Here is a 57,671-nt window from a genome sequence, read left to right as displayed (position 1 = left end):
CCTCGCCCGTGCCGTTGCGGGCCACGCGGTAACGCTTGGCGTTGACCGGGTCGATCAGGGAGACGCCCTCCACCGTGTAGTCGAGCGGAGCCCCGCTCATGCCGTTGTGCAGGTTGACCTTGCCGTCGAGCGCGGTGACCGTCCAGTTGAGGGTGATCGTCCTGCCCTGGCGCTTGAGCGCGGTGACGTCGACCTTGGCCCTGCCGTGCATGTCGCCGGCGCCGACGTTCGTCTCCTTGGTGGAGATCGCCTCCGTCTCCTGCGCGGGCGCGCTCCGCTGTCCCGCGGACGGGCTCTGCTGCTCCGCGGCGGGGGAGGACGCCGGCGCCTCCGGGGCACTGCTCTGCGGCTGCCTCTCCTCGCCCCCGCCGCCCGGCTGGCCGGGAAGCACGCCGCAGCCCGCCAGTGCGACGGCCGCGAGGGTCAGCGCGATCGTCTTACGCATACCGTGATCACCTTCGTCTTCGGGGATGTGACCCTCACCGTAGGAAAGCGACCTTCAGGATGTGCATAGTCCGCGTCGCCTGCGCGTTTCCCGTGCGAGCCGCTGAGCCTCGGCCTTGCCCGGTTCATCACCGAGGCCGTCAAACTCTCCCATAGCACTCACAAGGGCCTCAAGTGCCCCATCGAGATCGGCCAGGTCGAGCATCGCCCGGGCCAGGGCCAGCAGGGCCTGCGCGGCCCCCCTGCGGTCCCCGTACGAGGTGAAGGTCTTCAGCGCCGCCCGCGCCGAGGCCGCCGCCTCGGCGGGAACCCCCTCCCTCCTGGAGAGCTCGGCCAGCACGAGCAGCACTCCCGCCTCACCCAGCGGGTCACCCAGCTCCCGGTACGCGGCCAGGCTCGCCTCCAGCGGGCCCGCGTCCATGCGCAGCGCGCCGAGAGCACGTAAGGCGTCGGCCCTGCCGCGCCGGTCGCCCGCCTCGTCGAAGACCTGGAGCGCACGGGTGAAGGCCCGCTCGGCCTCGTCCGCGCGCGTCTGGACCAGGCCGAGCCGCAACGTGATCCTGGCCAGCTCCAGCCCTTCGACCAGCGGCTGCGCCGCCCGCAACGCCGCCGCGGCCGCCTCGGTGCGTCCCTCGGCCCTGTGCAGATCGGCCAGGCCGCGCAGCAGCAGCGCCTCGCCCTGCCGGTGACCCGCCGCCCTGGCCGCGTCGAGGCCGGTCGCCGTCGTGGCGTGCCAGTCGTCGTGGTGCGCGCCCAGCTCGAACAGCGGGGTCAGGTAGAACGCCAGCCGCCAGGCGGCCTCGTACAGGCCGGCCCGGGAGAAGTCGTCGACGGTGGCCACGAGGAACCGGCGCTCGGCGCCCAGCCACCGCGCCTCACGCCGTGCCCACCCGGTCTCCAGCCCGGCCCCAGCCGGACCCGTCGGTGCCGAGCCGGTAGCCGAACCCGACAGAGCCGAACCCGACAGGGCCGAACCCGACAGGGCCGAACCCGACAGGCGCCAGCGGCTGAAGCCGGTGTCCCAGTCGGCCGCCTCAGGCGGGGCTCCCGTCCGGCCGGGCGGGTGGATCTCCGTGCGGCCGGTACCGGGCTCCGCGGGCAGGAGGGCGGCCCTGGCCTGCCTCGTCCGCTCCAGGACGGTCGCCGCCCTGGCCTCCAGGACCGTACGGGGGCCGCCGTCCTCCTCGATCAGGCGCTCGGCGGCGTAGAGCCGGGTCAGGTCGTGCCAGCCGTACCGTTCCTGGCCCGCCTCGTCCAGGCCGCGCGACTGCAGCAGGCCCGCCTCCACCAGCGGTTCCAGGTCCGCTCCCAGCACCCACGGCGCGAAGTCCGGCGCGGACAGGGCGCCCAGCTCGCGCAGCAGCCGCCGCTCCGGATCGGGGAGACCGCGGTAGCCGAGCGCGAGGCTGCCGCGTACGGCCAGGTCGCCGGCGCTGAGCTCGTCGAGCCTGCGCCGCTCGTCGCCCAGCCGTCCCGCGAGGTGATCGAGCGTCCAGCCCGGCTTCCTGGCCAGCCTCGACCCGGCGATGCGCAGGGCCAGGGGCAAGCCCCCGCAGAGCCGGACGATGCGCAGGGCCGCCTCCGGCTCCGCACGCACCCGGTCGTGCCCCGTCACCCCGCCGAGCATGGCCACGGCCTCGTCGTCGTCGAGCACCCCCAGCTCGTACGCCCGCGCCGCCTCCAGCCCGGCCAGCGGCGACCGGCTCGTCACCAGCGTGAGGCTGCCGGGACCCGTCGGCAGCAGCGGGCGCACCTGCGCCTCGTCGGCGGCGTCGTCCAGCAGCACGAGCAGCCGCCTGCCCGCCGTCATGCTGCGGTAGAGCCGGACCCGCTCGTCCAGCGCGGGCGGGACCGCGCCGTCGGGGCAGCCCAGCGAGCGCAGCAGGTCTTCGAGCACGGCACCCGGCGGCCGGGCGCCGAGCGCGGCGTAGAGTCGGCCGCCGGGACGCTCGATCCCGGCGGCGGCGTGCACGGCGACGGCCGACTTCCCGCAGCCGGGAGGGCCGTGCAGCACCAGGTGCACGGGCGCGGCAGCCTCCTCGCGGGCCGCCGCGCCGATCCAGTCGAGCACCTGCCGGCGCCCGGCGAAGTCGGACACGTCCGGCGGCAGCTCGTTGACCGGCGCCGCGTCCTCGCGGCTCCGGCGTTCGGCGGAGCCGGGCTGCTCGTCCGACAGCACCCGCCGGTGCGCCTCGGCCAGCTCGGCGCCCGGCTCCAGCCCCAGCTCATCGACGAGCGTGCGCCGCGCGTCCTGGAAGGCGCCGAGCGCCTCGGAACGGCGGCCCGCCTGGTGCAGCGCCTCGATGAGGTGTACCCACGCCCGCTCGCGCAGCGGATGGGCGCCCACCAGCGCCCGCAGCTCCCCGACCACCTCGGCGCCCCTGCCCAGGCTCAGGTCCAGCCGCACCCGCTCCTCGATCGCCGTCAGGCGCAGCTCCTCCAGCGGCACGGCGTACGACCTGCGCAGCACGGACGACTCGACATCGGCCAGCGCCCGGCCTCGCCACAACCCCAGGGCCGCCCTGAACCCGTCTGCCGCCTCCGCGATCCGCCCCTCCTCGCGCCGCCGCCTCGCCTCGACGACGAGCCGCTCGAACCGGTGGCAGTCGACGTCGTCGGGCTCCACGTCCAGCAGGTAGCCGCCGGGCACCGTACGGATGCCGTCGACCAGCTTGCGCAGCGCGCTGACGTACACCCTGAGCACCGACTCCGCCGACGCGGGCGGCCGGTCGTCCCATACCACGGACATCAACCGCTCGACCGGCACCTGCTCGCGGGCGGCCAGCAGCAGCGCCGCCAGCAACGCCCGGTGCTTGGCCGGCCCCGGCGCCTGCTCGCCCTCGACCCGGAGCGGCCCGAGCACACCGAACCGCACGTTCACGTACCTTTCCGCATCACTCGCCCACGGGCCGGAGCGCGAAGGAGTCGAAGCGCACGCGGGCGGGCTCGGTGGCGCCGGAGGCCGCGTGCACGCCGGCCTCGTCGGGCCCGTAGGGGGCGTCGGCGTCGGACACCTGCGCGACCAGGCGTTCGTTGAGCCACATGCGCAGCGTCACCTTGCCCCCGCTCTGGCCGCACTCCGCCACGATGCGGTTGCCGGCCGCCTTCTCCGCATCCGCCGGGCCGAACAGGGTCTGGCCCCGGGTGCCCGTGCGGCGTTTGACGATCGTGACCCTGCCCGAACCGCTCACCGCGAACTCGTAACGGTCACCGGATCGGGCCGAGCCATGGCACCACACACCGTACTCCCCGGCGCCCTCCTCCAGAGTCGCCTTCGCGCTGACGATCACGCCGCCCTCCGGCTCCCGCCGGGGCGCCGACTTCCACAACCGCCAGGACGGTTTCACGGTCAGCTCGTACGCCGGGCCGGCCAGCCGGGCGTTCCCGCCCTCCGACGGGCCGACCGCCCAGGACTCCCCGAACCCGGCCTCGTACGGCCAGCTCACCCGCAGGAGGCCGGGCACGGTCACGGCGGCGGTGACGGCGGCCACGAGCACCGCCACACCCGCCGCCCACGGCCACCGCCGCTTCCCCCGCCGGACCGGCGGCGGCCCTTCACGGCCGTCTCCCGGCCCTTCCGGCGGCCGGGCAGGAGAGCGGCCCTCGCGGCCGTCCCCCGGCCAGACGGGCGGCTGCCCCTCACGGCCGTCCCCGGACCGGGCGGGAGACCGCCCCCCACGGTCATCGCCCGGCCAGGCAGGCAACGGGCCCCCATGGTCGTGCCCCAGCCGGGCGGGAGGCTGGTCCGCGTGGTGGTTCCCCGGCCGGAGGAGGGATCGGCCGTCGGAGGGCTGCGGCCCGGAGGGAGGTTCCAGGACCCGGGTGCCCGGCACGGGGGTGGGGCGGGGGCCGGTGGGGACCGTGCCCGTCCAGGTGCGTTCGACGACTTCGGTGGCGGCGGCCAGGCGGGTGCCCCCCACCAGCTCCGACAGCAGCGCCTGCGCGCCCGGCCGCAGGCGGGGGTCCTTGGCGAGGGCACGCTCGACGATCCCCCTGATGCCCTCCTCCAGCCCTTCCAGCCGGGGCCCGTCCTGCATGATCCGGTAGAGGACCTCCCCCGGAGCCCCGCCCCCGAACGGCAGCCGTCCCGTCCCCGCGAACGCGATCACCCCGCCCCAGGCGAACACGTCGGCGGCGGGTGTGAGCGGCTCCCCGCGCACCTGTTCCGGCGCCATGAAGGCGGGCGTTCCGAGGATCGCCTGGCTGGCCAGGCTGTCGTTGTCCACGAGCTGGGCGATGCCGAAGTCGATGACGCGGGGGCCGAGCGGCGACAGGAGCACGTTGGACGGTTTGAGGTCGCGGTGGATCACCCCGGCCCCGTGGATGGCGCTCAGCGCGGTCGCGATGCCCACCGCCAGCGCCTCGAGGTTGCCGCCCGACAGCGGTCCCTGGTCGTGTACGGCCTGCGCGAGGTCGGGCCCCTTGACGTACTCGGTGACGAGGTAGGCGACCTCGCCGTCGATGCCGGCGTCCAGGACGGGCGCGGTGCAGAACCTGGCCACCCGGCGGGCCGCCGCCACCTCCCGATCGAACCGCCGGCGGAAGGCCGGATCCCGGGCCAGCGCCGGGTGGATGAGCTTGACCGCGGCCAGGCCGCCGGTGGGCGTGGTCGCGAGGTGCACCTCGCCCATGCCGCCCCGGCCGAGGACACGCCGCAGCGCGTACCCGCCTATGACCCGGTCACCGTCCATCGCAGACAGAGTAGCCAGATCCCGGCATTCACCACCCAGCCGACCACCCGGCCCGACCACCCGGCCCGACCACCCGGCCCGACCGCCCGGCGCAGCCGGTCAGGCCGTCGCCGGGCGGTCATGAGCGTGAGGGCTATGCCGCGGCGCGCCGGCGGTCGTGTTCGCGCAGGAAGTCCCGCAGGCCCGCCAGGTCGTCGGTGTTGACGTGGTCCACGTCGGCCGCGACGAGCTCGCGCCAGAGCGCGTCCCGCGCGGGACCGGCCGTGTCGGGGGTGGCCCAGAACCGCACGCGCTGCCCGTCGCGGTGCGCGGTCGCCACGATCTCGCGCAGTTTGTCCCGTTCGGCGGCCGGCATCTCGCCCTCGCCCAGCCAGCTGAAGTGGTTGGTCCAGTTGTCGCTGATCAGCGGGATCAGGCCCGGGTCACCCTGCCCCAGGTCGTCCATGCGCCCGTCGTAGAAGGCGTAGCGCCGCTCCTGGCCGGCCATGAGCTCGCGCGGCCGTTCGCCGCTGACGACCACGGTCACGGCGCCGGGCCGCACCTTGCCCTTGTGGTAGGTGGTGAGCATCCTCTTGTACGCCTTGAGCACCCGGTCGAGCTCGGTGTACGTGGCCTCGCCGTTGTTCTTGATGTCCACGAGCAGCTGGAGCCGCTGCCGGGTGCCGGGGAAGACGCTGCCGTGGCGCACCCGGCGGATCAGCGGGTCGAGGTAGAGCGACTGCAGCGTGCGGCCGGGCCGCAGGTCCTCGGGGTCGTGCCCGACCCGCAGCTCGCCGTCCACCAGGTAGATGTCGGCCTCGACGCTGGTGAACCCGTGGTCGAGCGCGTCAAGGAGCGGCCGCTCGTGCTCGTAGTCGTTGTGCGCGTGGGCACGTGGCAGCGGCTCCGGCCGGCCGTCCGCCTGAGCGGGAGCGGCCGCCAGCAGCATGGTTCCTGCCGCGACCAGCACGCCGAGGGTTCGACGCAACATCGCATCTCCTTGACATGGGAGGTAAGGGATGCGTGACACGTTACGCGTGCAAGTTGTGACATGGGTGACATCTCGCCTAATTGTCGGCGGCCGGCACGCGGCTCACTCGACCAACCGGATGCTGCCGGCCCGGCTCACTCGACGAACTCGATCTGGTGGTCCTCGACCTCGCCGCTGTCGGCCCATCCCGTCGGCGAGTCCACGGGCTCCGCCCTGGCGACCATGCGCAGCCGCATCCAGACGGGGCCGGCGGGCAGCGACTCCGGAAGGGGCCAGGTGAGCTCGGCGTCCTCGGCGCCCTCGCCGACCAGCGTGCTGGCCCGCTCGTCGGCGTCGAAGCGGCCGTCACGGTCGAAGTCGATCCAGCCGGCGACCCTCGACGACGATCCGGCGGTCACGGGCACCGAGATCCTGCACCTCCGGCCGCTGAGCATGCTGCGCTCCTCCCCGGCCTCCATGGCGTCGTCGCCCGTGTCCAGAGGCAGGGCGCGCGGGGTCATGCTCACCGCGTCGGTGTGGTCGTCGCTCACGGACCATCCCAGATGGGAGTCGGTGATCGCGTGCGAGGCCACACCGTACGAGGCAGGCGCGTCCGAGACGTCCTCGGCCAGTGACAGCTTGAACGCCGCCCACAACTGCGACATGGACGCGCCACGCCCCTTGCGCACGTCATGCGCCTTCAGCTTGATCGTGAACGCCCTGACCGTGCCGTTCACCTTGGCCGTCCCGCAGGTGTAGACCACCCCGCAGGTCGTGGAGCGGGCGGGATAGACCCTTTCCGGGGTGATCGCGCCGCTCGTGACCCGGTACCCGGGAAACCCGGCCGCCCAGGAGAAGGTGGGCCTGGCAGGTACGCCGCCGACCAGCTCGACGGCGGGCCAGTAGTCGTCGCGGCGCTTCCTGGACTCCCCCGAGGAGCCGCCCGTGCCGAACACGTGCAGCCGCGGGTCGCGTACGGGCCTGGAGAAGGTGAACGTCAGCAGGGCGACGTCGCTCCACTCGCCGTCCTCGGCCTCGAAGTCCTCGTAGAGGTCGACGAAACCCGCGGACGTCTTGGTGTTGGCCGGGATCAGGTATTCGTCGTCGGGCGCCGCGGGGTTGGCGGACGACGACTCGGCCGACGTCACCCGCGCCGTCCCGATCATCTCCTTGCGCACCGTCACCGTCACACCGGACGGCGTGCGGCCCGAGGCCACCGTGGGCGAGTTGGTGAACGACGATGGCGCGCTGTCGGCACGCGCGACGGGAGCGACCCCCGAAACGCCGACGAACGCCGTGGCCGTGCAGGCCACCATCACGCGAAAAGCCATAATTGCTCCCCCGAAGCTGGTGATCCAGATCTACCGTCCTGCCCGACCCGCGGGCGGCGGGACACGGTCAAGACATCGGCAATTTCGCCGTACGACGCGATCTGCGCAGGTGGCTCACGAGCCCCCTGGTCACGCGGCGGGCGGCGAAGTCGCACCCGCACACGAACCGCATGGAAGGCCCGAACGTGGCCGCCGCCGCCAGCCCGACCAGGCGGAGCCCCGGGACGGACGTCTCGAAGGTGGCGCTGAGCCGCGGCGCGGGGCCCGACGACGCCACCGCGCGCCGCAGGTCCCCCCGGAGCATCGCGATCCTCTCGACGTCCACCCGGTAGCCGGTGGCCGCGATCACGTGCTCGGTGTCGAGCGTGGTGGCCGCTCCCGACAGGTCCCTCAGGTGCAGGCGGACGCCGTCGCCGTACTCGGCGCCGGTCAGCCGCGTGCCCGAGATCACCTTGACGGCCCCGTCGAAGCGGTCCCTCAGCCACCAGGAACCTGCGGGTCCGAGCGTGTTGCGCACGATGTGGTCGCGGGTCGCCGCCGGCAGATACCTGATCGCGCCCGGCAGCCGCGACCAGACCACGGAGGGCCAGCCACCGCCGAGCCTGGACCGCGGCGCCCGTACCCGGGCGAGGAGCGTGCGCCGCTCCTCGGGGACGTCGTTCCAGGCCAGCGTGTCCGCCCTGGCCACGATCCGCACGCTCGCCCCCGCCTCCGCCAGCAGCGTCGCGGTCTCCAGCGCCGACTGCCCCGCCCCCAGCACGGTCACGTCGCGGCCCGCGAAGCCGTCCAGATCGTGATGGTCGCAGGCGTGCGTGGCAGCCTCGGGCGGCAGCCCGTCCAGGGCGCCGGGCCGGTAGGCGAACGGCAGATGCCCCACGGCCAGCACCGCGGTCCTGGCCAGCACGGACGCCCCCGACGACAACGAGAGCGCGAACAGGTGCCCCTCCGCGCCGACGGCCGTCACCTCCGACTCGTCCAGGGCCTGGCCCACCGTCCGCGCGCGGAACCACTTGCCGTACGCGACGAACCGCTCCACGGGCACCGGCTCGCCGTACGCGTAGCGGTGGAACGCGTCGAGGCCGTAGCGCCGCTCCGGGTCGCCGAGATGCGACGCGGCGGCCTCCGACTTCAGCAGCATTCCGCGGGGCATGTGGAATTCCCACGCCCGCATCGGTTTTCCGAAAATCCGGACGTCGAGTCCCGCGCCCAGCGCGTGAGCCGCCACCGAAAGCCCGTACGGGCCCGCGCCCACGATCGCCACGTCAATCACTGGCGTACGCAAATTTCCCCCCATTGTCATTTCCGCGACCCGGCGAGCCGGGCGAAACCACGCTTTATCGTCTGTCCGGCCATTCCCACGAAAGGCCGGAGGTCGTCGGCCGACAACCAGGCATATTCATCGGCCGCGCACAGGGCACGCAGGCTTTTCGGGCCGGCCGTGAAGAGGTCGTAGTTCTCCACCACGTACGTCCGTCCGTGACCGGCCCGCCCCCGCGTCGTCCACCGGCCGGAGAGGTGCAGGTGGGCGGCGCGCACGAGGTCGAGTCCCTCGCGGTCGGTGAACAGGCGGAACTGGGCGCCGAGCCGGGGATTGAAGTCCAGCAGGTGGTAGGTGCCCGCCGCCGCGTCGTGGCGGAAGTCGATGTCGACGACCCCGCGGTATCCCAGCGTCACGGCCAGCTCGCGCGCCGTGCCCTCCACGACCGGGTTGGGCAGCCACCGGCCCCAGGTGGTGAGCCCTGCGCCTCTCGGGTAGGCGCGCTCCTTCCGTCCCGCGCCGCCGTACAGGCAGCGCGAGTTCTCGTCGAAATAGCCGTGGAAGAACCAGTCCGAGCCCGGCCCTCCAGGCACGAAGCGCTGGAACAGCAGCTCGCGCCCTTCCACGTGCTGGAGCAGTTGTTCCACCTGTTGACTCCGGCGCACCAGGCCGGTCCTGCGCAGCCCGATGCCCGGGGGCAGGAGCCACGGCTGGGCCCACTTGGCGACCAGCGGCAGCCCGAAGTCGGCGACCGCCGCCGCCGCGTCGCCGGCGCCGGTGATCAGGCGGGTCTCCGGCTGGACGACGCCGAGCGTGGAGCAGAGCTGGTGCAGCAGGCGCTTGTCCGCCAGCGTGCGCGGCAGGCCGGGCGTCTGGTCGGGCATGAGGTAGAAGGGACGCAGGTCGGCCGCGTGCTCGGCGACGGCGATGGCCCCCGCGTCGTCCAGCGTCAGGAGCACGGCCGGGCGTCCGATGCGGTCGGCGGCCCGCGTGAGCGCCTGGACGGTGTCCCCGCCGCGCGACCACGTGTGCATCCGCGCCAGATACCGGGAGCGGTACGTCGGCGCGTGCGTGCCCTCGACGAGCCCGTGCACCTCCACTCCGGCCCTGCCGAGCGAGCGAATGGCGCCGAGCGTCCCGTGATGAAAGACATTGGAGTCCAGTCGCAGCACGAGCGCCGGGACGGTGCAATCGAGCATGATTTACGTCCTCCTCCTTACGAAAAGCTATTGATCCGGCAAGTGGCAGGTTGAATATCCGATCGGCCGTTATTCGGGGTGTAGGGAATGAGGGAAAACTTCGACGGGGGACATGCGATGGTGATGAGAAAGGGCTATCTGCGCTGTTCGCTGGCGATCGTCACGATCGCGGCGGCGGTGTGGCTGGGCCTGGGCGCTTGGGGCGACGACCCGCCGGACGACCGGCAAGGTCACGGCGCGGCGCTGGGAGTCTTCCTGGGCTCCGACTCGCGCGGTCCCATGCACCTGGAACGCTTCGAGTCCTGGTTGAACAGCAGCGTGACGGTGGGACGCACGTACCTGCCCGGCGAGACCTGGCAGTCGATCGAGGGAGCCGAGTTCGTCCTCGGCCCCTGGACCCGCTGGCGAGCCGCCGAACCGGACCGGGTCCTGGCGCTGAACGTGCCGATGATCGCTCCGAACGAGTCCGGGATGCCGGACGCGGAAGTGGCGCAGCGGCTGGCCGAGGGCGCCCGCGGCGACCACGACCACCGTTTCGCGGAGCTCGGCAGGAAACTGGTCTCCGCCGGCGCCGGCGACACGATCATCGTGCTCGGCTGGGAGATGAACGGCACGACCTACTCCAGCCGCTGCGCGCCGAACCCGGAGGCGTGGAAGCAGTACTGGCGGCGCATCGTGGCGGCCATGCGCGCGGCGCCCGGCCAGCGGTTCCGCTTCGACTTCGCGCCCAGCCGCGGGCTCGACGCGATCCCCTGGACGGAGTGTTACCCGGGTGACGACGTGGTCGACATCATCGGCATGGACAGCTACGACCAAGGGCCGGGCGAGGACTTCTCCGACTACGTCAACCAGCCGTACGGGCTGCAGGCGCACGCCGACTTCGCCGCCCGGCACGGCAAGCCCATCTCGTTCCCCGAGTGGGGGTTGTTCCGCAACGGCGACCGGCCCGACTACGTCCGCCGGATGCTCGACTGGATCGACAGTCACAACGTGCTCTATCACTCGATCTCCGATTACTGTCCTCACGGCATCTGGCAGTGCTCGTCGAACCCGCGCTCGGCTGAGGTCTTCCGCGAGCGGCTGCACCGGCGCCCTTTTCCCGTGCCGACCCCGAGCAGCCCGAGCGTGGACGAGGCGAGCGCGTCCATCGACCGGCCCACGTCGAACCCGCCCGCCAGCTCCACGGCGGCCGCCCCCTCCGCGGCGGCGAGCGCGGGGCTCCCGAGCCTGCGCAGCAGCGCCTCCGCCAGCTCCCTCACGTCGCCGGGCGCGACGACCGCGCCGACTCCGCCGGACACCAGCTCGGAGATCCCCGGCACGCCGTAGGCGACGAGCGAACGTCCCGTGGCCAGCGCCTCCAGCGCCGTGAGCGGCAGCCCCTCCCAGCGTGAGGGCAGGACCACCACGTCGGCCGCGACATACCAGGGCCTGGCGTCGGCCACGTCGCCGGCGAAGTCAACGCGCGGCACGGCCCGCGCCCGCAGCGCGGGCAGCAGCGGGCCGTCGCCGACGACGACCAGCCGGGCCGCGCCGTCGCGCGCGGCCACCCGCTCCCACGCCGACAGCAGCAGGTCCTGGCCCTTCTGCCGGGTGACCCTGCCGACGCAGACCGCCAGCGGCGTCCCTTCCGGGATGCCGCTGGCCGCGCGGGCCGCCGCGCGCTCCCCCGGGCCGGCGGGCCGGAACCGGCGCAGGTCCACGCCGTTGCGCACCACCACGAGCTCGGCGGGCACGCCGTGCCGCCTGGCCAGCTCCGCTTCGCCCGTACCGACGCAGATCACCAGGTCGGCCCAGCGCGCGGCCAGCCGTTCCCAGCCCAGCGCCGCCGCGGCGAGCGCGCCGCGGGCCGCCAGCCACGACCAGCCGTGCGGCTGGAAGAGCGTGGGCACCCGTCCCCGCAGCGCGGCCCTGCCCGCCAGCCCGGCCTTGGACGAGTGCAGGTGCACCACGTCGGGGCCGAACTCCCTGACGATCCGCGCCAGCCGGGCCGCCTGCCCCACGTCGGCGAGCCCCGGCGCGCGGGTCGCCTCCCAGGCCAGGCAGGGCACGCCCAGACCGGCCAGGTCGCCGGCCAGCTCTCCGGCGACCTGGCCGGCCGGCGGGCAGGCGACCGCGACCCGCCAGCCCCGCCGCGCCTGGTCGGCGGCGGCCGTCGCCACGTAGGCGCCGACCCCGCCGTCCACCGGCTGCGTGACGTGCAGGACGCGCGGGGTCACCGCCATGCCGCGAACCTCTCCACCAGGCGCGGGCAGCGCCGCTTCAGCAGTTCCTGGCCCGCCGCGCGGGCGCCGGCGCTCGCGGCGTAGGCGGCGGACCGGACGCCGCGGCCGAGCATCACCCGCTGGTTGACGACCGCCTCGCAGCCGAACTTCGCCTTGTGCGGCTCGTCGCCGCGCAGCAGGCTCAGCACCGGCCTGCCGAGCCGGTGGGTCGTCTCCAGGTTGTCGCGCAGCAACATCGTGAGGACGTCGGCCTCGGCGCGCAGCTCCGGATCGGCGCCGTACAGGTAGCCGCCCACGAAGTCCTTGCCGACCACGGTCAGATCGCAGGCCCGCAGCCGCCCCCGCACCCTGAACTCCTTCAGCACCGCGCGGTCCTCCACCACCAGCGACCGCGTGGCCCGCGTCAGATGCTCCCTGAACCGCGGCTGCGTGTGCTGCACGTTGATCCCCCGGCTCTCCCACTGCAGGGTGTGCAGCCGCAGCAGCTCCGTCACCGACTGCTCGACCCGGTCCGGCTCGACCACGTCCACCGACAGGTCCATCGCGTCGAGCTTGCGCAGCGCCGTCCGCAGCCGGCGCGCCCGCCGGCCGTTGAGCGCGGCCGCCACCTGCTCGATCGGCTGCCCCGGCAGCTGCAGGCAGGTGGACGCGGGCAGGGTCCAGGCCCGGGCGCCCCAGAGCCCGGCCAGCCGCAGGACGGCCGCGCCCGGCCGGGCCTCGGGCAGGTCGATCACGTCCCAGCCCGGCTGGGCGAGCAGCCCGGCGCGCAACTCGCGCATGCCCGCGTCGCCCTCGGCGTCGTCCACCAAGATGTCCGTGAAGTCGGATTGCCCGCCGCCGACGGGCGTCAGCACCCGGCAGCCCAGCCGGTACTCCAGCCTGAGGGGCGCCGCCGCCACCAGCCGCCCGCCCCGGTAGGCCAGGAACACCCGCAGCCGCCCCGGAGTTCCGTAGGCCCGCCACCAGGAGCAGAGCCAGCTGTACGACTGGAACGGCGTGGCGGTCGAGCTGCGCTCGTGCAGGTCGGCCCAGTCCTCCGCCAGCCCCGAGAGCGCGTTGCGCGGCACGACCCGCAGCGTGAGCCGCGCAGCGTGCGCGGGTGACAGGGCCGGTGACGGGGCCGGCGACAGGGCGGGCGAGCCGTTCGACGTGGACGCGCCGGGCGTCGCGGCGCTCACGCCTCCGCCCCGCTCAGCACCGGCGCGGGGTCGCGCCGCGCCTGGCGCAGCGCCTGCGGCGCGGCCAGGCGGATCAGGCCCGCGACCAGGGCCGCCCCGAAAGCACCGACGGCCACGCTGGCCAGCGGCACCGGGGCCGAGGGGCGGGTCGGGATGGACGCGCTGGCGAAGGGCGCCAGCCGCACGCGGGTGTCGGTGGCGTGCCCGTTGGCGTACGTGATCAGCGCGGTGGCCGCCCGGTTGACGCGGTCCGCGGCCTCCCACCCGGTGGGCGCCACGGACGTCAGACGCACCAGAGGGGCGTCCGGCGAGGCCGCCACGCTCAGGCTGCCCCATTCGGTCACGTCGCCGGTGAGCAGGCCGGGGTGACCGGAGATCCGGGCGTAGGCGGAGGCGAAGTCGATCGCCTGCGCCGGGTCGCCGCCCGCCACCACCACGACGTAGGCGTCCGCGCTGTAGACGGCGTCCCTGGCCACGGCGTACGCGGCCCCGGCAGACGCCCCCAGCGCCAGGGACAGCGGCAGCCACCATCGCGCGAGCACGCCCATGATGCGGGCCCGGGTCCATGTCATCGTTGATCCTCCGTGGGTGCGGCGCCCAGCAGGCGCAGGTAGAGCGACTCCAGCCGGTCGGCCTGGCGGCGGATGTCGTAGAGGCGGACGGCGTCGGGCGGGGGCAGCCTCCCCGGCGGGCGGCCGGCGAGCGCGGCCAGTTCGGCGGCGATCCGGTCCGGAGGGACGCGCCTGGCCCCGGGCGCCGAACCCGGCGGCAGGTCGTCGATGGCCGGGCAGGTGTCGTACAGGACCGGGAGGCCCGCGGCGAGCGCCTCGACGACCGCGAGGCCGAACGTCTCCTCCGCCGACGGCGCGGCCAGCACGTCCATCGCCGACAACATCGCCCGCACGTCCGTCGACTCGCCGGCGAAGATCACCCGGTCTCCCGCGCCCACCGCGCCGGCCAGCTCCCGCAGGCGCGGCTCGCACGAACCCGAGCCGACCAGGAGCAGAACGGCGGTTTCGAGCGCGGGCAGCGCCTCGATCAGCGCGTCGAAACGTTTGCCCGGCTCCAGCCGGCCGACCCCGCCGATCAGGAAGGCGTGCGCCGGCACGCCCAGCCGCTGACGGGTGCGCCGGCGCAGCGCCGCGTCGAAGCCGAAGGCCCCGCCGTCCACGCCGTTGGGGATCACCACGATGCGCGAGCGCGGCACGCCCCAGCCGGCCAGCCGGTCGGCCACGGTCGGCGAGACGGCCACGGTCAGGTGCCCGAGCAACTCGCTGGCGAGGTACAGCGCTCTGACGGAGCGGGTGAGGCGGCGCCCCTCGATGTGCTCGCGGCCGATCGAGTGCTCGGTCGCCACGATCGCGGGGACGTTCGCCAGCCGCGCGGCCAGCCTGCCGTACACGCAGGCGCGGTAGAGGTGGGTGTGGACCACTTCGTAGCGGTGCCTGCGCATGAGCCGGGCCAGCCGCCCGACGGCCCGCAGGTCCCGGTTCCCGCGCATCCCGACCTGGTGGACGCGCACGCCGGTGCGCGCGATGGCGTCCGCGACCACGCCGGCGCCGGTGAGCACCGCGACGTCGCACCGGGCCCGCAGGTGCGGCAGCAGGAAGCGCAGCTGCTGCTCCGCGCCGCCCGCCGCCAGACCGGTGATGACATGCAGGACCTTCACCACCCCCACCGGACCTGGTGACGCACCCGCTTGGCGCGCAGCCGCAGCGCGCCGTCCCGCTCGCCGACGTAGGTCCGCGGCAACGCGTAGCGGCCGCTGAGCTCGGACTTCCAGATCGCGCAGCCGTAGCCGTAGCCGGCCCTGCGGACGGCGTCCACCTCGCGCGCGCCGGCGTGCCCGTACGGGTAGCAGTATCCGCTCACCGGCTCGCCGAGCAGGTTCTCCAGCGCCGCCTTGCCGGCCGTCACCTCGTGCCAGAGATCGTCCTCGCTCAGGCCGGTCAGCGAGCGGTGCCCCGCCGAGTGCGAGCCGACCTCCATGCCCTGCCGCGCGGCCCGGCGCACGCCGTCGGCGTCCATGAGGGGCTTGCGCGGCCCCTCGGCGTCCCAGGCGTTGTGCTCGCCGATCAGGTCGGACACCACGAAGACCGTGGCGGTGAACCCGCGTTCGAGCAGCGCGGGGACGACCTCGCCGAGGAAGTCGGCGTACCCGTCGTCGAACGTGAGCCCGACCAGGCGCCCGGCCCTGCCCTCCGCGTGGGCGCGCAGCAGCTCGCGCATGGAGACGCCGGTCAGGCCGCACCGGGCCAGCCAGCGCAGCTGCCGCTCGAAACGGTCGGGCGAGACGGTGATCTGGAAGGGATCGCTGTCATATTTCTCGATGGAGTGGTACATGAGCACGTACGGCATGGCGGTCATCCGCGACCTCGCGTCCTGATCGAGCGGGTGATTTCGGTGAGCGTGGTCGCGGCCCCCGCGAGGGCCGCGACGGCGCAGAAGGCGGCGGCGATCGCGGCGCAGGTCAAACCCAGGGAGACCGGCAGCGGCAGGTGCGCCAGCAGCGGCCGCGTGACCCAGCCCGCTCCCGCGCCGGCCGCGCCGGCCAGGAGCAGCGCGCCGACGGGCGTGGCGGCGTCGCGCAGCGGCAGGGCGATGACGCGCCTGCGCAGCCCGGCCAGCAGCACCACGCCGGTCAGCGTGATCCCGGCCGCGTTGGCCGCGGCCAGCCCTGTGACCCCCCACGCCGGCCGGGCCAGCACCGCTGTTGTGGCCAGCCCCGCGGCCATCGCGAGCGCCGGGTACCAGGAGGCGCGGGGCCCGCAGAAGTACGTGCGGCACACGACCCCGACCACCGCCTGGCCGAGCAGTCCCAGCGTGTACACCTGCATGATCCGCGCGGTCGCGGCGGTGTCCGCCTCGGTGAACGCGCCGTACCGCAGCAGGACGGCCACGACGTCGGGAGCGCAGACCAGCAGCGCCGCCGTGGCGGGCAGCACGATCGCCGAGGCGGCGACCAGGTCGCCGACCAGCCTCCTGCGCGCCTGCGCGCCGTCACCGGCGGCGACGGCGCGGGCCAGGTCGGGGAAGGTCACCGTCGCCACGATCAGGGACAACACCATCGGCACCTGCGCGATCTTCTGCGCGTAGTTGAGGTGCGAGATCGATCCCTCGGGCAGCGACGAACCGACGAACCTCTCGATGAAGACCTGGCTCTGGCGCGCGAGCGTGAAGATCGCGATCGGCAGGAACGCGGCCAGGGGCAGCGGCACCCCGCGCGTGGGGCGGCGGGGCGGGCCGAAGCGCCGGACGAACGCCGGGGCCTGGACGAGCACCATGCCCGCGCCGCCCACGGCCACGCCCACCGCGGCGCCGTACGCGCCCTGGTCGCGCAGCGACCACAGGCAGACGATGATGCCCAGGTTGTAGGCGACGTAGATGGCGGCAGGCGGCGCGAACGTCTGGTGCGAGCGGAGCGCCGCGCTGAGGTAACCGGCCAGCCCGAACGTCAGGATCGTGACCGAGGCGACACGCATGCAGTCGGCCGCGAGGTCGGCCCTCGGGATGCCGGGGGCGAGCAGGCCGACCAGCCACGGCGCGCCCGCGGCGGCGACCGCGCTCAGCGCCGCGAGCGCGAGACACAGGTACGGCAACGTCGACGACACCAGGACCCGCGGGTCGTCACCCGCCTCCACCGCCCGGCTGAACAGCGGGACCAGCACGAAGGCCATCGCGCCCTCGATGAGCAGGGGGGCCGCGGTCTCAGGGATCGTCCAGGCGACGAGGAACGCGTCGGTGCCGGCGTCGGCCCCGAACGTCGTGCCCAGCAGCAGGTCGCGGACGAAGCCGAGCAGCGAGCCGAGGCCGATGAGCAGCGCGGTGACGCTGACGGCCCTGACCGCCGGCGAGGTGGCCGTCGTCATCGTGTCCCGCCCGGCCCTGACCGGGGCACGGCCAGGGCTCCGGTCACCGGCGGCGGCCCCGCGCGGCGGGTGACGCGCGCCAGGACCAGCCCCAGGACGACCGACATGACCAGCGTCGGAGGGCCGCCGATGTCACCGTAGACGAAGTCGGCCAGCTGCCAGGTCAGCAGCCCGGCCGCGATCACCGCGCCCCCTCGGACCGCCCACCACGCCATGGCCCCCAGGCAGAGGCCCAGGGCGGCCAGCCCGAGCAGGCCCTGTTCGCTGAGGGTCAGCAGGTACATGTTGTGCGGGGAGAGCAGCGGCTGCCGCTGGAATCCGTGCACCGGGTCGTCGGTGTCGCTGCCGGACGACAGCTCGATGGGCGCGTACGTGTCGCGCAGCTCCGCGAACCGGCGCGGTCCTACCCCGGTCAGCGGGTGGTCGAGCCACATGCCGGCGGCGGTGCGCCACAGGGTGTACCGGTCGCTCAGCGACTGGTCGGGCTGGGTCACGGCGGAGGCCATCGAGGCGACCCGCCGTCCCAGCACGTCCGATCCCGTGCCGAGGCCGGCGACCAGCACGGTCCCGGCGGCGGCGCCGGCGAGGAGCACCCGTGCGCCGAGCACCCGGCTGCGCATGAAGACCATGACCAGCGCCGCGCACAGCAGGGCGAGCCAGGCGCCCCTGCTGAGCGACAGGGCGAGGGGCACGCAGAGCAGGGCGGCGCCCCCGAGCGCGGCGGCGCGCCGCCGGCCGCGTACGCCGAGGCCCACGCCCAGCAGGATGATCGCGCCGAAGCTGACCACGCTCGCCATGCCCATGACGTCGAGCGCGCCGAACGTGCCGACGGCCCGCACCCGCTCCCCTGCGTACGACGCCCCGGTGCCGGTGAACGCCTGAACGCATCCGACCACGCCCTGCACGGCCGCCGCGCCGACGACGGCCCCGCCGACGATCAGGCTGTCGGCACGGTCGCGCACCGTCACCATGACGGCCAGCGGGACGATCACGAACACCTGGACGTACCTGAGGTAGCCCGGCACGCTCGCCAGCACGTCGGGCGAGGCCAGCACCGCGATGGCGGCCGCGCCCGCGACGGGTGCGAGCACCAGCGCGCGGGCGGGCAGTTCGGCCGCGCGCTGGCTCGCGACCAGAAGGGCGAGCGCGACGGCGGCCAGCGCGACGGAGGCGATGTCGGCGGCCGTCACCCGCACCTGGGCGGTCAGGCCGTCGAGCCCCGCGGGCAGGCAGGTCAGGAGCACGGTCGCGGCCGCCACGAGGCTGGGTCGGGGAAGGGCGCCCAAGGGTCAGCTCCCGCCCAGCCGGAGCAGCGACCACACGGTCCGTACCATGATCTTGATGTCGGAGCCGAAGGACCACCCGTCGATGTAGTGGTTGTCGAAACGGGCGCGGTCCTCGATCGAGGTGTCGCCGCGCAGCCCGTGGACCTGGGCCCATCCGGTGATCCCGGCCGGCAGCCGGTGCCGCAGGCCGTATCCGGGAATGGTGCGGGAGAACTCGTCGACGAAGTGCGGGCGTTCCGGCCGGGGGCCGACGATGCTCATGTCTCCCTTGAGAACGTTCCAGAGCTGCGGGAGCTCGTCGACCGACGTCCTGCGCAGCAGCCTGCCCACCCGGCCGACCCGGCTGTCGTGGGCGATGCTCCACAGGGTCGCCGACTCGTGCGCGTCGGCGGGTTTCATCGTCCTGAGCTTGATCACCTCGATCGGCTCTCCCTGGCAGCCCACCCGCCGCTGCCGGAAGAGCGGGCTCTGGCCGACCTCCGCGCGAATGATCAGCGCGCAGAGCGCGAGAAGCGGCGCGGTCAGAAGGAGGCCGATCAGCGCGATCGTGATGTCGAGTGCCCGCTTCAGCGGCCAGAGCGCGCTGTGCTGCGCGGCGGGACGCATGCGGAGCAGCGGGAAGCCGCGTACGTGCTCGCGCAGCGTGACGAAGTCGACGATCAGCTCGCTCAGGTCGAGCGCGAGGTACACGTCGCAGCCCAGCGCCCTCGCCGTCCGCGCGAGCGGCTGCTGCCCTGCCCCCGCGAGGATCACCGCGCGCACCTCGTAGGCCTGGATGATGTGCGCGGCCTCGCTGGGCCGGCCGAGAACGGGCAGGTCGGAGGTGTCCCCGGCCGCCTCGTCCAGGAAGCCCAGGGGATACAGGCCGTGCTCCGGGTGGTCGAGCAGGCTCTCCGCCAGCCGGCGGCCGTACGGTCCCGCGCCGATCACCAGGGTGGGCGCCGACCGTCCGTACCGGTGCGCTCTGCGGGCCGCGAAGGCGAGCATGCTCCTGCCGCACACGGCGAGGAAGGTGTAGAGCACCGCGCACAGCACGATCGTGACGAACGACGCCGACTCCCGGAAGGCCACGCAGGCGGCCAAGAAGCCGGATCCGGCGATCCAGCCGCCACGGTCGAGACCGGAGGCCAGGACCTGCGGCGCGTACACCCGGCCGAGGCCGTTGAGCACGACGACCAGGACGGCCGCGACGGCGACGGGCGGAATGCCCCGGCCCGCCTGGGCGGCGGTGAAGGCCATGCACAAAAGGTCGACGCCGACCAGGACGAGTGGCTGCGCTGCTCGCCATGATCGTGAGCTCCGGCGCTCCGCCGGCCGCGCGGCCCGGCGATCGCCCCCAACGCTAACAGCCACTGCTTCTCCGGACATAGCTCGTTCGACCGGTCTGACCTTCGATCAGCCAATCCATCCACCCATGAAGCCCATAGTCACCTTTTCGGCAACCTGCCGCGGCATAGGGCGTTGAGCAGGGGCTTTCCTAGGCAATACGCGAACAATCCCGCAGCGAGCGATTTGATGGTAGCTCCACCAGCCGGAGAAAATCGAATACGTGAAGGGCGAAAGCACCGCGCCGCTCGGCAACATTTCCTTGGCCATTCTTTGAGCAGGCAAATGCAATTTCGACGTTTAGCTCAGGATTTATCACGCAAAACGGCGGCGCCCACGGGGACACCGCCGTTCTGGAGCCGACCGGCCTACCGCCGCAGGACCATCCTGGCCGGATTCACCAGCAGGAGGCCCGCGACGCCGAGCACGGGCAGGAGGGTGAGCTGCCAGAGGCCGGCGCCTTCCCAGCCGAGCGCGCCGACGAGACGGGCGAACAGCAGCCCCGAGAAGGCGGCGGCGACGTAGTACGTGAGGATGAACAGCCCCGCGCCCCGGCCGACGTGGTGCGGGCGGACGGCCCGCTGCATGGCGGTGGAGCAGTTGGTGAACAGGAAGCCGCTGGCGAAGGTGCCCATGAGGAAGGAGAGCAGATACTGCGCCGGAACCGCGGTCGCGACCTGGTACATGAGGTAGGCGGTGACCGACGTGGCGACCATGGCGAGCATCAGGAGGCGGGCCTGGTTGAACCGGTCGCCCAGCCAGCCCGCCGGCAGGGCCATCATGGCGCCCAGACCGCCCATGGACACCGCGAAGGCCGCCTGGTCCGCGGTGAAGCCGAGCCCTTCGCGGAGGAAGGTCGGGTAGAGCCCGAGATAGCCGTAGAAGACCAGGCCGGACACGGCGCAGGCGATGCCCACGCCGAGGGTGTTGCGGTTGTAGGGGGAGGCCGGCACGTGCTCGTACGCGGTGGCGTCGGCCTGCGAGGCCCCTCCGGTGACCGCCTCGGTCATCTTGCGCGACACCGTGAACGCGATGAGCAGGCTCATGGCGAGACCGGCGGCGGCGAACAGGAAGAACGGCGTGCGCCAGGTGCCGGAGCTCTCGGCGAGCCCCGTGCCGATGAGCGGGCCGAGGAAGACGCCCAGCCCGAACGCCACGCCCACGACGCCCGCGGCCAGCGCGCGCCGGTGGAAGAAGAACGCGCCGATCACCGCGTACAGGGCGGTGGCCTGCACGCCCTCGCCGATGCCCGAGACGAGGCGGTAGATGCTCATGTCGACGAACCCGACGGCGAGCGGGATGGCCAGCGTGCCGAGGGAGTAGACCAGCACGCTGATGACGATGATCGTCCTGCGGGAGAGCCGGTCGGCCAGGTAGCCGGCCGGGGGCCCGGCGAGCGCGAGCCCCAGCGTGAAGCCGGTGGCCAGCAGCCCGCCCTGCTCCAGGGAGAAGCCGAGCTCGGTCCGGATCTCGGGCAGGAGGGGGTAGAAGATCTGCCGGTCCATCGCGTTGAGCATGTACGACGCGCACAGGACCGCGAACCCGATCGCGACGGAGGCCTTCGTCACCTGCTGGGAGGCACCGCCCTGGGGGCGCTCTGTGGTGCTGCTCATCTGGCGCTCCTATGCGCTGGAGGGCACGAGACCACTGCCGGGCACGCGGCCGCGCGCTGAGCGGACATTCGTCCGTACAGTGGTCACCATGGGCTGGCCTCAGAATGATGTGCCCAGGGTCGCCTGTCAAGGGTCTGTTCCCACCCGGAAGGTCACCTCGGACAATTGTCCGCAGTATGGCTGTCCTCGTCCACCCACGCCGGTTCTCGCTCGTCCCGGCGCATCCACGGCTCAGCCGGGCTCCGTTCGGGAAGAGCGCCGATCAACGGCCCGCCGGGCTCCGTTCCAGGCGGGCGCCGATCGGCGGGTCAGACGAGCTCGGCCAGGAACTCCTCAACGGCCGCGGCTTCGGGCACGCCCAGGTCGGCGTAGAGGCGCCGGGACCGTTCCGCGTGGTCCCGCGCCGCGTCCACGCGGCCACGATCATGGTGGGTGCGCGCCAGTCCCTCGTGGGCGCGCGCCTCCTCGGCCCGGTTGCCCACCTCGCGCGCGACGGCGAGGGCGTCGCAGTGACGCGCGACGGCCTGGTCGTGGTCGCCGAGGCACCGGCCGGCCTCCCCCAGACCGTTGAGCGGCGCGGCCTCGTCACTCCGGCCGCCCAGCTCGCGATAGAGCTCCAGCGCGTGCCGGTGCTGGTCGCGGGCCTGCTCGTACCGCCCCTGCGCCAGGTAGTCCTGGCCGAGAAGGTCGAGCACGCCGGCCTCACCGCTCCGGTTCCCCAGCCGGCGGTGGAGCGCGAGGGCCCGGCGATGGTGGTCGAGCGCCGCGCGATGGCGTCCCTGCCGCTGGTGGCTGACGCCGAGACTGCTCAGCGTGTAGGCCTCCCCGACGGGGTTGCCGATCTCGCGGCTCAGGGCGAGAGCCTGCTCCAGATGGTGGTCCGCCCGCTCGTACGCGTGCCGTCGCAGGCACACGTTGCCGAGCGTGTTGTGCGCCCGCGACTCGCCGAGCCGGTCGCCGGCCGCGCGGCACAGGTCCAGGGCCGGCCCGCAGACCTCGTACGACTCCTCGTAACGGCCCTGCCGCCAGCGCACCCAGGCCAGATCGAGCCGGGCCAGCGCCTCGCCCGCCGTGTCGTCCCCGCGGCGGGCGGCCTCCAGCGCCTTCGTGTGCACGATGATCGCGTCGGCGTGGTGGGCGTGACCGTCGAGGTAGGGATGCACGACGGTCGCCAGCCGGCCCGCGTGCACCGGCCAGTCGCCGTCGGCCGCCCGGCTGCAGGCGGCGACGAGGTTGGCGCGCTCGCCGTCCAGCCACGCGCTCGCTTCGGCGCCGTCCACGAACGACACGGTCTCCGGCGCGGCGAGTGACGGCCTGCGGAGGCCGCCGAACGGGTAGAGAGCGGCGATCGCCGCGGCCGCCGTGCGCAGGTAGTGGTCGAGCAGGCGGGTCAGGGCGTCGTGCCGGGCCTCAACCGTCTCCTCGGCGGAGACGGTGGCGCGCGCGTGTTCGCGGAGCAGGTCGTGGAACGTGTATCTCCCAGGCTCGTACTGCGCCAGGACATGGGCGTCCAGCAGGTCCTCCAGCAACGTCTCCGCGTGGTCGGCGGGGACGCCGGCCAGCGCGGCGGCGGCGTGGACATCGACGTCGCGCCCGGGATGCAGGCCCAGCATCCGGAACATGCGCTGCCGCTCGGCATCCAGATGCCGGTACGACAGCGTGAACGCGGCCGCGACACCCCTGTCAGGGGTGGACAGCTCGGCCAGCCGGCGGCGCTCGTCACGCAGCCTGCCGGCGAGATAGCCGGCGGTCCAGCGAGGGCGATGGTGCAGCCGCGCGGCGGCGATCCGCACGGCCAGCGGCAGGAACCCGCACAGCTGCAGCACGTCGAGGACCGCGCTCGGTTCGGCCGTCGCCCGTACCCCCACGATCGAGGTGAACAGCCGCACGCCGTCCTTGGCCGGCAGCACGTCCATGGACAGCGTGCGGGCGCCGTCGAGATCGACCAGCCGGCGGCGGCTGGTGACCAGGACGAGGCTGTCGGAGGCGCCCGGCAGCAGGGGCTTGACGTGGTCGGTGTCGGCGGCGTTGTCCAGGACGATCACGACCCTGCGCTGGGCGAGCTCGGCCCGCCACAGCGCGGCCCGAGCGGCGACCGAGGAGGGGATGCGTTCGGCCGGCACCCCGAGCTGGCGCGACAGCGTCTCCAGCGCGGCGCCCGCCTCGATCGGCTCGTGCCCCGCCGTGTGCGCCTGCAGGTCGACGAAGAGCTGCCCGTCGGGGTACCGGCCGGCCAGCGCGTGCGCGGCGTGAATCGCCAGCGCGGTCTTCCCGATGCCCGCCATCCCGTCGATGGTCAAGATCGTCGAACCGGGCCCGAGCCCGGCGATCCGCTCCAGCTCGACGGTTCGGCCGGCGAAGTCGGGAATGTCGTACGGCAGGAAGTTCGCCCGCCGGGGCTCGCGTGCCGCGGCATTGTCCCGCGGCGGGAGCTGCTGATCCGCATCGCCCCGCAGCACGGCCTGCTCGATGGCCACGAACGCCCGGCCGGGATCCAGCCCTTGCTCTTCCACCAGCGACTCGCGGAACGCCCTGGCCACCGACAGCGCGTCGGCCTGCCGTCCCGCGCGATGCAGGGCCAGCATCAGCTGACCCGACAGCCGCTCGCGCAGCGGGTGCGCCGCCACGTGCGCGGACAGCTCGTCGATCAGGTCCTCGTGCCGGCCCAGCGACAGCTCGAGGTCGGCCAGGCGCTCGATCGCGGCCAGTCGCCGCTGCTCCAGCCGGCTTCGCGCGCTCTCGACGTAGTCGGCGTGCACGTCCGCCAGCGGCTGCCCCCGCCACAGCGCGAGCGCGTCGCGTACCTGGCGGGCGGCGCTGTCCGGATCGGCCTCCTTCTGGGCAGCCGCCATCCGGCGGGCGAAGTCCTCCAGATCGAGCTGTTCCGGTTCGATGGCGTACCCGCCCGGGCGGGTCACGAGCAGCCGCGCCGCGCCCGCTTCGCGGAGCACCCGGCGGATGGCGGTGACGGCGGCCTGGATCTGCGCGCGGGCGGTGTCCGGCGGCGTCACGCCCCACACCGCGTCGCTCAGCTGATCGGCGCTGAGCACGGTGCGGGCGTGCAGCAGCAGGTACGCCAGCACCGCACGGTGACGTGGCGCCAGGCCGGTCAGCTCCCGGTCGCCTGCCATGACGTGTACGGGGCCGAGAACACCGAACCGCACGCCCACCCTCGCCTCCCCCCAACGACGCATAACCATCCATAGCGGACGCATCGCGAATGTATCAACCCGGCTTCCCATGATGAGTGCACAGGTGAGAGGAGATTTCGATCATGGAAGCCCGTATGAAGAACCCGGCGTTCGTGCTCCCCGAGACCATGAAGGGGATCCAGGCCGTCTACCAGGGCATCAACCAGGGCGGCGCGCCCGGTGAACTGCTGGAGATCGTCGCCCTGCGCACCAGCCAGATCAACGGCTGCGGCGCCTGCGTCCACGCCCACGTCCAGAACCTCAAGAGGTCCGGCGAGTCCGACGAGCGCGTGGGCAACGTGGCCGCCTGGCGCGAGGCGCCGTTCTACAGCGACGTCGAACGCGCCGCGCTGGCCCTCACGGAGTCCGTCACCCGGATCGCCGACCGGTCCGCGGACGCCGTGCCCGACGACCTCTGGGACGAGGTCGCCGACCACTTCGACGAGCGGCAGCTGTCCGCGATCATCCTGACGATCTCCATGACCAACTTCTTCAACCGCATCAACGTCACCGTCAAAGAGCCCACCGGCACGTCCTGGGCCTGACGAGATCAGGAAACGAGAACCATCCGATGTTCACTGCGTACGTCATCGTCGCCATTCTCACCGCCGCCTGGGTGGGCTTTTCGGCCGTCTCCGTCTTCATCCGCGCCTCCTGGGTGGTGGGTCCCCTGGCGGACTACGGGGTGCCCCGCACGTGGTGGCCCTGGCTCGGCGCCGCCAAGGCCGCGGGCGCCGCGGGCCTGCTCGTCGGGCTGTTCGTACCCGTCATCGGCGTCCTGGCCGGGATCGGCCTGGTGGCGTACTTCACCGGGGCCGTCATCACGGTGATCCGCGCCCGCTCGTACGCGCACATACCGTTCCCGCTGCTCTACCTGTCGCCGGTCGCCGCGTCCCTGGTGCTGGGGTTCATGACCTGAGCACGACCTGAGCATGCGAGACGCCCCTCCGCCCGCGCGGGCGGAGGGGCGTCCTGGGCATGCTCAGGTCGACAGACAGACTTGAAAGCCGATCCCCCGCCCTCCCCTGATCCGACAGGCCCGCGGACATATACGATCAGCGTGATGCCGAATCGTTCAAGGTCATGCTGCTGCCCTACGCGTGAGTAGCGCTACCTAGGGACAATTGCGCTGAACTCCCCATGTATCGGCCTGCCGTAGCGCGAGACATTGGCCGGCATGAACGGTCTCTACGCCCTCAAACCCTGGTACGCCGCCCGGCTCAGCGGAGTGCGGGCCTTCCTGGTCGCCCGCGGCGTCCGTCCTTCGGCCATCACCGTGTCAGGCATCGTGTTCGGGGCGGTGGCGGGAGCCGTACTCGCTCAGGGTGAGACGGGACCGTGGGTGGCGCTGGCCGTCGCAGCGGCCCTCGCCGGCCGCCTGGCCTGCGCGAACCTCGACGGCGGCGTCGCTCGCGACAGCGGCGGGAGCACCAGGTTCGGTGCCGTGGCCAACGAACTGGGTGACCGGCTCGCCGAGTACGCGGCGCTGGCCGGATGCCTGGCGCTGGCCGACCCCGCGCTCGTGGCCTGGGCCGCGCTGGCCGCCACCCTCCCCTCGTGGGCCGCACTCGCGGGCGCCGCCGCAGGGGCGCGGCGCCCGCAGGGCGGCCCCGCCGGCAAGACCGAGCGCTGCGTCCTGCTGGTGTTGTTCGCCCTCACGGGCTGGCCCGCCTGGCTGGTGGTGCTCGCCGCCGGCTCCCTGATCACAGCGGTCGTACGGCTCGCGCGCGTCCACCGCGAGCTGCGTAGCGCCCCCGCCCTTCAGGGGACCGGGTCATGATCCTCGACACCGCCCCCTACCTGGCCGGAGCCCTCGGGGTGAGCGGGCTGGCCGTGTGGTGGTCGAGGCAGCGGGAGCTGGTGCGCCGCTGGACCACCTGGGCCGTCGCCGCGCCGCTCGTGACAGGCAGCCTCCTGCTCGGCCCTCAGGGCGCCGCCGCGCTCGCGGTCGTGCTCGGCGTCGTCTGCGTCCTCGAATACTCCCGCCTGGTACGGCTGCGCGCCCCTGAACGCGCCATCCTGCTCGCCCACGCCACCCTGCTCCCCGTCGCCGCCCTGATGGGCGAGGTGTACGGGCCGGCGGCCGTGTGCTTACTGGCCGTGGTGCTGGCACCGGTCCTGTCCGGCGACGCGGAGGACGGATCCCGCAGGGCCGCCTTCGGGATGTTCGGGCTGCTGTGGTTCGCCCCGCTGGCCGGGCTCGTACTGCTCGGCCCCGCCCAGGCGTTCGCGCTCTGCCTGGCCGTCGCCATCGCCGACGTGGCGGCGTGGTGCGGCGGCAAGCTCGGCGGCGGCCCGCGGCTGTCACCGCTGTCACCGGGCAAGACCTGGAGCGGCGTGCTGGGCGGCGCGGCGGGCGGGCTCGGCGTGCTGGCCCTGCTCGGGTCGCTCACCCCCGCTCTGGCCGTCGCCGTCGCCGTCGGCGCGCCCCTCGGCGACCTGGTGGAGTCGATGGTCAAGCGCGGCGCGGGCGTCAAGGACGCGGGAGCGTGGCTGCCCGGCTTCGGCGGCCTGCTGGATCGTGTCGACTCCCTCCTGATCGCCCTGGCCCTGGCGGTGGTGCTGACGTGAACGGCGCTCTCCTGCGGAGATGGTTGTGGCGGACCGCCTTCACCTGCAACGGCGGGCTGCGGGTGGAAGGGACGGTTCCCGACGGGCCGTGCGTGGTCGTCGCCAACCACTCCTCGCACGCCGACACGGCCGCGCTGCTCGCCGCGTTGCCCGCGCGCAGGCGGCCTGTGGTGGCGGCCGCCGCCGACTACTGGTTCGCGGGCCCGCTGCGGTCACTCGTCTGCCGCTCCCTCGTCGCCGGCTTTCCCGTACGGCGGGGCGGAGGCGGCTCGGCCGACCTCGCGCGTGCCGTACAGCTCCTGGAACAGGGACGCATCGTCGTCGTCTTCCCCGAAGGCACGCGCTCGCGGGACGGCCGCGTCGGCGAGTTCCGCTCCGGGGCCGCGCGCATCGCCGCCAAGGCGGGCGTGCCGCTCCAGCCCGTCACCATCCGCGGCACCTCCGAGGTGCTGCCCGTACACGGGCGGGTGCGGCGGGGCCGGGTCCTCGTCCGCTTCCGCCGGCTGGTGCACGACCTGGAAACAGCACACAACCTCATCGAAGGAGATATTTCATGAAGTGGACCCTCATGCGGCTCCTGCTGCGCACGGTCGGGCAACTGAGCGAGGGCGTCCGCATCGGCTACCGTCACGGCTTCGACAGCGGCACGATGCTCGACTACGTCTACGCCGACGAACCCCACGGGCGTCTCGGCCTGGGCAAGCTCATCGACCGCGGCTACCTGAACGCCGTCGGATGGCGTGCCATCCGTGCCAGACGGGCCCTGCTGCACGACGTGCTCAGGGAGGAGGTCTCGGCGCGAGCCGGCCGGGCGCTGATCCTCGACGTGGCCTCAGGCCCCGGCCGCTACCTGCAGGACCTGGCCAAGGAACAGCCGGAGACCCAGGTGGTCTGCCGCGACCTGACGCCCGACGGGCTGGCGCTCGGCGAGAAGCAGGCGGCGGCGCGCGGCCTGACCAACATCGTGTACGAGCAGGGCGACGCCTTCGAACCCGCACCGCTCGACCGCCCTGCCGACATCATCGTGGTCTCCGGGCTGTACGAGCTGATCCTGGCCGAGGAGCAGATCAGCAAGTCGGTGGCCCGCCTGCGTGACCTGCTCGCGCCCGACGGTGTCCTGATCTTCACCACCCAGACCCGCCATCCACAACTGGAGTTCATCGCCAACGTGCTGCCCAACCGCGACGGCGCGCTGTGGGTCATGGAGTGCAGGTCGGTGCAGCAGGCGCACGGCTGGGCGCGGGAAGCAGGCTTCGAGGACGTCGTCAGCCGCATGGAGAAGGTGGGCCTCTTCGCGGTCACGACCGCGCAGAACGCCGGCGTCGCCAACAGCCGCTAGCTCGACCACCCGGCACCCCTCAGAGCAGGCCGAAGGGATTCCGAAACCATCCCGAAGGGGGTACATCACACGATCGGTATCGACCCCAGCAAGAACGACGCGAAGGAGACCACCATGAAGCTCCTGACCATCTCCGGAAGCCTGCGCACCGGCTCCTTCAACACTCAACTGCTCACCCACGCCGAAGACCTCGCCCGCGACGCCGGACATCAGGTGCACAGATTCGACCGCGTCAGCGAGATCCCGCCGTTCAACGAGGACCATGAACAACGGCCCGTCGGCGTGGTCGAGGATTTGCGAGCCGAGGTTCGTCACTCCGACGCCGTGCTGATCGCCACGCCGGAGTACAGCGGCAGCATTCCCGGCCAGCTGAAGAACCTGCTGGACTGGGCCGCCCGACCGGACGGCGCGTGCGTCTTCACCGACCTGCCCGTCGCCGTGATCAGCGCGAGTCCCGGCAAGTTCGGTGCCGCCTGGGCCCGGGAGGCGACCGAGCACATCCTCACCCAGATGGGAGCCACCGTCCTGTCCACCGGTTGGGGCCTGCCCCTGGTGCACGAACGGGCAGCCGGCAACACCGGCCTCATCGATGACGACGCCGAGAATCAGCTGCGCACGATCATCGGACGGCTGGCCGAAGCCCTCAACGGCCCCGGCGGCCAGGACGCCGAGCCCTCAGCGGCCAGGCACCGCACAGCCGCGGTTGCCGGCGCATGACTGACGCGCAACACGATGCGCATCACCGAAGGACATCTCCCTCAGAGGCCGTTACCGCACCGTATGGAGAGGACCATGTCGTCTCACGATCACTTCGCCAAGCACATGCAGGCCGAACAGCGGCGCAGCATGGCACCGCACCAGTCGCCGGACGGTGCCCCCTCGCCGGATGCCACGCGCACTCCAGCACACACCGGCCCCGAGCAACGCAGGTGGTGGGCCTTGGGGTTCGTGCTGACCGGCAACCTCGCGGTCTTCGCCGCGGTGACCATGATGAACGTCGCCCTGCCCGCGGCCCAGCAGGCACTCGGCCTGACCGATGCCTCCCGGGCCGCGGTGGTGACGCTGTACTCGCTGTGTTTCGGCGCGTTCATGCTCCTGGGCGGGCGCCTCGCCGACGTTGTCGGGCTACGCCGGTGCCTGACCGCCGGTCTCGTCGGCTTCGCCGCGGCCTCCCTGCTCGGCGGCGTTTCCCCGAGTGCCGAGATGCTCCTGGCCGCCCGGGCCTTACAGGGCATGACAGGTGCGCTGGTCGCGGCCACCGCGCTGGCGATGATCTCGGTGATGTTCACCCACGGGCGTGCACGAGCCCGCGCCTTCGCCCTGTTCGGGATGGTCATGGGGATGGGCACCGCCGCCTCGTTCACCCTCGCCGGTGCCCTGGTCGACGGTTTCTCCTGGCGGTGGGTGATGCTCATCACCACACCCGTGGCGCTGCTCGTCGCCCTGGGATTGGTCCGTACCGCACCACCCACACCGACTGCCGGACGCGCGCGGCTGGGACTTCCCAGTGCGCTGCTCGTGACCGTGGCGCTGGGCCTTCTGGTGTTCGGCTTCGATCGCGCCAGCACCCTGGGATGGGCTCATCCGGCCACCTGGACGTCGCTGGCCGGCGCGGTCGTCCTGCTCGGCCTGTTCGGCCTGGTGCTGCGCCGTTCGGCACACCCGCTGATCCCGCCACGGCTGCTCGCGGACCGGCTACGGCTGGCGGCATTCACGTCGGTCTTCGTCGTGGGGATCGGCATATTCGCCGGCATGTACATCCTGACCACGTTCCTGCAAGGTGTGCTCGGCTACAGCGCCTTGTTGACCGGTCTGGCGTTCCTGCCCTACGGCCTGTCCGCGATGGCGACCTCACAACTCCTGACCGTTGTCTCAGGGCGGGTGTCGGCCGTTGCGATGCTTGTCGTGGGGTTGTTCATCTCGGCTGCCGCGATCGCCTCGTTCATCCTGCTGGGGACCGACTCGACCTACGTCACCGGCATCCTGCCCGCCATGCTGCTTCTCGGCGCCGGCGGAACCATCGTGATGGTCACCGGCTCCGACGCCGCCACCCGTGGAGCCGGCGCCGACAGCGGCATCGCCAGCGCGTTGGTCAACTCCGGCCAGCAGATCGGTGCTGCCTTGGGAACCGCGCTGCTGACCGCCATCATGACCGCCACCACGCGCCGTCACCTCGCCGGGGCCGGTGAGCTGGACGCCACCTTGACCGGCTATGCGCACGCCAGCGCCGTCGGTGCGGCCATCATCGCCCTCAGCGCGATCGGCGTGCTCGTCCTGGCCCGCGGGCCTGCCGGCCACCGTCATCGTGCCGTGGCATGACCGCCTTGGAAGACGCGACCGCTTGCAGGTGGTCGACGGGGTCGTGGGCGCCACCTCGGGCCATCGCAGCGGAGAACTCCCGATCGGACAGCGTCTCGGCGATGCGTTCGCTGACCTGTCGGATGTCCCGGCGCTCGGGCACCGACGGCTCAGCGCCTGCCCGGGTGCGGATCGCTTCGGCTGCCCCCAACGAATCGGCGGCCGCTCGGGGATCTGCGGCCAGCATGCGGATGGCCGCCGCCAGTTCGAGCATCCTTGCTGTCGTACGAGTGTCACCGCGCTGCGGAGTCAAGGAGACGAACGTCTCGAAGGCCGCGATCGCTGCGGCCAGGTCGTGTTCCTGGGCAGCCAGAAAGCCCTGCTCGAACTCGGTCAGCAGCTCGGCGTTCGCTGCCTGGGTGAATCCTCGCCACCGGTCGAGCAGTGTGCGTGCCCCGGTCAGGTCGCCGCGGTGGCGCGCGATCATCGCCTCGGCGAAGTCCGCGTAGGCGAGGCCGTTGGCGAAACCGATCTCGGCCGAGATCGCCCGTGAATCCGTCAGATCCTTGACGGCATCGTCCAAGTTTCCGTCCCGAAGGGCAGCGATCGCTGATCCGGTGAGCCAGAGCGACGTCTCCGACTCGATGCCCAACTCTCTGCTCATGGCCAACGCCGCGGTGACGGCAGCCGCCGAGCGCCGGTGGTCGCCGACCAGTTCAGCGAAGCGGTGCTCGACCGCCAGCGCATACATGCTGCCGTAGCCGTCGTCCACTTCGCGGAGCACCTCGGACACTTCGCGACCGTCCGGAAGCCCGCGGGGGGCTTCACGCCACAGGGTGACGATCAACCAGTCACGTCGACACGCCGCCACCGCGAGATCCCAGTCCTCGCCGTGTCCGGCGAGGCTCGCAAGAGCCTGGTCGACGTGCCGTTCACCAGCCTCCCGCAGCCCAGCCGACAGGAGGGAAGCCCCGGCGAACCATTGCACGCGGGCCTTGGTCACCGTCTCAGCGCCGAACCCGTGCAGCGCTTCCTCGATGTGTCGTGCCCCTTCTTCTGTGTCGGCGCTCATGCAGGCTGCCAGGGTGGCCGCTGCCGCGTAGTCGTCACCGCCGACGCCGGGCAGGTTGAGCACCGTCTGCAGATCGCGGCCCAAGCGGGTGTGGTAGCCGTCGATCCATGGGCTGATCGAAAAACCGGGTACGCACACCTGATGCCAGAACGTGGCAAGCGTGAGTGCCGTGGCGCTGCGGCCGTCGCCTGTTCGTACGGCCTCGTCGAACGCGTGCCGCATCTGGGCACGTTCCGCGGAGAACCGAGCCAACCAGTGACGCTGCTGCCGAGTGCGTAGTCCGTCGTCGGCCTCACACGCGAAATCACCGTAGTAGCGCAAATGTCGTCGAGCGGTGGCCTGTCGTTCGGCGGAGGAGTCGAGCTTCTCACCCGCATAGGCGGCGATCGATTCCAGGAGGCCGTAGCGCACGCCGGCCGGGGTGGATGTCGTCGTGACCAAGCTGCGGTCGACCAGGCCGATGAGGACGTCGATGACTTCTGCGCGCTCCACTGCCGTCGTGCCGGGATCGTCGGGCTCGTCGGAGCAGATCGCCTCGGCTGCTTCCAGTCCCATGCTGCCGGGGTGGACCGCCAGCCGACGCAGCACTGCTCGTTCGGTGTCGTCGAGCAGCGACCAGCTCCAGTCGATCATCCCGCGCAGGGTCTGTTGCCGACGCGGCGCCGCATGTCCGGGACGGCGCAGGATGCTGAGCCGGTCGCTGAGCCGTTCGAGCAGGTCGGTCACCGAGAGCCCCCGGATGCGGGCTGCCGCCAGTTCCAGCGCCAAGGGCAGGCCGTCGAGACGCCGGCACAGTTGCTCGACGGCATCCACGTCGCCGTCATCGAGCCGGAAGGCGGGGTCGCTGCTCTGGGCCCGAGTGAGGAAGAACGATACCGCCTCACTCCGTCCGTCGCCCTCGGATGGTTCGGTGGTCAGGGTACTGACGTGATAGCGCTGTTCTTCGGGCAGTCCGAGAGGTTCGCGGCTGGTGGCCAGCACCCGCACGCCTCGGGCCTGGCGGAGGAGATCGGTGGTGAAGACGGCCGCCTCGGCGATGACATGCTCGCAGTTGTCCAGCACCAGCAGCACTGGTCTGGGTCCCAGCGCCTCGCTGAGTCGGTCGAGGGTGTTCGTCGTGGTGTCGTGCTCGGGCAGTCCGATGGTCATGGCCATCAGGGAAGCGATGCGCTCGCCCGATCCGAGTTGATCCTCTGGTGTCGCCGTCAACTCGGTCAGATCGGCAAACCAGGTGCCGCGCTCGAAATCTGATGCCTGTTCGCGGGCGACGTGCAGGGCGAGGCGGGTCTTGCCCACGCCGCCGATCCCGTTCAGCGTGACCAGGCGGGACCTGGCCAGGAGAGCCTTGATCTGCTCGCTCTCTTCGCGCCTGCCGATCAGCGGGCCGGTCTCGGCCGGGATGTTGGAGTGTCCGGTAAGGGAGTGCTGTGCGGGTCTGGCTGCAGAGCTGGAGGCCAGGATCGGGTCTTGACGGAGAATGTGGCTGTGCAGTTCGCGGATTCGAGGGGTCGGATCGACGCCGAGTTCCTCGGACAGGCGACGGCGTAGCCTCTCGAAGATCTCCAACGCCTCGTGTTGACGCCCGACCTGATAGAGCGCGGTCATCACCGAGCTCACCAGTCCCTCACGGGTGGCGTAGTCCTCGACGGCGCCGCTCGCCTGGCTGAGTGCCTGCTGCGGATCTCCCTGCTCCAGGAGTGTCTCGACAAGTGCTTCCACTGCATCCCCACGGACACCGTGCAACTCGGCGACAGCCGGCGCCAGCCAGACCTCCTCGGTCACATCACCGAAGGGATCGCCGCGCCACAGTGCCAGCGTCTCAACGAGCGACGCGGCCTTCTCCGGCGAGGACGACATCCGACGCGCGCGTTCCACGTTGCTCTTGAACAGGCCGGCATCGAGGGCATCCGGCTCCATGGCGAGTCGATATCCGGCGGGGGTGTGGGTCAGCAGTTCGCGGGCCCCAGGACGCGCTCTGTCCAGCGTGGCGCGCAGTCGGGAGAGCTTGGCTTGCAGGACCTTCTTCGGATCAGCGGGCAGGTCGCCGTCCCACAGGCGATCGATCATGGCATCGGCCGGTACAGGCCGGCCGTCGGCGGCGACCACTGAGGCCAGCAGCAAGCGCAGGTGGCGTTCAGCCACCTCTACCGCGATGCCCTCGTCGGTGCTGAGCCGAACCGGACCCAGTACCTCGATCCGCATGCTCACGAGTCTATGCCGGGCCGTCGCTGTGAGACTCGTCGAAGACCTTGGCGCGATTGCCGCCGTCACTGCCTGGTCGGCATGACACGCCCAGCAACAGAAAACCGCCCCTCACCCGTGGAGTTTCACAGGTAAGAGGCGGCCTGGTGTCACAGTGGAGGTGGCGGGAATCGAACCCGCGTCCTTCAACCCCAAGTCAGGGCTTCTCCGGGCGCAGCCTACTGTGCTTTTCTCAGCCCCGGCGATCACGCAGGCAAGTCGCCGACGGGCTCAGCCACTGTTGGATTTCCCGATCTCCCCCGTGGCCGGGTCGACCGGTTGAGCCTTCTAGCGATGCCAGACACCGGGCCGAAGGCACTCCCGGGCTGACAGTGGTTTCGCTGCTTAGGCAGCGAGGGCCAGGGAGTCCCTGGCCGCCACAGTGCTCTTGGAATTGGCACTTGTTGTTTGCGGTCACAGGATTAACGAGGTTATGTCCGCCGTCCTCGGCCCGCTTCACCTGGCTTGCAAGGCCAAAGTCGAAGCCAGTCACCCCCTGTGCAGTTGTCAACACATCTCTCGAAAGAGCTGCGCGACACGAATGTACATGGGACAACACCCTCCGCGCCAACTTAATTCCCTAACGGCGAAACCCCCGGGAGCGTGGCACGGTGGCACGCGCTCCCGGGGGCCGACCGGCAGGGTCGAGCCGGTCCGGACGGCAGGACTTCCCCCGAGATGAAGTCCTGATCTCATCACGGCGACTGGGTTCGCAACCCCCCGAGCGAGCCCAGTCATTCAGTAAGACGCAACCGGCCGCCCGAATGGTTGCTCACCGTAACGAAAAACTCACATCCGGTCGCCGACCGGCCTTCGCGGGTTCACCGGGCCGCCCTCACCGACGTCGCCAGGCCGGCCGTCACGGGTTGCGGAGGGCTGCGAAGAAGCTGCCCGCCACCGCGCCGGCGTCGTAGTTCTTCGCCAGCACCGCGATCGCCACGTCCCCCTGCCAGCCGACGAACCAGGTGTGCTGGTCGGCCGCCGGCGTCGTCACGCCGTAGACCTTCCCCCTGCCCGCCTGGGCGGGCGTGCCGACCGCGCCGGCCCGCATCATCGCCGTCAGCGCCACGCGGACCTTGGGATCGAGGGGCACCGGCGCGGGCTGGGCGGTGGGCACGATCTCGGCCGCGGGGTCGGGCGACTTGGGGTCGGTGACCAGCACGGGCGGACGCCAGGTGCCCGAGGCGACGGCCGCGGCCACGAGCGCCATGCTCAGCGGGCTCACCTCGACGTTCTGGCCCGCGATGGCCCTGGCCTTGTCGGCGTCGCCGGCCAGTTCGGGCAGGGCGCCGCTGAACGACTTGAGCGGCAGCCGCCACGGCTGCCCGATGCCGTAGGCCTTGGCGCTCTTGGCGAGGTCGCCGGCCGAAACCCGGCGGGCGAGCGAGGCCAGCGCGGTGACGCACCCCTTGGCGAAGTGTTCCTGGAACGTGGCCGACTGAGTCAGGCCGACGCTCCCGCCGGAGTTCGCGAACTTCGCGCCCCCGACGGTGCGCTCCTGCGGGCAGGCCAGCCGCTGTTTGGGGCTCACCCCGGCCTTGAGCAGCGCGTCCGCGGCCACGATCGAGAACGCCGTGCCGGCGGGGAACCTGCCGGCCAGCGCCTGCTTCTCCTGGTGCAGGTTCTTGGTGCCGACAGCGCGGATCTCGCCGGTGTTGCGGTCGACCGCCACCAGCGCGCTGGTGCCGGTGAGGGCCACCGCCCGCTCGGCCGCCGCCTGGACGGCGCGGTCGATCGTCGTCTTCACCGAGATGTTGCGCCGGCCCGGCCACTCCTTCAGCAGGGCGACCTGCTCCCCGGTCTTGGTGTCGAGGGTGATCACCTTGGTCTGCGTGGAGCCCGTCAGGTATTCCTGGTAGGCCTGCTGCAGGCCGCTCTTGCCGACCGAGTCGCCGGCCCGCTGAGGGCCGCCGAGCTTCTGCTCGCTCTCGGGCGTGAGCGCGCTGACGGTGCCGACGATCTGCCGGGGTGCGTCGGGGTTGACGGGCTGGTCCTGCGGTTCGATCTCGATCCCGGCGATGGCGTCGAGCTTCGGTTGCATCGTCTGGTAGCGCGAGCGCCCGAACGTGACCAGCTGCACGAACTTGTCAGGCGGTGACGACCTGATGCGGCTCAGCAGGCGGTCCTGGGCATATCCGGTGACCTCGGACAGCTTGGCCACGACCTCCTCCGCCTTGCCGCCCAGCTTGGCGGGATAGACGCCCGCGACGTAGAGAACGGTGTCGGTCTGCAGCGAGTCTCCCGACCTGTCGAGAACCGGCTGGCGGGGCGTCGGGTGGGTGTCGACGGCGAACCGCTGCCCCTCCTTGAGCTGCGGATGCAGCACGGAAGGCGACCAGCGAACCTTCCACACGCCGTCGACCAGGTGGAGCGGGAGCACGCCGTCGTATTCCCAGAGCGGGTTGTTCTCCCCGAGATCGACCTCGGCGTGGAAGCCGGCCTTGGACTCCTCGCCCGTCACGCTGACGTCTGTGATCTTGAAGCGGAAGGAGGCCGCGTCGAGCTCCAGCTTGGCGTCGGCCAGCGCCTTGCGCACCGTCGCCAGGTCGCCGTCGGCGCGGCCGGCCGCCAGCTCGTAGTCGCCCGACTGCCAGCCCACGAGGAAGTCGCGCACCGCGTCGTGCGGTGACGGCTCCTCGAAGCAGCCGGTCAGCATCGTGCTCGCGACCGCCAGCGTGAGGGTGGCGGTGACGGTGCGGCGGGCGCGTCTCATCGGTGCGCCGAGGGTGCGGCTGGCGCTCCCCATCGGTGCGGTGAGGGTGCGGCGGGCGCGTGTCATAGGTGCGGTGCCGCCACTCTCATCGGGTGCGGTGCCGCAGCGCCCGGGCCATCTCGCGCTTGGCCTGCTGCTCCGCCAGCGCGTGCCGCTTGTCCCAGTCTTTCTTGCCGCGCGCCAGGCCGATCTCGACCTTGGCCCGGCCGTCCTTGAAGTAGAGCACCAGCGGCACGATCGTGAGCCCGCCCTCCTTGGTCTTGGCGGCGAGCTTGTCGATCTCCTTGCGGTGCAGCAGCAGCTTGCGCTTGCGGCGGGCCGTGTGGTTGGTCCACGTGCCCTGCGAGTATTCGGGGATGTGGACGTTGAGCAGCCACGCTTCGCCGCCGTCGATGCTGGCGTAGCCGTCGGCGAGCGAGGCGCGGCCCTCGCGGAGCGACTTCACCTCGGTGCCCTGCAGCACGAGCCCCGCCTCGAAGGTCTCGTCGACGTGGTAGTCGTGCCGAGCACGTTTGTTCTGGGCGATGACCTTCCGCCCGGTCTCACGTGGCATGCTTCGACTTTACCGGCGGCCGGAGCGGCGGCGGCCCATCCGCGCGCGCACGGCTAGACCCTGAGGTAGCGGCGGAGCGTCACGAACGAGGCCAGCACACAGATCACGACGCCGATGAGCATGGTGATCGTGATCGTCTGAGCCACGTCGTTCCAGCCGAGCTGGGAGGTGGCGTCGCCGAAGAAACTGCCGAGCTCCTCGAACAGGAAGACCTTCGCCAGGATCAGAATGATCGCCGAGAACACGCCGCCGATCAGGCCGGCGATGACGCCTTCCATGACGAAGGGGAGCTGGATGTAGAGGTTGGACGCGCCGACCAGCCGCATGATGCCGGTCTCCCTGCGTCTGTTGAACGCCGACAGCCGGACCGTGTTGCCGATCAGCAGGGCGGCCGCCAGCACCAGGATGATCGCCACCGCCAGCGCGACGAAGGCGAGCCTGTCGAGCATGACGAAGAACGGTCCGATCAGCTCCTTCTGGTCGAGGACCTGCGCCACGCCCGGCTGGCCCTTCACCGCCTGGACGATCGGCTGGTAGTTGTCCGGGTCGACCAGCTTGATGCGGAACGACTGCGGCATGTCCTCGACCTTGGCGGCGTCGACGAGAGCCTTGTTGGCGGAGTAGGAGTCCTTGAAGTTCTTGTACGCCGCCGTCTGGTCCTCGAAGTACACCTCCTTGACCCCTGGGATGGCCTTGATGTGCGCTTCGAGGGCCGTGATCTGCTTGCTGGTGGCCTCCTTGCCGTTACACGCCGGCATGGCCGTGCCCTTGCCGCACAGGAAGACGGAGACCTCGACCTTGTCGTCCCAGTAGCCCTTCATCAGGCCGACTTGGGCGTTGATCATCAAGCCGACGCCCAGCATCGCCATACCGACCGCCACGGTGATGATCACCGCGATCGTCATGGTCAAGTTGCGACGGAGGCCGATCCAGACCTCGGAGAAGATGAAATTCGCCCGCATGTTCTGTCTGCAGCTCCCTGTCAGTACGCCTGGCCGTACACGCCACGCGACTGGTCACGGACGATCTTGCCGTCCTCCAGCTCCACGACACGCTTGCGCATGGAGTCGACGATGGCCGCGTCGTGCGTGGCCATGACGACCGTGGTGCCAGTCCTGTTGATGCGGTCGAGCACCTTCATGATGCCGATGCTCGTCGCGGGGTCGATGTTGCCCGTCGGCTCGTCGGCCAGCAGGATCATCGGCCGGTTGACGAACGCTCGGGCCATGGCGACGCGCTGCTGCTCGCCGCCGGACAGCTCGTCGGGCATGCGGTGGGCCTTGCCTTCCAGGCCGACCAGCTCGATGACCTCGGGCACCACCTTGCGGATGAACCGCCGGGGTTTGCCGATGACCTCGAGCGCGAACGCCACGTTCTCGTAGACGTTCTTGTTCGGGAGCAGTCTGAAGTCCTGGAACACGCAGCCGATGCGGCGGCGCAGGTGCGGCACCTTGAAGTTGGACAGACGCGACAGGTCTTTCCCGGCGACGTGGATCGCGCCGCCATTCGGCCGCTCCTCCTTCAGGATCAGACGCAGGAACGTGGACTTGCCTGATCCCGAAGGACCGACGAGGAACACGAACTCGCCCTTGTCCACGTCAACAGACACGTGGTCGAGAGCGGGCCGGTTCTGGTTCGCGTAGACCTTGATGACATTATCGAAATGGATCACGAGAGCATCACGGCATGCCAGTCTAGGGGTCAGGACGGAAGCGAGGGTGGCATATGCCCACTTCCCGCCACTGGCCGACCGGGGGCGTCTTCTTTACCGATGATCGACGTTCCGATTGGCCAGACGACAGTCTAGAGGGAAGACTGGCATGGAACGTCCATAACGGAAACAAAACGATTGTGCGGCTAGACTTGGGGCTGTCATGAGCTGTGAACACCTCGTATGCGCGCAATGCGCCCACCCCGTGATCGAGGGACGCTGCCCCGTCTGCCGCGCCAGCAGAGAACGTATGCACCAGCACGGCTTCGCCGGGCTGTCACCCGCCGTCGTCCTCGTGCTCCTCGTCGTGCTGCTCTTCGTGAGCCTCGTGCTCAACCACCTATTCGGCGTCTGACTCCTGGCGCCGCATCCAGCGGATCTCCGACTCGATGAACGTGTCGAGATCGCCGTCGAGCACCGCCGACGGGTTGCCCGCCTCGGTGTTGGTGCGCAGGTCCTTCACGATCTGGTAAGGGTGCAGCACGTAGTTGCGGATCTGCGTGCCCCATGACGTGGTGGACGCGCCGCGCAGCTCCGACATCTTCTCCGCCTCCTCCTGCCGCTTGCGCTCCAGCAGCTTGGCCTGGAGCACGTTCATGGCGGTGGCGCGGTTCTGCAGCTGCGAACGTTCGTTCTGGCAGGAGACGACGATGCCGGTCGGGATGTGGGTGATGCGCACCGCCGAGTCGGTCGTGTTGACGCCCTGGCCGCCCGGACCGCTCGAACGGTAGACGTCGACGCGGATCTCGTCCTCGTTGATGTCGATGTGGTCGGTCTGCTCGACCACCGGCACGACGTCGACCCCGGCGAACGACGTCTGCCTGCGCCCCTGGTTGTCGAACGGGCTGATGCGCACGAGGCGGTGGGTGCCGTGCTCGCCGCGCAGCGTGCCGTAGGCGTAGGGGGCCTTGACCGTGAACGTGGCCGACTTGATGCCGGCCTCCTCCGCGTAGGAGGTGTCGTAGACCTCCGTGGCATAACCCTTGCGCTCGGCCCAGCGCAGATACATCCGCAGCAGCATCTCGGCCCAGTCGGCGGCGTCGACGCCACCGGCCTGGGAGTTGATCGTGACGAGCGCCTCGCGGGCGTCGTACTCGCCCGACAGCAGCGTGCGGACCTCCATGGCGCCGACGTCGGACTTCAGCGTGTCGAGCTCCTTGTCGGCCTCGGCACGCGTGTCGTCGTCGCTCTCCTCGGCGGCCAGCTCGTAGAGGACCGTCAGGTCGTCGAGCCGCCGCGCCAGGCCCTCGACGCGGTTGAGCTCGCCCTGGAGATGGGAGAGCTTGCTGGTCACCTTCTGTGCCAGGTCGGGGTCGTCCCACAGGTCAGGGGCGGCAACCTGCTGCTCGAGCTCGTCGATCTGCTTGCGCATAGCGTCGAGGTCGAGCACGTCCTGGATGCTGCGGAGCGTGCCCGCGAGCTCGTTGATCTCTTCTGCCGGATCCATACCTGCCACGCCTCCCTACACTAGCCTCCTCCGGGGAGTTCACCTCCCAAGCGTCCCTGTCCGGCGCTGGTGGCCCGCTGATCGGTGTCGGGGTCCTCGCCGTGCCGCCGGCGCGAATACCATGGGCCAGGTGCGTGTACATGGTCGGCGGACAGCGCTGGCGCTCGCCGCAGGCCTGCTTGCCGTGGCGACCGCCTGCACGAGCGATGCCCAGCCACGATCGACCCCCACCAGCTCCGCCGCCGCCGCGTCCAGCTCTCCCTCGCCGTCTCCGGACGAGCCGGAGGTCACGCGGACGGAAGCGGCCGAGGTCTTCGACGAGGTCACCGTCTCCGACGACGTGCTGCGGGTGAAGAGCGACCTCCAGGGGCGCCTCGGGCTGGCCGTCGATCTCACGGCCGGCGGACAGACCCGCATCACCGTGGCCGACTACCTGTCCACCGACTACGCGCCGCGCCGCTACACGTGGGGGTCGCCGACCCTGTTCGTGCCCCGGTTCGAGCAGGGCGAGGAGTCACCGTGGTTCAGCGCGCTGACGACCCGCGACGGGCATCCGACGCTCCTGACGTTCACCAGGTCCGACCGCTGGCGCATCAGCTCCGCGGCCGAGCTCGTGCCCGGACAGGAGCTGCCGGAGATCGAACTCGACGCCGACGGCTACGCCGACGCGGTCGCCTCCGACGACAAGACCATCACGATCAGCCCGCAGTTCATGGGGCCGGTGCACGCGAGCGTGGCCGAGACGGGCACCGCCGGTGTCACCGCCGGGCTCGTCGCGGAGGGGCCGTACACGACGGAGGTGGCCGAGCAGATCGCCTCGCGCCGCGAGGACGCCAAGACCGAGGGCTTCAGCTACGACTCGATCTTCAGCGCCGACAACTACCCGGTCTACGCGCTGCGCACCAAGGACGGCGGGGCGCTCATCCAGTATTCGCTGTCGCGCACCACGACCACGACGACGCGCACGGCCGAGGACGACTACATCCCGGTGCCCAGGTCGGCCAGGTGGGCGATCAGCACGCCGGTGCTGCGCCGTACGCTGCGGCTGGTCGAAACACACCAGTACGCGACGGTCGTCCCTCCCCTCACCGCCCCCAAAGCCGCCCCCGTGATCGCCCACGACGGCGCGCTCACGCGCGCGTCCGGAACCTGATCTTCTCTTCTTACGGCACAGCCGACGGCCCCGCACGCGCCGTAGCCCCTTTCCGCCCGTCATGGCCGGTCGTGAGGGCTCACGGGCGGCTCGCCGTGACGAGCGCCTCCTTGGCCGTCTTCTTCGCCGAGTTCTTGACGCGTGAGGCCCGTCGCGGGCATGCCCTCGGGGCAGGGGTGGGGCGGGCGCCCTCTGGCGCCCGCCCCTTCCGTCAGGACTCCGTGTGGGGGAGGTTGCTGGCGGACACCAGGGTGCGGATGGCGCGCAGGGCGACCGAGAGGGTGGCCAGGTCGAAGGTGTCGCTCTCCCAGATCTCCGACAACGTCTGCCGGGCCCGGGAGACCGCCGCCGTGTTGGCCTCCGTCCACCTGGCCAGCCGCTCCTCCGGCGACAGGCCCGGCGTGCTGTGGGCCAGCACGTCACGGGTCAGGGAGGCGTGCGCCGCGTAGAGGTCGTCGCGCAGGGCCGAGCGGGCCATCGAGTTCCACCGGTTGTCCCTGGGCAGCGCGATGATGCGCTCCCGGATGCGGGCCAGCTGCAGCCGGTCGGCCAGGTCGAAGTAGACCTCCGCCGCCTCGCTGACCGGACGGTCGGTCACGGAGGAGATCTCCACCATGTCCAGCATCGAGTACGCGGGCACCATGGCGGACACCCGCTCGGCCAGCTCCAGCGGCACGCCCCTGGCGAGGAACGAGTCGCGGCGCTCCTCGTACGCGGCCAGGTCGGGGCCGGTCAGCAGCTTGGGGATGTGGGAGACCACGCCGTTGACCGGCTTCATGAACAAGCCGACCGACCCGGCCAGGTCCAGCGGCGGCCGGCGGTTGACCAGCAGCCAGCGGGTGCCGCGCTCGACCAGCTTGCGGGCCTCCAGCAGCATGGCGATCTGGGTGGCCGTGTCGACCTGCTTGTCCAGCGACTCCACGTCCCGGTAGAAGCCCGGCAGGTCGAACACCTCGCGCGCCACGAGGTAGGCCCGCACGATGTCGGGCGTCGAGGCGCCCGTCTCTTCGCCGAAGCGGTACATGAACGTGGTGCCCATGGAGTTGACGAGCTCGTTGACCACGCAGGTGGTGATGATCTCCCGGCGCAGCGGGTGGGCGTCCATGTACGTGCGGAACCGCTCACGCAGCGCCGACGGGAAGTACGACACCAGCCACGAGGCGAGGTAGGGGTCGTCGGGCAGGTCGGAGGCGAGCACCTCGGCGTCGACGGTCAGCTTGGTGTAGGCGAGCAGCACGGCGAACTCGGGGGCGGTCAGGCCGAGTCTGGCCTGCCGGCGTTCGGCGAGCTGCTTGTCGGAAGGCAGGAACTCCAGCTCCCGGTTGATCAGCCCTTCGCGTTCCAGCCGTCGCAGGTAGCGGGCGTGGATGTGGAGCATCTCGACGGCCTGGGCGCGGGCCGCGGCCAGGACCACGTTCTGGGCGTGGTTGTCGCGCAGCACCAGGCGGGCGACCTCGTCGGTCATCGAGGTGAAGACCTCGTTGCGCTGCTTGTCGGTCAGTTCGCCGTCGCGGACGACCTGGTCCAGCAGGATCTTGATGTTCACCTCGTGGTCGGAGGTGTCGACGCCGGCCGAGTTGTCGATGAAGTCAGTGTTGATCAGGCCGCCGTTCAGCGCGAACTCGATGCGGGCCAGCTGGGTGAACCCCAGGTTGCCCCCTTCGCCGACGACCTTGCAGCGCAGGTCGGCGGCGTCGATCCTGAGCGCGTCGTTGGCCTTGTCGCCCACGTCGGCGTGCGACTCGGAGCCCGCCTTGACGTAGGTGCCGATGCCGCCGTTCCACAGCAGGTCGACGGGGGCCCGCAGGATGGCGCTGATCAGGTCGTTGGGGGCCATGGAGGTGACGCCGGCGGGGATGCCGAGCGCCTCGCGCATCTGGGGCGTGATCGGGATCGACTTGGCGGTGCGCGAGAAGACGCCGCCTCCCGCCGAGATCAGCGTGGCGTCGTAGTCCTCCCAGGAGCTGCGTGGCAGCTCGAACAGGCGCTGCCGTTCGCCGAACGAGCGGGCCGCGTCGGGGGTGGGGTCGACGAAGATGTGCCGGTGGTCGAACGCGGCCACCAGCCGGATGTGCTGTGACAGCAGCATGCCGTTGCCGAACACGTCGCCGGACATGTCGCCCACGCCGGCCACCGTGAAGTCGGTGCTCTGCACGTCCACGCCCGTGGTGCGGAAGTGGTACTTGACCGACTCCCACGCACCGCGGGCGGTGATGCCCATGGCCTTGTGGTCGTAGCCGATCGAGCCGCCGGAGGCGAAGGCGTCGCCCAGCCAGAAGCCGTACTCCTTGGCCACGGCGTTGGCGATGTCGGAGAACGTGGCGGTGCCCTTGTCGGCGGCCACGACGAGGTAGGTGTCGGTGCCGTCGTGCCTGACCACGTCGGGCGGCGGGACGACCTGGCCGTCCACGAGGTTGTCGGTGACGTCGAGCAGGCCGGAGATGAACATGCGGTAGCAGGCCACGCCTTCGGCCTGCACGTCCTCCCGCTTACCGGACAAAGGCGGCCGTTTAACGACAAACCCACCCTTGGACCCGGTCGGCACAATAACGGTATTTTTCACCATCTGGGCCTTAACCAGGCCGAGAATTTCCGTACGGAAGTCCTCCATCCGGTCAGACCACCGCAATCCACCCCGCGCCACTGCCCCGAACCGGAGATGCACGCCCTCGACCCGCGGCGAGTACACGAATATCTCGAACTTGGGCCGCGGAAGGGGCAGGACGCTGATGGCCTGCGGGTCGAACTTGAGCGATATGTACTCTTTTCGGCGCCCATTCACCGTCTGGAAATAGTTGGTACGCAGCGTGGCCTGGATCATCTCCAGGTACGCCCGCAGCACGCGGTCCTCGTCCAGCGAGGCCACCTCGTCGAGCGCGCCCAGGATCTCCTCGTGGATCGCGTCGGCCAGCTCGGTTCGCACGTCGTCGGGCCGCCGCGGATCGTGCCGGGCCTCGAACAGGCTGACGAGCAACCGCGCCAGCCGCACGTTGCCCAGGAGCACCCGCTCCATGTACGCCTGCGAGAACGTGCTGCCCGCCTGGCGCAGGTATTTCGCGTAGGCCCGCAGGATCTCGGCCTGCTCCCAGGTCAACCCGGCGCTCAGGATGAGCGAGTTGAAGTCGTCGGCCTGCACCCGGCCCGTCCACAGGGCGGTGAGGCCGTCCTGGAAGAGCCGCTTGAAGTCCTCCCTGCCGACCTCGTCGGACGGCGTGTAGCGCAGCCCGAAGTCGTAGATCCAGGCGTTCTTGGTGGTGGGGTCGTTGTCGCGGTCGACTTCGTACGGCCGCTCGTCGACCACCTCGACGCCGAGCCGCTGGATGAGCGGCAGCACCTTCGACAGCGAGATGGGCGAGCCGACCTTGTAGATCTTGAGCCGCCGCTCCCCCTCGGCCGCGTCGTACGGCTCGTAGAGGTTGAGCTCGACCTGCCCGTCGTCGTCCGCGCCGACGAGCCGCTCCAGCCGCTGCAGGTCGACCACGGCGACCTTGGGCGGGAAGTCCGCTTTGTACCCCTCGGGGAACGCGGAGGCGTACCGGCGGATGAGCCCGGGCGCCTCCTCCTCCGACGTCAGCTCCACCAGCGCGGTGGCCAGGTCGTCCTCCCAGGAGCGGGTGATGGCCGCCAGCCGCGCCTCCAGCTCCTCCACGTCCACGCTCGGCGGCGGCAGCTGCTTGCCCCGCTCGCCCCGCACGACCACGTGCAGGCGGGCCAGCACCGACTCGCCGATCATGGCGCTGTAGTCGAGCGAGGTGCCCCCCAGGGCCTTGAGCAGCACCTCCTGCATCTGCAGCCGGACCTTGGTGGTGTAGCGGTCGCGCGGCAGGTAGATCAGGCAGGAGATGTAGCGGCCGTAGTCGTCGCGCCGCAGGAACAACTTGACCTGCTTGCGCTCGCGCAGCCGGAGCACGCCCAGCGCGATCGGAAGGAGCTCGTCGATCGAGGTCTGGAACAGCTCGTCGCGGGGGAACGTCTCGAGGATCTCGATGAGGTCCTTGCCGTCGTGGCTGTCGGGCGCCAGCCCGGCCTGGTGGAGGACGTCGGCCAGCTTCCGCCGGAGCACGGGGATCCGGGAGATCGACTCGTTGTAGGCCACGTGCGTGAACAGGCCGAGGAAACGCCGCTCGCCGATCACCTCGCCCTCGGGCGAGAACACCTTGACCCCGATGTAGTCGAGGTAGGTGGCGCGGTGCACGGTGGCCCGGGAGTTGGCCTTGGTGATGATCATGAGGTGCTTCTCGCGGGCCTTGGCCCGCAGCTCGGCGGGCAGCGCGGAGAAGCTGTCGGAGCTGACCTTGTCGTCACGCAGGATGCCCAGCGCCGCACCGGGCAGCGGGCGCAGCGTCTCGCCCTCGTCGGTGTGCTCGAGCCGGTATTCGCGGTAGCCGAGGAAGGTGAAGTGCCCGTCGGCGAGCCAGCGCAGCAGGTCGATGCTGTCCTCGACCTCCGCGGGCTCCAGCGGCGGCGGGTTCATGCCCAGGTCTTCCGCGGTCTGGACGGCCAGCGCCCGCATCTTCCTGAAGTCCTCGACCGCGTGCCGCACGTCGGCGAGCACCCGCAGCAGGTCGGTCTCGATTGTCTTGAGCGCGCGCGGGTCGGCCTGCCGGTCGATCTCGATGTGCATCCACGACTCGACCAGCATCTGGCCGGTGACGTCCTGCTGGTCGGGGCCGAGCATCCGGCCCGTCATGTCGCGGCGCACCCGCATCTGCGGGTGGACCAGCAGGTGCACGCCCAGGCCGTGCCGGTCGAGCTCCATCGTCACCGAGTCGACCAGGAACGGCATGTCGTCGGTGACCACCTCGACGACCGAGTGCCCGGGATCCCACCCGTTCTCGTCGACCGTCGGGGTGTAGGCCCGGACCACCGGCCTGCCCTGCGGGCGGACCTCGGCCAGCTGCCTCTGGGACATCGCGGGACCGTACACGTCAACGGGGTTGCGGTCGAGCAGGTCTTCCGGCGCGACGTGCCGGTAGTAGAGCCGGAGGAAGGACAGCGCCTCATCGGCGCTCATGTGCTCCGTGCTCGTCGCGCAGATCTCGGCGGCTCGCTGGAGCAGCTCATCCTTGGCCTCGTCGAGCGGCATTTCGCTCTCACTCCTTTGTGAGGGTTCGCCATGGCTGTTCATAGCCAGGCCCTTAGTTCCCACAGCAGCGGGAAGTAGTGCAGGCGCGTTCTACCGCGCAGATAGGGGGCGCCCGTCGAGCCGCCTGTGCCCGACTTGGTGCCGATCTGGCGTTCGACCATCTGGACATGACGCATTCGCCACAGCGCTGTGGTCTCGTCGTGGGTCAGCAGGTCTTCGGCCAGTTGCCACAGGTCGTCGTGGGACCTGCGGTCTCTCGCCACGGCCAGCAGCGAGTTCATGATCTCATCATCGGAGACCGGCAGGCCACGCAGCGACAGCGCGTCAAGATAGGCGTCCCACAGCGTGGGCTCCGACAGCCTGCCGCGCAGCCTGGCGAGATCGGCCTCCTCGGCGTGCCGGAAGCTGCCGAGGTAACGCTCGTCCTTCAGCCCGGACAGGAACTCCAGCTCCCGGAACTGCACGGACTGGAACCCGCTGGCGGGCTCCAGCATCGAGCGGAACTCGAGGAAGTCCTGAGGCGTCATCGTCTCCAGGACCTCGACCTGCTCGACCAGCACCCGCTCGACCGCGTGCACCCGCCGGAACAGGTGCCTGGCCCGCCACAGCTCGCCACGGGACATGGCCTCGCGAACCGACTCCAGCTCATGGAGCAGCAGCTTGAACCAGAGCTCGTAGACCTGGTGGATGGTGATGAAGAGCAGCTCGTCAGGAGCCTGCGACTGCGGCTGCTGCTGGGCGAGCAGCGCGGGCAGGCGGAGGTAGCCGCCGTACGACAGCCGGCCGCCTTCCTCGCCGAACCGCCGGCGCGGGGGACGGGGCACATCGTCGTCGATGCCCACCGAACACCTCCCCCCGACCACCCGGCACTTGCCGCCGGGCGCACGTCTCGCCGATACCGATACCACCCGAAAAGGGGATAGACGTCAACGTGACATCGACATCGGGGGATCGTCGTCGGAGGTCGAGGAGGCGTTCTTGAGCTCGTCGAGCTGGTCCGGCAGCTCGACGAGCTCCACCAGCTCCGCCTGGCATCGCTCGCACGAGTCGAGGTGGCGTTCGAAGGCCTCGTGCTCCTCTTCGTCGAGGACGCCGAGAGCGTAGGCGGCCACCCCGTCATGCATCAGCCGGCTACCCCCTTGTCCCGCAGCAGTTCGCGGAGAGCCCGGATCCCGTAGTAGAGCCGGGACTTCACCGTGCCCGGTGGGATCCCCAGAATCTCCGCCGCCTCACTTATCGTACGGTCTCGAAGGTAGGTCTGCTCAATGACTTCGCGGTGTTCCGCGGACAGGGACCGGAGGGCGTCCGCGACGACCATCGCCGACAGAGCCCGATCCGAACCGTCCGGCACCGCCATCATGTCGACTTCGGGCGGCTCGACCTCCTGCGGCCGAACGCTCTTCCGCCGACGACCATCAATGACTATGCGACGGGCCACGGTAAGCAGCCACGCCCATATAAGGCTTGGTTCCCATTGCAGTCTTGCCGAGTTCCGCCAGGCCCGGACGAGCGTCTCCTGTACAACGTCTTCGGCCCACTGAAGGTCGTTACCTGTGGATTTGCGGACGTGTCGCAGCAGAGGGCCGCCGAACTCCTGGTAAAGCACCGCAATGCGGTGCTCCGCCTCGGCATCCGCACTCTCGAACCTGCCGTCGAGGTGACCTAGCACGGGGCACATCTTTACACCTTCGTTATCCAAGCGGTAGCCACTCCGATAACTCCAGTCATTTCTAACTATCTCCGGCCATAGATGAACCAGGTGGGTGAAGCCCGCGTACCTCCCACCATGCACAGGCTTTTGCGCGGCGAGGTGTTCATGCTCGGCGGCTTCGTCGTGGCGGCCGCGGTGACGATCCTGCTGGTCATGCCACCGGTTATCGATCCCGCTGCCGCCCAGTGGGCGCAGACGTCCACGGGACCGCTCACGGCGGCCGACCGCGACCTGCTGGTCAAGGTACGGCAGGCCGGCCTGTGGGAAATGCCCGCAGGCGAGTACGCCAAGACCCGCGCCGAGTCCCAGCGTGTCAAGGAAGTCGGCAGGCTGATCATGGAAGATCACATGAAGCTGGACCTGCTGACCCGTCAGGTCGCGAAGAAACTGGGCGTGGCACTGCCGGACGAGCCCAGCCCGCAGCAGCAGAGCTGGATGGCCCAGCTCGCCGCGGAGAGCGGGCCCGCCTTCGACAGGGACTACGCGAACCTGCTGCGTGACTCACACGGCAAGGTCTTCACCGTCATCGCGGCGGTGCGGTCCGGCACACGCAACTCCGAGATCAGGAAGTTCTCCGAGGACTGCGTGAGGTTCGTCATGAGGCACATGGCGCTGCTGGAGTCCACCGGCCTGGTCGACCACAACGCCCTGCCGGAGCCTCCCACGCCCGCGCCAGCTCCACCCGTCGCGATGGCGGTCGATTCGAGGAGACACACATGAGGAGATCCAGACGCATGGCCGCGGCCATGTCCGCTTTGGCCGTGACGGCGAGCGGGCTGGTGTCCGCGGCCGTCATCGGAGTCGGCCCGGCACGCGCCGACATCTGCGACTCGGCCGAGTCCCCGTCGCAGCAGGAACAGCGGGATCGGAATCAGCGGCGAGACTTCGACCAGCGGAACAGGAACGGACGGAACCAGGGCCAGAACGGCGACGGGCAGTTCCCCGACAGGAACCAGGGACGCCAGAACCCGAACCAGCAGGCCCCCGACCAGCAGGACCCGAACCAGGACCAGCGGCAGGACCAGCGGCAGGACCAGCAGGACCCCGACCAGCAGGCTCCCCAGGGAGGCGGCGCCGCGGTGGCCGACCCCGCCGGCTCGCCGGACGACACGGCACGCGCCCCCGAGCCCGAGGACAGCGCCACGGTGCAGTCGCGCCGCGGCCGGCCGGACCCCCGCCCGACGCGGACCCAGGACCCGAACGACGACCCCACCGGCAACCCGACCGGCAACCCGACCGACGACCCCACCGGCAACCCGACCGGCAACCCCACTGACGACCCCACCGGCAACCCGACGGACGACCCCACCGACGACCCGACGCAGAGCCCGCCCCCGCAGGGAACGGCGTCGCCCTCCCCCTCCCCCACCCAGAGCGGCGACGGGAACGACTGCGACCTCGGCCCGTTCACCGGTGACTTCGTCAACATCCGCCAGGTCCAGCGGGTCAACGAGCCGCGGATCGGCAGGAACGGCTCCCGCGGCTCCTTCGTCTCCCGCTGCGGCACCAACCAGAACCGCCACAACAACCCGGCCAACTTCATCGTCGCGCCCGGCGTGGCCAACGGGGCGCACCACCTGCACGACTACGTGGGCAACCTGTCGACGGACGAGTTCTCCACCGACGAGAGCCTGGCCGCCGCGGGCACCACCTGCCGGCTGGGCGACAAGTCCACGTACTTCTGGCCCGTGATCAGGGACCGCAGGTCGAACGAGAACGCCGGCGACCCCGACGGCAACGTCGGCCGGCTGCTGCTGCCCCGCGCCGCGACGCTCCAGTTCCGCGGCAACGCCACCGACGACGTCGTGGCGATGCCGAGGTTCATGCGGATCATCACCGGTGACGCGAAGGCGGGCACGAACGGCGGCGCCAACGCCAAGGCGGGCTGGAGCTGCTCGGGATTCCAAAATCGCATAAGTCCCGATAAATACACGCTTTGCCCGCGTGGCAGTCAGGTTCTTCGTATCCTGGATTTCCCTAGCTGCTGGGACGGCCAGAACACCGACAGCGCCAATCACCGGACGCACGTGGTCTTCCCCGACCAGAACGGTGCCTGCCCTCAGGGCACTCGGGCGATTCCCCAACTCCGCATGACCCTCGCGTACAACGTCCCACAAGGCCCGTCGTACGCCGTGGACGCCTTTCCCGAGCAGAAGCACAATCCGGTCACCGACCACGGCGACTTCGTCAATGTGATGCCCGATCGGCTGATGCAGACCGTCGTCTCATGCATCAACCGGGGCCGCCGTTGCTGATCTGACATGCCCTCACGGGCACCAGCCTTCCGAGTCGCACCCTCACCCGACCTTGGAGGGAAATAGATGCTCCACAGACGATCCCCCAGGCACGCCCCCACCAAGCTGGACACCAGAAGCGTCCGGCTGGGGGCGAGCGCCTCGATCATGGCCATCCTGCTGTCGGCGTTCGCGCTGACCAGGACGGAACGTGGCGTGGCGCTGCTCGGCCGAGGGGTGGGCTTCCTCGAGTTCTACGCCGGCGTGTTCGCGCTGGTGCTGCTGACCGCGACGGTCGCACTCGGCCTGCTCACCACCGAACGCGTCTTCCTGACACCGGCCAACCGGGTCAGGGCCCAGCTCGCGCACAGAGCCACCGCGTTCATCGGGCTGGCCTACCTGATCACGCACATCACCCTCATGATCAGTCTGGGGCACGTGCCACTGGGGGCGGCGGTCGTCCCCGTCGCCGGGCTCTACGTGGGGTTCGGCGCGCTGGCCTTCGACCTGATGGTCCTGGCCGTGGTCACGGGAATGTTGAGGGGGCGCTTCGCCGTACGGACCAGGCCATGGATGTGGCGGATCCTCCACGCCGCCGCGTACGTGGCCTGGCCGGTCGGCATCATGCACGGGCTCACCGCGGGCCGTCCGCCGGCCGGCTGGGTGGCCTGGTCCTACGTGGCCTGCCTGGCGGCGGTCGGCTCCGCGCTCTGCGTGCGGGTGCTGGCCTCGCTGCGCCGGCCGTCGATCGTGCCCGAGAGGGTCGAAGGGCCGGCGGTGACGTCGCCGGCCACCGCGGGCGTGCCGAACCAACGGCCGCAGAAGGTCGCCGTCCCGGCCGCCGCCGGGGCCGGGACCAGGACCGGCACCAGGGCCGGCACCGGGACTGGCGCGGTGAACGTCAACGCACCCGTGAGCCTGGCCGATGCCAGGCGCAGATACCGGGAGGCCGGATGAGCCTGCCCGCGACGACTGATCAGGAGCGACCGTGATTCCGGCCCGAGTTCCCCGGGTGTTACGCATGGGTCCGGCCCGGCTCACCGCCGGGCTCGACCACTGCCGCCGGCTCGACCTGCCCGCGCACCGCACGCTCCACGGGGTCGTGGAGCCGCGCGAGCTGGCCGAGCTCATCTCCCTTGCCAACGACGTGGACATGCGCGGGCGGGGCGGCGCGGCCTTCCCGTTCGCGCGCAAGCTGCGGGCGGTCGCCGACGCGGCGGGCACGGGCGAAAGCGTGGTGCTGGTCAACGGCGCCGAAGGCGAGCCGGCCAGTTCCAAGGACGCCATGCTGCTCACCCGCAACCCCCACCTGGTGCTGGACGGCGCGGTGCTGGCCGCCGAGGCGCTGGGCGCCCGCGAGGTGGTCGTCGCCACGGCCGGTGGCGAGGTCGCCGAGGCGTCCGTCGCCGCCGCCGTGGCCGAGCGCCGGGCCTCGAACGTGTCGGGCGGCGCGGAGAGCCGGGTCCCGATCCGGGTGGTCGGGATCAAGGAGAGGTTCATCTCCGGCGAGGGAGGCGCGCTCGTCAAGGCCGTGAACGGCGAGGAGGGCATCCCGCCCGGCCGCAAGAAGCGGGCCGCCACGAGCGGGGTGGACGGCCTGCCGACCCTGCTGTCCAACACGGAGACGTACGCGCAGTTCGCCCTGCTGGCGGAGTACGGCCCCGAGAAGTACGCCGAGGTCGGCACCAGCAAGGAGCCCGGCACGATCCTGCTCACCGTGAGCGGCGGCGCGGCCCAGGGTGCGGTCATCGAGGCGCCTGCGGGCACCTACCTGGCCGACGTGCTCGCGCTGACCGAATCCGAGATCGGCGACGGCGTGCTCATCGGCGGCTACCACGGCGCGTGGTTGTCCGCGGAGGTCGTCCAGACGGCCGTGCTCTCACGCGAGGGCATGAAGCAGGCAGGAGCGACTCTCGGGGCCGGGATCATCGTCCCGCTCGGCGAGTCCACCTGCGCGCTCGGCGAGGCCGCCAGGGTGTCGGCCTACCTGGCGGCCGAGTCGGCCGGCCAGTGCGGCCCGTGCCGCCTCGGCCTGCCGGACATCGCCAGGGCCATGTACGCGCTGGTCGAGGGCACGGGTTCGGTGGACGCCGTACGCCGATGCGTGCGCGGCGTCGAGCGGCGCGGGGCGTGCTTCCACCCCGACGGCACGGCGAAGTTCGTGTTGTCGGCGCTGGACGCGTTCGAGACCGAGATCGCGCAGCACCTGGAGCACGGCTCGTGCGGCCGGCCGATCCGCGGCGTGCTGCCGATGCCCGAGCGCGAGGCCGACCCCGAGTACCGGCTGGAGGTCGACTGGTCCCGCTGCCAGGGGCACGGGCTCTGCGCGCACCTGTTGCCGGAGTTCGTGGACCTCGACGACTACGGGTTCCCCTCGTTCAGGAACGTCCCCGGCCACCTCGCCAAGGAGGCGCGGCGGGCGGTCGACATGTGCCCGGCGCTGGCCTTGCGGCTCGCCCGGACCACCGGGGACGGCTCCACGCCCGCCGGCTCGCCCCTGCGGCTGGTCAAGGACGGCGTGCTCAGGAAGGCCGGGGCGAGCATGCCCCGGCTCACGCGCGTGAGCACCGGCCCGAACGTCTCGAGGGTCGGAGGTACGGCGGGGTGACGCGACATATCTGATTATTTCAGTAATTACCATTTCTGTCGGACATATACCGGCTCTCCCATGCCCGCCATTTGGTAGAGCCGCTTGGACGTTTCCATCGGCACGCGTACGCACCCGTGGGACGCCGGCCGGTTCGGGACTTTCGTGGAGCCGTGCAACGCGATGCCGCCGACGAAGTAGAGGGAGTTGTACATCGACCCGAGCGGCCCGGTCGTCCACCCGGGCGCTCGCCGGTTGACGCGGAAGTCGCCCACGGGAGTGACCGCGTCGCCGCAGCGCCCGTTGAGGCACCAGCGCCTCTGGGCGCCGCTGGAGATGTGCGAGATCAGCGCGGGACGGTGCCGGCGGTAGACGATCATCAGCTGCTCGCGGAGCCTGACCTCGACCCGGTTCGCCGGGCCGTCGGGCACCAGCGCACGGGTGCGAAGCGGCCGGTCGAGCGCCCGCCAGACGTCCGGCCCCACCGCGCCCCGCACCTGCATCTTGTGGCTCTTCTGCAGCGCCCAGACCGCGAACTTCGTCTGCTCGTCGTAGCGCCCGTTGATCTTGCCGAAGTAGTAGCGGCCCTGGCGCAGTCTCCGCTGGAGCAGCTCGATCTCCTTGCCGCGGTCGCCCGGCCGCAGGAGGGGTGTTTTGATCTCGGCCCGTTCCACCGGTGTCGGACGGTCTTTGTCCGCCATCGCAGGTATGCCCATCAGCAAGGGCGCCCCGCATCCAACGGCGAAAGCGCCGATTCTTCGAAGCTTTATGATCATAATTCGATGCCTACCCACATCGTCGAGAATTCACCTCATGCATGGGTTTTGTCCGGTAAAGGCGGCGAATTAACGAATCCCACTATAAACGGGCATTCCCCGTTTATTCGACTATCACTGCCGGCGAAAAACCGGTCGCGAACGGGCACGCCGACTGCCATCATGCGGTGGTATGCGGAACTGGCCCCTGTTCGACCTGTCCATCACCACGCCCCGCCTTGAACTGCGCCTCCCCACGCTCGACGAGCTCGACGAGCTCGCGGACCGCGCCGCCGAGGGCGTCCACGAGACGGGAATCATGCCGTTCCTCTTCCCCTGGACGGACGCCGAGCCCGCCGAGCGGGCCAGGAGCACGCTGCAGTACCACTTCCGCGCGTGGGGCTCGCTCGCCCCGGAGAAGTGGTCGATCGACTTCGTGGTCGTGTACGACGGTCAGATCGTCGGCACGCAGGGCGTCACGGCCACGTCCTTCGCGGTCACCCGCGAGGTCGGCACCGGCTCGTGGCTGGGGCAGCGCTTCCAGGGCGACGGCATCGGCACCGAGATGCGCGGCGCGGTGTTGCACCTCGCCTTCGCCGGGCTGGGGGCGCGCCACGCGACGACCGAGGCGTTCGAGGACAACCACGCCTCGCTGGCGGTGACGAGAAAGCTCGGCTACCAGGAGGACGGCATCACGGTCCACGACCGCCAGGGCAGGCCGGCCGTCACCCGGCGCTTCCGCCTGGCCAGGGAGGACTGGCAGGAGTCACCCGGTTTCGAGATCCACAACCTGCCCGCCTGCCTGCCCCTCCTCGGCCTTCCAGGATGACGGCGCGCGGCCCGGGTTCCGGGCCGCGCGCCACCACGCGTCAGAAGTCGAACTGGTCGATGTTGGAGGCGTCGAAGGTGAACGGCGGCCCGAGGATGACCTCACCGTTCTCGCCGATCGTGCGCTCCCCCAGCTTGCCCGCCTTGAACGTCTCGCCCTCGGCCCCGGTGATCTGCCCCGACACCAGCGCCGCCGCCGCGTACGACGCGAGATAGCCCAGGTCCTTCGGGTTCCACAGGGCGAACTTCTCCACGGTCTTGTCCTTGACGAACTGCCGCATCTGGTTGGGCGTGCCCAGGCCGGTCAGCACGACCTTGCCCTTGTACTTCGAACCCGAGATGTAGCGGGCCGCGGCCGAGACGCCGACCGTGGTGGGCGAGATGATGCCCTTCAGGTCGGGATAGGCCTGCAGCAGGCCCTGCGTCTCGGTGAAGGACTTCTGGTCGTCGTCGTCCCCGTAGGCGACCTTGACCAGCTTCATGTCCTTGTACTCCGGCTTGGCCAGCTCCTCCTTCATGAACTCGATCCAGGTGTTCTGGTTGGTCGCGTTGGCCGTGGCCGACAGGATGGCGATCTCGCCCTTGTGATCGATCATCTCCGCGAGCAGCTGCACCTGGCTGCGGCCGACCTCTTCGGAGCTGGCCTGGTTGATGAACAGGTCGCGGCACTGCGGCGCCGCGTCCGAGTCGTACGACACGATCTTGATGCCCTTGGCGCGGGCCTGCTGGAGCGGGCCGCAGACGGCGTTGGCGTCGTTGGCGGCGATGAGGATCGCGTCGTGGCCCTGCTGGGTCAGCGTGTTGATGTAGGAGATCTGGGACGACGCCGACGCGTCGGACGGGCCGACCTCCTTGGCCTCGCCCTTGAACTCCTTGGCCGCCTCGATCCCGGCCTCGTCGACGATGACTTCGTACGGGTTGTTGATCTGTTTCGGCAGGAACGCCAGCTTGATGCCCTCCTTGAGCGGCGCGTCGGGGTTCGCCGAGGCGGCGGCCGAGGAGGCGGGGGCCTCCTGGGGAGCGGCGGTGACGGACGATCTCGTGGTGCCGCCGCAGGCCGCCACGCCGAGGACGAGCAGCGTGGCGACGGCGGTGAGGCGCATCGGGGTCATGGTGTTCCTTTCAGGGCCGGCCTGATGAGGGAGACGAGGCGCGGGGTGAGCACCGACACGATGAGGAGGAGCCCGGTGACGATCGACTGGATCTCCGTCGACACGTCGCCGAGCATCAGCAGGTTGCGGAGCAACCCGATGAGCAGCACGCCGGCGATGACCCCGCCCAGCGTGCCCTTGCCGCCGTCGAAGTCGACCCCGCCGAGCAGGACGGCCGCGATGACGGCGAGCTCGATGCCCAGGCCGTTGTCGGCGCGGGCGGAGCCGTACCTGAGGGTGAAGACGACCCCGGCGAACGCCGCGACCGTGCCGGAGACGACGAAGAGGAGGAGCTTGATGCGCTTGACGCGGATGCCGGAGAAGAACGCGACCTGCTCCTGCGCCCCGATGGCGTAGAGCGAGCGGCCGAAGCCGGTGGAGTGCAGCACCACTCCGACGATGACGGCGAGCAGGATGAACAGCGCGATCGGGTACGGGATCGGCGTGCCGGGCACGTCGTCCACGGCCAGCGCGACGTAGCCGGGCGGGAACTGGGCGATGGCCTTGTCTCCGAGCACCACGTACGCCAGGCCACGGTAGAGGGCGAGCGTGCCGATCGTGACGGCCAGCGAGGGAAGGCCGAGCCGGGTCACGAGCAACCCGTTGACCAGCCCGCAGGCGGCGCCGACGAGCACCACGAGCGGGATGATCGTCTCGATCGCCATGCCGCCTTCCCACATGGCGCCGACGAGCGCGCTCGACAGGCCGAGCACGGAGGCGACCGACAGGTCCACCTCGGCGGCCACCACCAGCATGGTCATGGCCAGCGCGATGAGCGCGATCTCGCCCAGGTCGCTCAGCGCGAACGACAGGTTGCCGGTGGTCGCGAAGCCGGGGGTGGTGAAGGAACCCGCCGCGAACACGGCGACCAGCAGCGACGCCACCAGGACGTCCCACCGCAGGACCCTGCCCATGACGGAACGGCCGCCCGCTTGGTCAGCCATGACGGCTCCTGTTCCTGAGCAGGCGGGCCACCCTCATGGCCAGCACCCGGTCGACGCTGATGGCGAGCAGGAGCAGCGCGCCGGTGATGGCCTGCTGCCAGAAGGGGTTGACGCGGAGCACCACCAGGGCGCTGCCGATCGTGGTGAGCAGCAGCGCGCCGAGTGCCGCCCCGTAGACGCTGCCGACCCCGCCGGTGATCGCGACGCCGCCCACCACGACCGCGCTGATCACGATGAGCTCCCAGCCGTTGGCGGAGTCGCCGATGACCGTCCCGAACCTGGCCAGCCAGAGCACGCCCGCCAGCCCGGCCAGGCAGCCGCTGACGAGGTAGGCGGTCAGGACACGGCGGCGCACCGGCACGCCGGCCAGCCTGGCCGCCTCGGGGCTGGAGCCGATGGCGTAGAACTCCCGGCCGCTCGGGTAGGAGCGCAGGTAGTAGCCGATCAGCAACATGACCACGAGCGTGATGAGCGGCAGGTACGGAACACCCAGCACCGACCCGTTGCCGAGCGACAGCAGCGCGGGCGGCAGGTCGACGGCGTTGATCTGGCGGCCGTGCGCGATGTAGTGGTCGACCCCCTGGATCACGTAGAGCGTGCCGAGCGTCACGACCAGGGCCGGGACCCGGCAGAAGCTGACGAGGAGCCCGTTGAGCAGGCCGCAGGCCGCGCCGACGGCGATCCCGAACACGACGCCGGGCACCAGGCCCCAGCCGCTCG

The 57,671-nt window shown here is 71.0% G+C and carries 45 protein-coding genes, 1 other RNA gene and 1 pseudogene (2 of these 47 cut by a window edge); 15 read left to right on the top strand and 32 right to left on the bottom strand.

The window, feature by feature from the left end:
* The 7 genes from ABGB14_RS10190 to ABGB14_RS10160 form a co-directional block, all read right to left on the bottom strand.
* Positions 1 to 445, bottom strand: partial view of a hypothetical protein gene (locus ABGB14_RS10190; protein ID WP_347643335.1) — the 5' portion only. 158 nt of this gene lie to the left of the window's left edge; only the first 445 of its 603 coding nucleotides appear in the window; it begins with the start codon at positions 443 to 445; its stop codon lies beyond the left edge, outside the window.
* A 54-nt stretch (positions 446 to 499) separates the two neighbouring features.
* The gene (locus tag ABGB14_RS10185) at positions 500 to 3,325 is read right to left on the bottom strand and encodes a BTAD domain-containing putative transcriptional regulator (protein ID WP_347643334.1); all 2,826 of its coding nucleotides are present in this window, start codon (positions 3,323 to 3,325) and stop codon (positions 500 to 502) included.
* Positions 3,326 to 3,338: 13 nt separating this feature from the next.
* Positions 3,339 to 5,135 (bottom strand): protein kinase, encoded by a 1,797-nt coding sequence (locus tag ABGB14_RS10180; RefSeq protein ID WP_347643333.1) that lies wholly within the window; start codon positions 5,133 to 5,135, stop codon positions 3,339 to 3,341.
* A 133-nt stretch (positions 5,136 to 5,268) separates the two neighbouring features.
* Positions 5,269 to 6,105, bottom strand: a complete 837-nt coding sequence (locus ABGB14_RS10175) for a phosphatidylinositol-specific phospholipase C/glycerophosphodiester phosphodiesterase family protein (RefSeq protein ID WP_347643332.1) — start codon at positions 6,103 to 6,105, stop codon at positions 5,269 to 5,271.
* Between the two features lie 134 nt (positions 6,106 to 6,239).
* On the bottom strand, positions 6,240 to 7,415 hold the full coding sequence (locus tag ABGB14_RS10170; RefSeq protein WP_347643331.1) for a GEVED domain-containing protein: 1,176 nt from the start codon (positions 7,413 to 7,415) through the stop codon (positions 6,240 to 6,242).
* Positions 7,416 to 7,482: 67 nt separating this feature from the next.
* Positions 7,483 to 8,709, bottom strand: a complete 1,227-nt coding sequence (locus ABGB14_RS10165; protein ID WP_347643330.1) for an FAD-dependent oxidoreductase — start codon at positions 8,707 to 8,709, stop codon at positions 7,483 to 7,485.
* 2 nt (positions 8,710 to 8,711) lie between these two features.
* Entirely contained in the window at positions 8,712 to 9,872 is a 1,161-nt protein-coding gene (locus tag ABGB14_RS10160; protein WP_347643329.1) for an ATP-grasp domain-containing protein, read from the bottom strand.
* Positions 9,873 to 9,959: 87 nt separating this feature from the next.
* Here ABGB14_RS10160 and ABGB14_RS10155 point away from each other — a divergent pair.
* A pseudogene (locus ABGB14_RS10155) lies at positions 9,960 to 10,676 on the top strand (hypothetical protein); the annotation flags it as partial.
* Positions 10,677 to 10,894: 218 nt separating this feature from the next.
* On the opposite strand, the gene ABGB14_RS10150 reads toward ABGB14_RS10155, so the two are convergent.
* The 10 genes from ABGB14_RS10150 to ABGB14_RS10105 all read right to left on the bottom strand — a co-directional run bounded on the left by ABGB14_RS10150 (position 10,895) and on the right by ABGB14_RS10105 (position 24,536).
* Positions 10,895 to 12,094 carry a glycosyltransferase gene (locus tag ABGB14_RS10150; RefSeq protein ID WP_347643328.1) on the bottom strand — a complete coding sequence of 400 codons (1,200 nt, stop codon included), beginning with the start codon at positions 12,092 to 12,094 and terminating at the stop codon, positions 10,895 to 10,897.
* The gene (locus tag ABGB14_RS10145) at positions 12,085 to 13,272 is read right to left on the bottom strand and encodes a GNAT family N-acetyltransferase (protein ID WP_347643327.1); all 1,188 of its coding nucleotides are present in this window, start codon (positions 13,270 to 13,272) and stop codon (positions 12,085 to 12,087) included. Before ABGB14_RS10145 ends, ABGB14_RS10150 begins: the two co-directional genes overlap by 10 nt.
* Complete coding sequence (locus tag ABGB14_RS10140; RefSeq protein ID WP_347643326.1) at positions 13,269 to 13,844, bottom strand: hypothetical protein; 576 nt, start codon at positions 13,842 to 13,844, stop codon at positions 13,269 to 13,271. The genes ABGB14_RS10145 and ABGB14_RS10140 overlap by 4 nt, the downstream gene beginning before the upstream one ends.
* Positions 13,841 to 14,941: a glycosyltransferase gene (locus ABGB14_RS10135; protein WP_347643325.1), complete on the bottom strand. Its 1,101-nt coding sequence runs from the start codon at positions 14,939 to 14,941 to the stop codon at positions 13,841 to 13,843. Before ABGB14_RS10135 ends, ABGB14_RS10140 begins: the two co-directional genes overlap by 4 nt.
* Complete coding sequence (locus ABGB14_RS10130) at positions 14,938 to 15,639, bottom strand: polysaccharide deacetylase family protein (RefSeq protein WP_347643324.1); 702 nt, start codon at positions 15,637 to 15,639, stop codon at positions 14,938 to 14,940. The genes ABGB14_RS10135 and ABGB14_RS10130 overlap by 4 nt, the downstream gene beginning before the upstream one ends.
* Positions 15,636 to 17,141, bottom strand: coding sequence for a lipid II flippase MurJ (locus ABGB14_RS10125; protein WP_347643323.1), 1,506 nt, complete (start codon positions 17,139 to 17,141; stop codon positions 15,636 to 15,638). The genes ABGB14_RS10130 and ABGB14_RS10125 overlap by 4 nt, the downstream gene beginning before the upstream one ends.
* Positions 17,138 to 18,427, bottom strand: a complete 1,290-nt coding sequence (locus ABGB14_RS10120; RefSeq protein ID WP_347643322.1) for an O-antigen ligase family protein — start codon at positions 18,425 to 18,427, stop codon at positions 17,138 to 17,140. The genes ABGB14_RS10125 and ABGB14_RS10120 overlap by 4 nt, the downstream gene beginning before the upstream one ends.
* Positions 18,428 to 18,430: 3 nt before the next feature.
* Positions 18,431 to 19,666 carry a sugar transferase gene (locus ABGB14_RS10115; protein ID WP_347643321.1) on the bottom strand — a complete coding sequence of 412 codons (1,236 nt, stop codon included), beginning with the start codon at positions 19,664 to 19,666 and terminating at the stop codon, positions 18,431 to 18,433.
* 455 nt (positions 19,667 to 20,121) lie between these two features.
* Positions 20,122 to 21,366 (bottom strand): MFS transporter, encoded by a 1,245-nt coding sequence (locus tag ABGB14_RS10110; RefSeq protein WP_347643320.1) that lies wholly within the window; start codon positions 21,364 to 21,366, stop codon positions 20,122 to 20,124.
* Between the two features lie 308 nt (positions 21,367 to 21,674).
* A complete protein-coding gene (locus ABGB14_RS10105; RefSeq protein WP_347643319.1) occupies positions 21,675 to 24,536 on the bottom strand; it encodes a BTAD domain-containing putative transcriptional regulator in 2,862 nt (953 codons plus the stop codon).
* 104 nt (positions 24,537 to 24,640) lie between these two features.
* On the opposite strand from ABGB14_RS10105, the gene ABGB14_RS10100 reads away from it, so the two are divergent.
* From ABGB14_RS10100 to ABGB14_RS10065, 8 genes are all read left to right on the top strand, one after another.
* Positions 24,641 to 25,102, top strand: coding sequence for a carboxymuconolactone decarboxylase family protein (locus tag ABGB14_RS10100; protein ID WP_347643318.1), 462 nt, complete (start codon positions 24,641 to 24,643; stop codon positions 25,100 to 25,102).
* 26 nt (positions 25,103 to 25,128) lie between these two features.
* Positions 25,129 to 25,476, top strand: coding sequence for a DoxX family protein (locus tag ABGB14_RS10095; protein WP_347643317.1), 348 nt, complete (start codon positions 25,129 to 25,131; stop codon positions 25,474 to 25,476).
* Positions 25,477 to 25,734: 258 nt separating this feature from the next.
* Complete coding sequence (locus tag ABGB14_RS10090) at positions 25,735 to 26,337, top strand: CDP-alcohol phosphatidyltransferase family protein (RefSeq protein ID WP_347643316.1); 603 nt, start codon at positions 25,735 to 25,737, stop codon at positions 26,335 to 26,337.
* Positions 26,334 to 27,128 (top strand): phosphatidate cytidylyltransferase, encoded by a 795-nt coding sequence (locus ABGB14_RS10085; RefSeq protein ID WP_347643315.1) that lies wholly within the window; start codon positions 26,334 to 26,336, stop codon positions 27,126 to 27,128. The genes ABGB14_RS10090 and ABGB14_RS10085 overlap by 4 nt, the downstream gene beginning before the upstream one ends.
* On the top strand, positions 27,125 to 27,685 hold the full coding sequence (locus ABGB14_RS10080) for a lysophospholipid acyltransferase family protein (protein WP_347643314.1): 561 nt from the start codon (positions 27,125 to 27,127) through the stop codon (positions 27,683 to 27,685). The genes ABGB14_RS10085 and ABGB14_RS10080 overlap by 4 nt, the downstream gene beginning before the upstream one ends.
* Positions 27,682 to 28,467: a class I SAM-dependent methyltransferase family protein gene (locus tag ABGB14_RS10075; protein ID WP_347643313.1), complete on the top strand. Its 786-nt coding sequence runs from the start codon at positions 27,682 to 27,684 to the stop codon at positions 28,465 to 28,467. Before ABGB14_RS10080 ends, ABGB14_RS10075 begins: the two co-directional genes overlap by 4 nt.
* Before the next feature lie 114 nt (positions 28,468 to 28,581).
* Complete coding sequence (locus ABGB14_RS10070; RefSeq protein WP_347643312.1) at positions 28,582 to 29,184, top strand: NAD(P)H-dependent oxidoreductase; 603 nt, start codon at positions 28,582 to 28,584, stop codon at positions 29,182 to 29,184.
* 15 nt (positions 29,185 to 29,199) lie between these two features.
* Complete coding sequence (locus tag ABGB14_RS10065; RefSeq protein WP_347643311.1) at positions 29,200 to 30,786, top strand: MFS transporter; 1,587 nt, start codon at positions 29,200 to 29,202, stop codon at positions 30,784 to 30,786.
* Here ABGB14_RS10065 and ABGB14_RS10060 read toward each other — a convergent pair.
* From ABGB14_RS10060 to prfB, 7 genes are all read right to left on the bottom strand, one after another.
* Positions 30,719 to 34,039: a BTAD domain-containing putative transcriptional regulator gene (locus ABGB14_RS10060; protein ID WP_347643310.1), complete on the bottom strand. Its 3,321-nt coding sequence runs from the start codon at positions 34,037 to 34,039 to the stop codon at positions 30,719 to 30,721. The two genes, ABGB14_RS10065 and ABGB14_RS10060, sit on opposite strands and share 68 nt — an antisense overlap.
* Positions 34,040 to 34,191: 152 nt before the next feature.
* Positions 34,192 to 34,575, bottom strand: a transfer-messenger RNA (tmRNA) gene (gene ssrA, locus ABGB14_RS10055).
* Between the two features lie 362 nt (positions 34,576 to 34,937).
* Complete coding sequence (locus tag ABGB14_RS10050; RefSeq protein WP_347643309.1) at positions 34,938 to 36,791, bottom strand: penicillin-binding transpeptidase domain-containing protein; 1,854 nt, start codon at positions 36,789 to 36,791, stop codon at positions 34,938 to 34,940.
* Positions 36,792 to 36,876: 85 nt separating this feature from the next.
* Positions 36,877 to 37,344 carry an SsrA-binding protein SmpB gene (gene smpB, locus ABGB14_RS10045; protein WP_132593604.1) on the bottom strand — a complete coding sequence of 156 codons (468 nt, stop codon included), beginning with the start codon at positions 37,342 to 37,344 and terminating at the stop codon, positions 36,877 to 36,879.
* 53 nt (positions 37,345 to 37,397) lie between these two features.
* The gene (gene ftsX, locus ABGB14_RS10040) at positions 37,398 to 38,306 is read right to left on the bottom strand and encodes a permease-like cell division protein FtsX (protein WP_347643308.1); all 909 of its coding nucleotides are present in this window, start codon (positions 38,304 to 38,306) and stop codon (positions 37,398 to 37,400) included.
* A gap of 20 nt (positions 38,307 to 38,326) precedes the next feature.
* Complete coding sequence (ftsE, locus tag ABGB14_RS10035) at positions 38,327 to 39,016, bottom strand: cell division ATP-binding protein FtsE (protein ID WP_132333661.1); 690 nt, start codon at positions 39,014 to 39,016, stop codon at positions 38,327 to 38,329.
* 379 nt (positions 39,017 to 39,395) lie between these two features.
* Positions 39,396 to 40,511: a peptide chain release factor 2 gene (prfB, locus tag ABGB14_RS10030; RefSeq protein ID WP_347643307.1), complete on the bottom strand. Its 1,116-nt coding sequence runs from the start codon at positions 40,509 to 40,511 to the stop codon at positions 39,396 to 39,398.
* 121 nt (positions 40,512 to 40,632) lie between these two features.
* Between prfB and ABGB14_RS10025 the strand changes: the two genes are divergently transcribed.
* On the top strand, positions 40,633 to 41,655 hold the full coding sequence (locus tag ABGB14_RS10025; protein WP_347643306.1) for a hypothetical protein: 1,023 nt from the start codon (positions 40,633 to 40,635) through the stop codon (positions 41,653 to 41,655).
* 211 nt (positions 41,656 to 41,866) lie between these two features.
* On the opposite strand, the gene ABGB14_RS10020 is transcribed toward ABGB14_RS10025, so the two are convergent.
* The 4 genes from ABGB14_RS10020 to ABGB14_RS10005 all read right to left on the bottom strand — a co-directional run bounded on the left by ABGB14_RS10020 (position 41,867) and on the right by ABGB14_RS10005 (position 48,419).
* Complete coding sequence (locus ABGB14_RS10020; RefSeq protein ID WP_347643305.1) at positions 41,867 to 46,741, bottom strand: NAD-glutamate dehydrogenase; 4,875 nt, start codon at positions 46,739 to 46,741, stop codon at positions 41,867 to 41,869.
* Between the two features lie 38 nt (positions 46,742 to 46,779).
* Positions 46,780 to 47,583, bottom strand: a complete 804-nt coding sequence (locus ABGB14_RS10015) for a tryptophan 2,3-dioxygenase family protein (RefSeq protein ID WP_347643304.1) — start codon at positions 47,581 to 47,583, stop codon at positions 46,780 to 46,782.
* Positions 47,584 to 47,667: 84 nt separating this feature from the next.
* The gene (locus ABGB14_RS10010) at positions 47,668 to 47,865 is read right to left on the bottom strand and encodes a zf-HC2 domain-containing protein (protein ID WP_347643303.1); all 198 of its coding nucleotides are present in this window, start codon (positions 47,863 to 47,865) and stop codon (positions 47,668 to 47,670) included.
* Complete coding sequence (locus ABGB14_RS10005) at positions 47,865 to 48,419, bottom strand: sigma-70 family RNA polymerase sigma factor (RefSeq protein WP_201761090.1); 555 nt, start codon at positions 48,417 to 48,419, stop codon at positions 47,865 to 47,867. The genes ABGB14_RS10010 and ABGB14_RS10005 overlap by 1 nt, the downstream gene beginning before the upstream one ends.
* Before the next feature lie 108 nt (positions 48,420 to 48,527).
* Here ABGB14_RS10005 and ABGB14_RS10000 point away from each other — a divergent pair, with 108 nt between their 5' ends.
* The 4 genes from ABGB14_RS10000 (at position 48,528) to ABGB14_RS09985 (ending at position 53,294) form a co-directional block, all read left to right on the top strand.
* On the top strand, positions 48,528 to 49,172 hold the full coding sequence (locus ABGB14_RS10000) for a DUF4142 domain-containing protein (protein WP_347643302.1): 645 nt from the start codon (positions 48,528 to 48,530) through the stop codon (positions 49,170 to 49,172).
* A complete protein-coding gene (locus tag ABGB14_RS09995) occupies positions 49,169 to 50,707 on the top strand; it encodes a DUF1996 domain-containing protein (protein WP_347643301.1) in 1,539 nt (512 codons plus the stop codon). Before ABGB14_RS10000 ends, ABGB14_RS09995 begins: the two co-directional genes overlap by 4 nt.
* Before the next feature lie 66 nt (positions 50,708 to 50,773).
* Positions 50,774 to 51,643, top strand: coding sequence for a ferric reductase-like transmembrane domain-containing protein (locus ABGB14_RS09990; protein WP_347643300.1), 870 nt, complete (start codon positions 50,774 to 50,776; stop codon positions 51,641 to 51,643).
* Positions 51,644 to 51,707: 64 nt separating this feature from the next.
* Positions 51,708 to 53,294 carry an NADH-ubiquinone oxidoreductase-F iron-sulfur binding region domain-containing protein gene (locus tag ABGB14_RS09985; protein ID WP_347643299.1) on the top strand — a complete coding sequence of 529 codons (1,587 nt, stop codon included), beginning with the start codon at positions 51,708 to 51,710 and terminating at the stop codon, positions 53,292 to 53,294.
* Positions 53,295 to 53,320: 26 nt separating this feature from the next.
* Here ABGB14_RS09985 and ABGB14_RS09980 read toward each other — a convergent pair whose 3' ends face one another.
* Positions 53,321 to 53,974: a L,D-transpeptidase family protein gene (locus tag ABGB14_RS09980; protein ID WP_347643298.1), complete on the bottom strand. Its 654-nt coding sequence runs from the start codon at positions 53,972 to 53,974 to the stop codon at positions 53,321 to 53,323.
* 247 nt (positions 53,975 to 54,221) lie between these two features.
* Here ABGB14_RS09980 and ABGB14_RS09975 point away from each other — a divergent pair, with 247 nt between their 5' ends.
* On the top strand, positions 54,222 to 54,857 hold the full coding sequence (locus ABGB14_RS09975; protein ID WP_347643297.1) for a GNAT family protein: 636 nt from the start codon (positions 54,222 to 54,224) through the stop codon (positions 54,855 to 54,857).
* A gap of 40 nt (positions 54,858 to 54,897) precedes the next feature.
* On the opposite strand, the gene rhaS is transcribed toward ABGB14_RS09975, so the two are convergent.
* The 3 genes in view from rhaS to ABGB14_RS09960 are tightly spaced (each overlapping or abutting the next) and all read right to left on the bottom strand, a layout consistent with a single transcriptional unit that may run on beyond the window.
* The gene (gene rhaS / locus ABGB14_RS09970; RefSeq protein WP_347643296.1) at positions 54,898 to 55,968 is read right to left on the bottom strand and encodes a rhamnose ABC transporter substrate-binding protein; all 1,071 of its coding nucleotides are present in this window, start codon (positions 55,966 to 55,968) and stop codon (positions 54,898 to 54,900) included.
* Entirely contained in the window at positions 55,965 to 56,951 is a 987-nt protein-coding gene (locus ABGB14_RS09965; protein WP_347643295.1) for an ABC transporter permease, read from the bottom strand. The genes rhaS and ABGB14_RS09965 overlap by 4 nt, the downstream gene beginning before the upstream one ends.
* Positions 56,944 to 57,671, bottom strand: partial view of an ABC transporter permease gene (locus tag ABGB14_RS09960; protein ID WP_347643294.1) — the 3' portion only. The gene runs 316 nt beyond the window's last position; only the last 728 of its 1,044 coding nucleotides appear in the window; its start codon lies beyond the right edge, outside the window; its stop codon occupies positions 56,944 to 56,946. Before ABGB14_RS09960 ends, ABGB14_RS09965 begins: the two co-directional genes overlap by 8 nt.

The organism is Nonomuraea sp. B10E15 (assembly GCF_039871615.1).
Taxonomy (GTDB): Bacteria; Actinomycetota; Actinomycetes; order Streptosporangiales; family Streptosporangiaceae; genus Nonomuraea.
This window is presented reverse-complemented; position numbering and strand designations above follow the sequence as displayed.

Coding starts and splice junctions, on each gene's coding strand:
- ABGB14_RS09990 (WP_347643300.1), top strand. CDS start 50,774: ATGCTCCACAGACGATCCCCCAGGCACGCCCCCACCAAGCTGGACACC.
- ABGB14_RS10160 (WP_347643329.1), bottom strand. CDS start 9,872: ATGCTCGATTGCACCGTCCCGGCGCTCGTGCTGCGACTGGACTCCAAT.
- ABGB14_RS09965 (WP_347643295.1), bottom strand. CDS start 56,951: ATGGCTGACCAAGCGGGCGGCCGTTCCGTCATGGGCAGGGTCCTGCGG.
- ABGB14_RS10150 (WP_347643328.1), bottom strand. CDS start 12,094: ATGGCGGTGACCCCGCGCGTCCTGCACGTCACGCAGCCGGTGGACGGC.
- ABGB14_RS10060 (WP_347643310.1), bottom strand. CDS start 34,039: ATGCGGATCGAGGTACTGGGTCCGGTTCGGCTCAGCACCGACGAGGGC.
- ABGB14_RS10130 (WP_347643324.1), bottom strand. CDS start 15,639: ATGACCGCCATGCCGTACGTGCTCATGTACCACTCCATCGAGAAATAT.
- ABGB14_RS10070 (WP_347643312.1), top strand. CDS start 28,582: ATGAAGCTCCTGACCATCTCCGGAAGCCTGCGCACCGGCTCCTTCAAC.
- ABGB14_RS10050 (WP_347643309.1), bottom strand. CDS start 36,791: ATGAGACGCGCCCGCCGCACCGTCACCGCCACCCTCACGCTGGCGGTC.
- ABGB14_RS10020 (WP_347643305.1), bottom strand. CDS start 46,741: ATGCCGCTCGACGAGGCCAAGGATGAGCTGCTCCAGCGAGCCGCCGAG.
- ABGB14_RS10115 (WP_347643321.1), bottom strand. CDS start 19,666: ATGGCCTTCACCGCCGCCCAGGCGGGCCGGGGCATTCCGCCCGTCGCC.
- ABGB14_RS10010 (WP_347643303.1), bottom strand. CDS start 47,865: ATGCATGACGGGGTGGCCGCCTACGCTCTCGGCGTCCTCGACGAAGAG.
- ABGB14_RS09985 (WP_347643299.1), top strand. CDS start 51,708: ATGGGTCCGGCCCGGCTCACCGCCGGGCTCGACCACTGCCGCCGGCTC.
- ftsX (WP_347643308.1), bottom strand. CDS start 38,306: ATGCGGGCGAATTTCATCTTCTCCGAGGTCTGGATCGGCCTCCGTCGC.
- ABGB14_RS10180 (WP_347643333.1), bottom strand. CDS start 5,135: ATGGACGGTGACCGGGTCATAGGCGGGTACGCGCTGCGGCGTGTCCTC.
- ABGB14_RS10170 (WP_347643331.1), bottom strand. CDS start 7,415: ATGGCTTTTCGCGTGATGGTGGCCTGCACGGCCACGGCGTTCGTCGGC.
- ABGB14_RS09975 (WP_347643297.1), top strand. CDS start 54,222: ATGCGGAACTGGCCCCTGTTCGACCTGTCCATCACCACGCCCCGCCTT.
- ABGB14_RS10085 (WP_347643315.1), top strand. CDS start 26,334: ATGATCCTCGACACCGCCCCCTACCTGGCCGGAGCCCTCGGGGTGAGC.
- rhaS (WP_347643296.1), bottom strand. CDS start 55,968: ATGACCCCGATGCGCCTCACCGCCGTCGCCACGCTGCTCGTCCTCGGC.
- ABGB14_RS10100 (WP_347643318.1), top strand. CDS start 24,641: ATGGAAGCCCGTATGAAGAACCCGGCGTTCGTGCTCCCCGAGACCATG.
- ABGB14_RS09995 (WP_347643301.1), top strand. CDS start 49,169: ATGAGGAGATCCAGACGCATGGCCGCGGCCATGTCCGCTTTGGCCGTG.
- ABGB14_RS10090 (WP_347643316.1), top strand. CDS start 25,735: ATGAACGGTCTCTACGCCCTCAAACCCTGGTACGCCGCCCGGCTCAGC.
- ABGB14_RS10065 (WP_347643311.1), top strand. CDS start 29,200: ATGCGCATCACCGAAGGACATCTCCCTCAGAGGCCGTTACCGCACCGT.
- ABGB14_RS10140 (WP_347643326.1), bottom strand. CDS start 13,844: ATGACATGGACCCGGGCCCGCATCATGGGCGTGCTCGCGCGATGGTGG.
- ABGB14_RS10125 (WP_347643323.1), bottom strand. CDS start 17,141: ATGACGACGGCCACCTCGCCGGCGGTCAGGGCCGTCAGCGTCACCGCG.
- smpB (WP_132593604.1), bottom strand. CDS start 37,344: ATGCCACGTGAGACCGGGCGGAAGGTCATCGCCCAGAACAAACGTGCT.
- ABGB14_RS09980 (WP_347643298.1), bottom strand. CDS start 53,974: ATGGCGGACAAAGACCGTCCGACACCGGTGGAACGGGCCGAGATCAAA.
- ABGB14_RS10165 (WP_347643330.1), bottom strand. CDS start 8,709: ATGGGGGGAAATTTGCGTACGCCAGTGATTGACGTGGCGATCGTGGGC.
- ABGB14_RS10000 (WP_347643302.1), top strand. CDS start 48,528: ATGCACAGGCTTTTGCGCGGCGAGGTGTTCATGCTCGGCGGCTTCGTC.
- ABGB14_RS10110 (WP_347643320.1), bottom strand. CDS start 21,366: ATGAGCAGCACCACAGAGCGCCCCCAGGGCGGTGCCTCCCAGCAGGTG.
- ABGB14_RS10075 (WP_347643313.1), top strand. CDS start 27,682: ATGAAGTGGACCCTCATGCGGCTCCTGCTGCGCACGGTCGGGCAACTG.
- ABGB14_RS10005 (WP_201761090.1), bottom strand. CDS start 48,419: ATGTGCCCCGTGCTAGGTCACCTCGACGGCAGGTTCGAGAGTGCGGAT.
- ABGB14_RS10095 (WP_347643317.1), top strand. CDS start 25,129: ATGTTCACTGCGTACGTCATCGTCGCCATTCTCACCGCCGCCTGGGTG.
- ABGB14_RS10175 (WP_347643332.1), bottom strand. CDS start 6,105: ATGTTGCGTCGAACCCTCGGCGTGCTGGTCGCGGCAGGAACCATGCTG.